The organism is Mycobacterium sp., from assembly GCF_035314665.1.
GTDB lineage: Bacteria > Actinomycetota > Actinomycetes > Mycobacteriales > Mycobacteriaceae > Mycobacterium.
Genome location: NZ_DATFZD010000393.1, coordinates 1 through 54,202, shown reverse-complemented (window position 1 = coordinate 54,202; position 54,202 = coordinate 1). Strand labels below are relative to the sequence as shown.

The 54,202-nt window shown below is 63.6% G+C and carries 53 protein-coding genes and 3 pseudogenes; 24 read left to right on the top strand and 32 right to left on the bottom strand.

The window, feature by feature from the left end; translation table 11 throughout:
• A pseudogene (locus tag VKI00_RS28200) lies at positions 1–436 on the top strand (LLM class flavin-dependent oxidoreductase); the annotation flags it as partial.
• Positions 437–525: 89 nt separating this feature from the next.
• On the opposite strand, the gene VKI00_RS28195 reads toward VKI00_RS28200, so the two are convergent.
• Positions 526–846, bottom strand: a complete 321-nt coding sequence (locus VKI00_RS28195; protein WP_324444067.1) for a hypothetical protein — start codon at positions 844–846, stop codon at positions 526–528.
• On the opposite strand from VKI00_RS28195, the gene VKI00_RS28190 reads away from it, so the two are divergent.
• Together VKI00_RS28190 and mdlC are read left to right on the top strand one after the other, a co-directional pair.
• On the top strand, positions 847–990 hold the full coding sequence (locus VKI00_RS28190) for a hypothetical protein (protein ID WP_324444065.1): 144 nt from the start codon (positions 847–849) through the stop codon (positions 988–990).
• A 127-nt stretch (positions 991–1,117) separates the two neighbouring features.
• Positions 1,118–2,719, top strand: coding sequence for a benzoylformate decarboxylase (gene mdlC / locus VKI00_RS28185; RefSeq protein ID WP_324444063.1), 1,602 nt, complete (start codon positions 1,118–1,120; stop codon positions 2,717–2,719).
• A gap of 55 nt (positions 2,720–2,774) precedes the next feature.
• Here the strand turns inward: mdlC and VKI00_RS28180 are convergent, their stop codons facing one another.
• Genes VKI00_RS28180 through VKI00_RS28160 form a run of 5 tightly spaced genes read right to left on the bottom strand, consistent with a single transcriptional unit; the run spans position 2,775 to position 7,349 of the window.
• Positions 2,775–4,349 (bottom strand): FAD-dependent monooxygenase, encoded by a 1,575-nt coding sequence (locus tag VKI00_RS28180; RefSeq protein ID WP_324444061.1) that lies wholly within the window; start codon positions 4,347–4,349, stop codon positions 2,775–2,777.
• A gap of 43 nt (positions 4,350–4,392) precedes the next feature.
• Positions 4,393–4,737: a DoxX family protein gene (locus VKI00_RS28175; protein WP_324444059.1), complete on the bottom strand. Its 345-nt coding sequence runs from the start codon at positions 4,735–4,737 to the stop codon at positions 4,393–4,395.
• Between the two features lie 17 nt (positions 4,738–4,754).
• Positions 4,755–5,702, bottom strand: a complete 948-nt coding sequence (locus VKI00_RS28170; protein WP_324444057.1) for an LLM class flavin-dependent oxidoreductase — start codon at positions 5,700–5,702, stop codon at positions 4,755–4,757.
• A gap of 57 nt (positions 5,703–5,759) precedes the next feature.
• Positions 5,760–6,197: a tautomerase family protein gene (locus tag VKI00_RS28165; RefSeq protein ID WP_324444055.1), complete on the bottom strand. Its 438-nt coding sequence runs from the start codon at positions 6,195–6,197 to the stop codon at positions 5,760–5,762.
• A gap of 9 nt (positions 6,198–6,206) precedes the next feature.
• Complete coding sequence (locus tag VKI00_RS28160) at positions 6,207–7,349, bottom strand: LLM class flavin-dependent oxidoreductase (RefSeq protein ID WP_324444053.1); 1,143 nt, start codon at positions 7,347–7,349, stop codon at positions 6,207–6,209.
• Between the two features lie 67 nt (positions 7,350–7,416).
• On the opposite strand from VKI00_RS28160, the gene VKI00_RS28155 reads away from it, so the two are divergent.
• Positions 7,417–8,475 carry a phosphotransferase family protein gene (locus tag VKI00_RS28155; RefSeq protein WP_324444051.1) on the top strand — a complete coding sequence of 353 codons (1,059 nt, stop codon included), beginning with the start codon at positions 7,417–7,419 and terminating at the stop codon, positions 8,473–8,475.
• 92 nt (positions 8,476–8,567) lie between these two features.
• On the opposite strand, the gene VKI00_RS28150 is transcribed toward VKI00_RS28155, so the two are convergent.
• The 6 genes and pseudogenes from VKI00_RS28150 to VKI00_RS28125 all read right to left on the bottom strand — a co-directional run bounded on the left by VKI00_RS28150 (position 8,568) and on the right by VKI00_RS28125 (position 11,958).
• On the bottom strand, positions 8,568–8,846 hold the full coding sequence (locus VKI00_RS28150; protein WP_324444050.1) for a cytochrome C oxidase subunit IV family protein: 279 nt from the start codon (positions 8,844–8,846) through the stop codon (positions 8,568–8,570).
• 3 nt (positions 8,847–8,849) lie between these two features.
• Complete coding sequence (locus VKI00_RS28145; protein ID WP_324444048.1) at positions 8,850–9,461, bottom strand: cytochrome c oxidase subunit 3 family protein; 612 nt, start codon at positions 9,459–9,461, stop codon at positions 8,850–8,852.
• A complete protein-coding gene (locus VKI00_RS28140; protein ID WP_414687319.1) occupies positions 9,458–10,273 on the bottom strand; it encodes a hypothetical protein in 816 nt (271 codons plus the stop codon). The genes VKI00_RS28145 and VKI00_RS28140 overlap by 4 nt, the downstream gene beginning before the upstream one ends.
• Entirely contained in the window at positions 10,270–10,974 is a 705-nt protein-coding gene (locus tag VKI00_RS28135; RefSeq protein ID WP_324444046.1) for a hypothetical protein, read from the bottom strand. Before VKI00_RS28135 ends, VKI00_RS28140 begins: the two co-directional genes overlap by 4 nt.
• 11 nt (positions 10,975–10,985) lie before the next feature.
• A pseudogene (locus VKI00_RS28130) lies at positions 10,986–11,258 on the bottom strand (hypothetical protein); the annotation flags it as partial.
• A 109-nt stretch (positions 11,259–11,367) separates the two neighbouring features.
• Complete coding sequence (locus VKI00_RS28125) at positions 11,368–11,958, bottom strand: helix-turn-helix domain-containing protein (protein ID WP_324444042.1); 591 nt, start codon at positions 11,956–11,958, stop codon at positions 11,368–11,370.
• A gap of 100 nt (positions 11,959–12,058) precedes the next feature.
• On the opposite strand from VKI00_RS28125, the gene VKI00_RS28120 reads away from it, so the two are divergent.
• On the top strand, positions 12,059–12,610 hold the full coding sequence (locus VKI00_RS28120) for a hypothetical protein (protein ID WP_324444040.1): 552 nt from the start codon (positions 12,059–12,061) through the stop codon (positions 12,608–12,610).
• Positions 12,611–12,644: 34 nt separating this feature from the next.
• On the top strand, positions 12,645–13,424 hold the full coding sequence (locus tag VKI00_RS28115; protein ID WP_324444038.1) for a hypothetical protein: 780 nt from the start codon (positions 12,645–12,647) through the stop codon (positions 13,422–13,424).
• Between the two features lie 69 nt (positions 13,425–13,493).
• On the opposite strand, the gene VKI00_RS28110 is transcribed toward VKI00_RS28115, so the two are convergent.
• Positions 13,494–13,994, bottom strand: a complete 501-nt coding sequence (locus tag VKI00_RS28110) for a hypothetical protein (RefSeq protein ID WP_324444037.1) — start codon at positions 13,992–13,994, stop codon at positions 13,494–13,496.
• 342 nt (positions 13,995–14,336) lie between these two features.
• On the opposite strand from VKI00_RS28110, the gene VKI00_RS28105 reads away from it, so the two are divergent.
• Positions 14,337–15,824 carry a glycosyltransferase family 39 protein gene (locus VKI00_RS28105; protein ID WP_414687320.1) on the top strand — a complete coding sequence of 496 codons (1,488 nt, stop codon included), beginning with the start codon at positions 14,337–14,339 and terminating at the stop codon, positions 15,822–15,824.
• A gap of 6 nt (positions 15,825–15,830) precedes the next feature.
• Here VKI00_RS28105 and VKI00_RS28100 read toward each other — a convergent pair whose 3' ends face one another.
• Positions 15,831–16,655: a glycoside hydrolase family 16 protein gene (locus VKI00_RS28100; protein ID WP_324444076.1), complete on the bottom strand. Its 825-nt coding sequence runs from the start codon at positions 16,653–16,655 to the stop codon at positions 15,831–15,833.
• Positions 16,656–16,903: 248 nt separating this feature from the next.
• Here VKI00_RS28100 and tpx point away from each other — a divergent pair, with 248 nt between their 5' ends.
• On the top strand, positions 16,904–17,407 hold the full coding sequence (tpx, locus tag VKI00_RS28095; RefSeq protein WP_324444036.1) for a thiol peroxidase: 504 nt from the start codon (positions 16,904–16,906) through the stop codon (positions 17,405–17,407).
• On the opposite strand, the gene VKI00_RS28090 is transcribed toward tpx, so the two are convergent.
• From VKI00_RS28090 to VKI00_RS28080, 3 genes are all read right to left on the bottom strand, one after another.
• Positions 17,404–18,108 (bottom strand): TetR/AcrR family transcriptional regulator, encoded by a 705-nt coding sequence (locus tag VKI00_RS28090; RefSeq protein ID WP_324444035.1) that lies wholly within the window; start codon positions 18,106–18,108, stop codon positions 17,404–17,406. The two genes, tpx and VKI00_RS28090, sit on opposite strands and share 4 nt — an antisense overlap.
• Entirely contained in the window at positions 18,108–18,536 is a 429-nt protein-coding gene (locus tag VKI00_RS28085; protein WP_324444034.1) for a hypothetical protein, read from the bottom strand. Before VKI00_RS28085 ends, VKI00_RS28090 begins: the two co-directional genes overlap by 1 nt.
• Before the next feature lie 74 nt (positions 18,537–18,610).
• Positions 18,611–19,954 carry an acyltransferase gene (locus tag VKI00_RS28080; RefSeq protein ID WP_324444033.1) on the bottom strand — a complete coding sequence of 448 codons (1,344 nt, stop codon included), beginning with the start codon at positions 19,952–19,954 and terminating at the stop codon, positions 18,611–18,613.
• 148 nt (positions 19,955–20,102) lie between these two features.
• On the opposite strand from VKI00_RS28080, the gene VKI00_RS28075 reads away from it, so the two are divergent.
• A complete protein-coding gene (locus tag VKI00_RS28075; RefSeq protein ID WP_324444032.1) occupies positions 20,103–20,441 on the top strand; it encodes a hemophore-related protein in 339 nt (112 codons plus the stop codon).
• Between the two features lie 43 nt (positions 20,442–20,484).
• On the opposite strand, the gene VKI00_RS28070 is transcribed toward VKI00_RS28075, so the two are convergent.
• Genes VKI00_RS28070 through VKI00_RS28060 form a run of 3 tightly spaced genes read right to left on the bottom strand, consistent with a single transcriptional unit; the run spans position 20,485 to position 23,223 of the window.
• A complete protein-coding gene (locus VKI00_RS28070) occupies positions 20,485–21,294 on the bottom strand; it encodes a glycoside hydrolase family 16 protein (RefSeq protein ID WP_324444031.1) in 810 nt (269 codons plus the stop codon).
• Between the two features lie 54 nt (positions 21,295–21,348).
• Positions 21,349–22,170, bottom strand: coding sequence for an alpha/beta hydrolase (locus VKI00_RS28065; protein WP_324444030.1), 822 nt, complete (start codon positions 22,168–22,170; stop codon positions 21,349–21,351).
• 12 nt (positions 22,171–22,182) lie between these two features.
• Complete coding sequence (locus VKI00_RS28060; RefSeq protein ID WP_414687318.1) at positions 22,183–23,223, bottom strand: class I SAM-dependent methyltransferase; 1,041 nt, start codon at positions 23,221–23,223, stop codon at positions 22,183–22,185.
• 60 nt (positions 23,224–23,283) lie between these two features.
• On the opposite strand from VKI00_RS28060, the gene VKI00_RS28055 reads away from it, so the two are divergent.
• The 3 genes from VKI00_RS28055 to VKI00_RS28045 are packed head-to-tail and all read left to right on the top strand — an operon-like array spanning position 23,284 to position 25,613.
• A complete protein-coding gene (locus VKI00_RS28055) occupies positions 23,284–24,129 on the top strand; it encodes an SAM-dependent methyltransferase (RefSeq protein ID WP_324444029.1) in 846 nt (281 codons plus the stop codon).
• Positions 24,130–24,137: 8 nt separating this feature from the next.
• Positions 24,138–24,926, top strand: coding sequence for a DUF1906 domain-containing protein (locus tag VKI00_RS28050; protein WP_324444028.1), 789 nt, complete (start codon positions 24,138–24,140; stop codon positions 24,924–24,926).
• A 39-nt stretch (positions 24,927–24,965) separates the two neighbouring features.
• Positions 24,966–25,613 carry a hypothetical protein gene (locus VKI00_RS28045; protein ID WP_324444027.1) on the top strand — a complete coding sequence of 216 codons (648 nt, stop codon included), beginning with the start codon at positions 24,966–24,968 and terminating at the stop codon, positions 25,611–25,613.
• On the opposite strand, the gene VKI00_RS28040 is transcribed toward VKI00_RS28045, so the two are convergent.
• The gene (locus tag VKI00_RS28040; protein ID WP_324444026.1) at positions 25,602–27,716 is read right to left on the bottom strand and encodes an alkaline phosphatase family protein; all 2,115 of its coding nucleotides are present in this window, start codon (positions 27,714–27,716) and stop codon (positions 25,602–25,604) included. The two genes, VKI00_RS28045 and VKI00_RS28040, sit on opposite strands and share 12 nt — an antisense overlap.
• Before the next feature lie 94 nt (positions 27,717–27,810).
• Positions 27,811–28,992, bottom strand: coding sequence for a glycosyltransferase (locus VKI00_RS28035; RefSeq protein ID WP_324444025.1), 1,182 nt, complete (start codon positions 28,990–28,992; stop codon positions 27,811–27,813).
• Between the two features lie 86 nt (positions 28,993–29,078).
• Here VKI00_RS28035 and VKI00_RS28030 point away from each other — a divergent pair, with 86 nt between their 5' ends.
• Both VKI00_RS28030 and VKI00_RS28025 read left to right on the top strand, forming a co-directional pair.
• Entirely contained in the window at positions 29,079–29,396 is a 318-nt protein-coding gene (locus tag VKI00_RS28030; RefSeq protein ID WP_324444024.1) for a hypothetical protein, read from the top strand.
• Positions 29,393–29,968 carry an alkylhydroperoxidase AhpD family core domain-containing protein gene (locus VKI00_RS28025; RefSeq protein WP_324444023.1) on the top strand — a complete coding sequence of 192 codons (576 nt, stop codon included), beginning with the start codon at positions 29,393–29,395 and terminating at the stop codon, positions 29,966–29,968. The genes VKI00_RS28030 and VKI00_RS28025 overlap by 4 nt, the downstream gene beginning before the upstream one ends.
• Before the next feature lie 38 nt (positions 29,969–30,006).
• On the opposite strand, the gene VKI00_RS28020 is transcribed toward VKI00_RS28025, so the two are convergent.
• Positions 30,007–30,555, bottom strand: coding sequence for a thioredoxin family protein (locus VKI00_RS28020; RefSeq protein WP_324444022.1), 549 nt, complete (start codon positions 30,553–30,555; stop codon positions 30,007–30,009).
• 634 nt (positions 30,556–31,189) lie between these two features.
• Here VKI00_RS28020 and VKI00_RS28015 point away from each other — a divergent pair.
• The 4 genes and pseudogenes from VKI00_RS28015 (at position 31,190) to VKI00_RS28000 (ending at position 35,655) form a co-directional block, all read left to right on the top strand.
• Positions 31,190–32,403, top strand: a pseudogene (locus VKI00_RS28015) (sodium-dependent bicarbonate transport family permease).
• A gap of 157 nt (positions 32,404–32,560) precedes the next feature.
• Positions 32,561–33,871 (top strand): PPE family protein, encoded by a 1,311-nt coding sequence (locus tag VKI00_RS28010; RefSeq protein ID WP_324444021.1) that lies wholly within the window; start codon positions 32,561–32,563, stop codon positions 33,869–33,871.
• Between the two features lie 46 nt (positions 33,872–33,917).
• Positions 33,918–35,303, top strand: a complete 1,386-nt coding sequence (locus tag VKI00_RS28005; protein WP_324444020.1) for a PPE family protein — start codon at positions 33,918–33,920, stop codon at positions 35,301–35,303.
• A 31-nt stretch (positions 35,304–35,334) separates the two neighbouring features.
• Positions 35,335–35,655, top strand: a complete 321-nt coding sequence (locus VKI00_RS28000; protein WP_324444019.1) for a DUF732 domain-containing protein — start codon at positions 35,335–35,337, stop codon at positions 35,653–35,655.
• 65 nt (positions 35,656–35,720) lie between these two features.
• Here the strand turns inward: VKI00_RS28000 and katG are convergent, their stop codons facing one another.
• The 3 genes from katG to VKI00_RS27985 form a co-directional block, all read right to left on the bottom strand.
• Complete coding sequence (gene katG / locus VKI00_RS27995; protein ID WP_324444018.1) at positions 35,721–37,928, bottom strand: catalase/peroxidase HPI; 2,208 nt, start codon at positions 37,926–37,928, stop codon at positions 35,721–35,723.
• A gap of 36 nt (positions 37,929–37,964) precedes the next feature.
• Complete coding sequence (locus VKI00_RS27990) at positions 37,965–38,417, bottom strand: Fur family transcriptional regulator (protein WP_324444016.1); 453 nt, start codon at positions 38,415–38,417, stop codon at positions 37,965–37,967.
• A 61-nt stretch (positions 38,418–38,478) separates the two neighbouring features.
• Positions 38,479–39,180 carry a hypothetical protein gene (locus tag VKI00_RS27985; RefSeq protein ID WP_324444014.1) on the bottom strand — a complete coding sequence of 234 codons (702 nt, stop codon included), beginning with the start codon at positions 39,178–39,180 and terminating at the stop codon, positions 38,479–38,481.
• Positions 39,181–39,418: 238 nt separating this feature from the next.
• Between VKI00_RS27985 and VKI00_RS27980 the strand changes: the two genes are divergently transcribed.
• Complete coding sequence (locus VKI00_RS27980) at positions 39,419–40,861, top strand: FAD-dependent monooxygenase (protein ID WP_324444071.1); 1,443 nt, start codon at positions 39,419–39,421, stop codon at positions 40,859–40,861.
• Positions 40,862–41,246: 385 nt separating this feature from the next.
• Here VKI00_RS27980 and VKI00_RS27975 read toward each other — a convergent pair whose 3' ends face one another.
• The gene (locus tag VKI00_RS27975) at positions 41,247–42,539 is read right to left on the bottom strand and encodes an MFS transporter (RefSeq protein WP_324444013.1); all 1,293 of its coding nucleotides are present in this window, start codon (positions 42,537–42,539) and stop codon (positions 41,247–41,249) included.
• A gap of 995 nt (positions 42,540–43,534) precedes the next feature.
• On the opposite strand from VKI00_RS27975, the gene VKI00_RS27970 reads away from it, so the two are divergent.
• Positions 43,535–44,497: a PE-PPE domain-containing protein gene (locus tag VKI00_RS27970; RefSeq protein WP_324444011.1), complete on the top strand. Its 963-nt coding sequence runs from the start codon at positions 43,535–43,537 to the stop codon at positions 44,495–44,497.
• A gap of 1,019 nt (positions 44,498–45,516) precedes the next feature.
• Here the strand turns inward: VKI00_RS27970 and VKI00_RS27965 are convergent.
• The gene (locus VKI00_RS27965; RefSeq protein ID WP_414687317.1) at positions 45,517–46,158 is read right to left on the bottom strand and encodes an FKBP-type peptidyl-prolyl cis-trans isomerase; all 642 of its coding nucleotides are present in this window, start codon (positions 46,156–46,158) and stop codon (positions 45,517–45,519) included.
• A gap of 241 nt (positions 46,159–46,399) precedes the next feature.
• Here VKI00_RS27965 and fxlM point away from each other — a divergent pair, with 241 nt between their 5' ends.
• On the top strand, positions 46,400–47,629 hold the full coding sequence (fxlM, locus tag VKI00_RS27960) for a methyltransferase, FxLD system (RefSeq protein ID WP_324444009.1): 1,230 nt from the start codon (positions 46,400–46,402) through the stop codon (positions 47,627–47,629).
• A gap of 410 nt (positions 47,630–48,039) precedes the next feature.
• Positions 48,040–48,468 carry a cellulose-binding domain-containing protein gene (locus tag VKI00_RS27955; protein ID WP_324444007.1) on the top strand — a complete coding sequence of 143 codons (429 nt, stop codon included), beginning with the start codon at positions 48,040–48,042 and terminating at the stop codon, positions 48,466–48,468.
• A 341-nt stretch (positions 48,469–48,809) separates the two neighbouring features.
• Here VKI00_RS27955 and VKI00_RS27950 read toward each other — a convergent pair whose 3' ends face one another.
• A complete protein-coding gene (locus VKI00_RS27950; protein WP_324444005.1) occupies positions 48,810–49,637 on the bottom strand; it encodes a hypothetical protein in 828 nt (275 codons plus the stop codon).
• Between the two features lie 419 nt (positions 49,638–50,056).
• Between VKI00_RS27950 and VKI00_RS27945 the strand changes: the two genes are divergently transcribed.
• Positions 50,057–50,986: an NF038122 family metalloprotease gene (locus tag VKI00_RS27945; protein WP_324444003.1), complete on the top strand. Its 930-nt coding sequence runs from the start codon at positions 50,057–50,059 to the stop codon at positions 50,984–50,986.
• A 303-nt stretch (positions 50,987–51,289) separates the two neighbouring features.
• Here the strand turns inward: VKI00_RS27945 and VKI00_RS27940 are convergent, their stop codons facing one another.
• Positions 51,290–51,664, bottom strand: a complete 375-nt coding sequence (locus VKI00_RS27940; protein WP_324444001.1) for a hypothetical protein — start codon at positions 51,662–51,664, stop codon at positions 51,290–51,292.
• Positions 51,665–51,846: 182 nt separating this feature from the next.
• Here VKI00_RS27940 and VKI00_RS27935 point away from each other — a divergent pair, with 182 nt between their 5' ends.
• The gene (locus VKI00_RS27935) at positions 51,847–52,221 is read left to right on the top strand and encodes a hypothetical protein (RefSeq protein ID WP_324443999.1); all 375 of its coding nucleotides are present in this window, start codon (positions 51,847–51,849) and stop codon (positions 52,219–52,221) included.
• Between the two features lie 157 nt (positions 52,222–52,378).
• Here the strand turns inward: VKI00_RS27935 and VKI00_RS27930 are convergent, their stop codons facing one another.
• Positions 52,379–52,672 carry a hypothetical protein gene (locus VKI00_RS27930; protein ID WP_324443997.1) on the bottom strand — a complete coding sequence of 98 codons (294 nt, stop codon included), beginning with the start codon at positions 52,670–52,672 and terminating at the stop codon, positions 52,379–52,381.
• A 172-nt stretch (positions 52,673–52,844) separates the two neighbouring features.
• Entirely contained in the window at positions 52,845–53,792 is a 948-nt protein-coding gene (locus tag VKI00_RS27925; RefSeq protein ID WP_324443996.1) for a tyrosine-type recombinase/integrase, read from the bottom strand.
• Between the last annotated feature and the right edge of the window lie 410 nt (positions 53,793–54,202).

Below are 54,202 nucleotides of genomic sequence, written 5' to 3'. Positions count from 1 at the left end.
CGAGAAGCAGGCGCGAGACGACGTGAAATTTGGCCTCGAGTCATGGTTCCGGTACTTCCAGAAGGTGGCCGCGTTCCCGCAGATGACCATGCCGGGCGAGCAGATCGACGAGATGATCGACGTCATCAACGACAACGGCGCCGGTGTTATTGGCACGCCGGAGCGGGCACGGGACCAGGTGCAGCGGATGTGGGATCAATCCGGAGGCTTCGGCTGCATGCTGCAGATGGGCCACGAGTGGGCCAATCCCGCGGCGACCAAACGGTCGGCCGAATTGTTTGCCGCCGAAGTGATGCCGCATTTCCAGGGCCAGGCGCAGCCGACACTGGATGCCGCCGCTCGTGCCAGCGAAGCGCGAGAAGGTCTCGCGCAGTCGCAGAACGACGCCGTCGCGCATATGACCAAGAAGTATCAGGACGAAATCGCTTCGAAATAGCCACCTTTGAACTTCAAGGCAGCGTGAGTCAGCGCTGCGCTCATTCGCATGGCCGACTGTGAACGCCAGTCGCACCTTGGGGAGCGTGGCTACTCGGCCGCGGCTTTCTCGCTGGTCTCGATGACCGCGGTACCGTGCGCGGGTTCGATCTCGACTTCGAGGACCGTGGCAACGCGGCCGAACGACCAATAAAATCCGACGACCTGCAGGACCTCGACGATCTCGCGATTGCTCAGGATCTTGCGCACCGCGGCGAAGGTGTCGTCGTCGACAGTTGGGCTGCGCACAACCGCCGCAACGAATTTCGTGATCGCCTGATCGTCGGTCGAGAGCAGCGATGAATCGAAGTCCTGCTTGTGGATCGCTTCACGGATCTGCGGGTCCACACCCATCGCCTCGGAAATCGGCACGTGCTGAACGAACTCATATTCGGCGCTGGTTACGACGGAGCGCTGGCCGGGGCCGCCCAACCCGCGATCATCGCGGTGACCGGAACGGGGCCGGTCAGACAGACCTGGGTGGACCCGGCGCAACCGCCGCTGCGGCGAGTATGACCAGCCAAGAGGAAGCGTTCGGCGACCGGTCCTGCCGCGGATCAAGAAGCGTTGTTGCGACCTGCGCCTGCGCGTAGCGTTGATCTGCCGTTAGTCTGGGCCGCCCGCTGACGAGAGAAGGTCCGAGATGATTAGCGTTCGGCAAGCAACCCTAGACCTGTTCCGCTCGCATGGGCTGACTACCTGGTTCGGTAATCCCGGCTCGTCGGAGCTGACCCTGCTGGAGGATTTTCCTGACGATTTCCGCTACGTGCTGGGACTGCAGGAGATGGTGCCGGTCGGGATGGCCGACGCCTATGCCCAGATCACCCGACGACCCGCCGTGGTCAACGTTCACACCGCGCCCGGTATGGGCAACGCGCAAGGCGCGCTTTACAACGCATTCGTGAACAAGACCCCGTTGATCGTCACCGCCGGAAATCAGCGCCGCTTCATGCAAAACCAGTACTGTCTGCTGACCAACGTCGACCCGACGACGGTGCCTAAGCCGTTCGTGAAGTGGGCCGCCGAACCGGCAATCGCGAGCGAGGCTCCCGCTGTGCTCGCTCATGCCATCCACTTGGCGACAACCCCGCCGATGGGGCCGGTGTTCGTCTCGTTGCCGATGGACGACATGCAGGCCGAACTCGATGACACCCAGGCCGCGGACGTTGCCGTGGTGCGCGAACGCAAAGTTACCCACGCGGTTGGCTTTCCGGCAGATCTTGCCGAGCAGATCTGTGCGCGCATCCAGGCGGCAACCTCACCGGCGCTGATTGTGGGTGGCGATGTGGACCGCTACGACGCCTGGGATGCCGTGATCGGGTTGGCCGAACGCACCCAGTCGGTCGTGTGGACGGCCCCAATTACCGGGTGGAGTGGATTCCCCGAGAATCACCCGTTGTATCAGGGCCTGCTACCGCCCGGTGCGGGCTGGGTCTCCCAAGCGTTAACGGGCCGCGACTTGGTGGTGGTAATCGGCGCACCGGTGTTCCGGTACTACCCGCGAGTCCCCGGACCCTATCTGCCCCAAGGCACAAGCCTGATTCACATCACCAACGATCCCGACGAAGCCGCCCGCGCCCCGGTGGGGGACGCGATCATCGCCGACGTGCGCAGCGCCGCCCAGGCCCTGCTCGCTGCGACCAAACCAACCAAACGGTCCGCTCCACCGCCACGCGCCCCGATCCCCGCCGTCGAGCACGCGGAAACACCGCTTAAACCCGAATCACTGTGGGCGGCCGTCGGTCATGCCGCACCCGCAGACACGCTCTGGGTCAGCGAGGCCGGCAGCAACGAGATCGCGATCACCAACGCTATTCGGCCCGGAAGCCCGCTCTCGCACTTATCAGCCGCCGGCGAAGGACTGGGCTTTGGGCTACCCGCCGCCGTTGGCGCTCAACTCGCCGCGCCGGATCGCCCCGTGGTGGCGTTAATGGGCGACGGCTCCATGCATTACGCGATCACCGCGTTATGGACCGCGGCGCACTATAAGATCCCGGTCACCATCGTGGTCGCCTCCAACGCCGAATACGGAATCCTCAAAGAATTTGGCAAGTGGGAGAAAACGCCGGGAGTTCCCGGAATGGACCTGCCCGGTCTGGATGTGGTCGGCACCGCCGCCAGCTACGGCGTGGACGCTCACGAAGCACACACCACCGATGAGGTCATAAAGCTCGTCGGATCGGGTATTGCCGATCGCGAACGACCTACCCTTATCAACGCACGCACAACACCTGTTGACGCCTAAATCATTGGCACCGTGTGGGATTGGACGCCCACATCGTTCGAAACAGCCGACTGGGCTAGGGAAGCGTGATCCCAAACAACTGACCAAGAACGCGACGAAGTTCGTCCACTCCTGGCTTCGGCTCCGACGACGCCCACGCCACGTAGCCATCCGGACGCACCAGCAACGCCCTGGCCGACGCAGCGGACACATCACCGACCGGGCGTCCCGCGGCGACGGTGATCCGGTCCGCGATGTCCGTCACGGCGGCGGCGACGACGGCGCCGTCGGTGAGATCGATGAGCAGCGGCCGCCCGTCGCGGGCAAGCTCCGCTATCCGCCACGTTCCGTCGGCATCGGCCACAGCGAAATCGGGCACCCAACGGCCGGCGAGCGGATGCGCGTCATCGTCAACGGCGTACCGATTGTCGTTGCCGGACACCAGATCACTGAGGCGGTGGACGGTATCGGGATTCGTCAGCAGTTCGGAAAACAGCTCCCGTAAGGCGGTGACTTCGGTCCCGGGTCTGATCAGAGCCAACTGAGCGCGGCTGTGCATGATCACCCGCTCGGCGGCGGGCCGGCGTTCGGCCTGATACGTGTCGAGCAGCGCAGGCTCGGCGCGACCGGCGATGACGGCGGCCAGCTTCCAGCCAAGGTTCACCGCATCCTGCAGACCCAGGTTCAGTCCCGGGCCACCGAGCGGGGAGTGCACGTGCGCGGCGTCGCCCACCAGGATCACCCGGCCTGATGTGTACCGCGATGCGATCCTCGAGTTGATGCCGTAGAAGCGGCGCAAATCCAACGGGGTGTCGGGCGATATCGGCCGCAGTGGTACGTCGGCGCCGAGCACGCGTTTCACGCTGGCCTCGATCTCGGGCAGGCTCACCGGTGTTTCGTCGTCGTCATAGTCGTCGACGCGGTCTTCTTGAGCCGATGAGTCCAGTTCGAGGGTGATCAGCATCGCCCTGCCGCCCAACCGACGGCACGCGAAGACGCCATGTTCGGCACGATAGAACGGCGTGGGCGGGACTCGGCCCCACCCGGGCACCTCGAGCGCGCCGGTGACCGGGTCAACCCAGTCGTCGGGCGGCACCACCCCGAACGCCATCCTTGCGACCGCGTCATGCGAGGTCATGCCGGGGAAATCGATGCCCGCGAGCTTGCGCGTCTGGCTGGTGCCGCCGTCGGCGCCGACGAGGTACCTCGCCGCGAGCTCGTAGTCGCCGTCCGGAACGGCGACCTGCACGGTGACGCCGTCGGCGCGCTGATCGAAACCTGTCAGCCGGTGGCCCCAGCGAATGTCCACCTCGTACTCGCCGGCACGCTGGGCAAGGACTTGCACAAGCCGGGGCTGTTGCACGGCGACCATATAGTTCTGGGTATCCGCCGTCCCGGCCAGATCCAGCGTCAACGCGGCAAACATGGCCCACGGCGACGGCTGCGGTGGGTCATCGGTCCCCGCCAGGACGCTGTACAAACCTCGGTGGTCGAGAATCCGAACCCCTTGGCCCGTCACGCCGTTGGCGCGCGGTTCCGGGTTTGGTCCCGGCAGCGGGTCCAGCACGATCGGCCGGATCCCGGACAGCGCGAGCTCACAGGCCAACATCAACCCATTAGGACCGGCCCCGGCAATGACGACGTCATTCATTTAGCCCAGCTTACTAGTGCTGGCGCGGGCTCGGCAATCGCCGTCAGGCCGACTGCAGGATGGCCGTCGCGACGGCCAGGCCCAGTCCGATCACCGCCGGAGCCGTGTCGGCGACACTGTCGGACGCCCGGAGGTGAAAACCGATGGCGCCCAACACAAGCAGACCAAGCCCGATAGCGGCGGCGACACCGATCGGCGGCCAGGCCAAACCCGCCAACACACCGGCGACGCCGGCCAACTCGAGCAGCCCGATCACCCGCCATTGCGCCGGCTTGACGCCGAGATGGTCGCGAATCGCCAGCGATTGCCGGACCCCGAGCAGCTTGATCAGGCCGGCGAACGCAAAAAGCCCGGCAAGCGATGCCGTCACGAGCACTTGGGCAGTCATCATCACACCGTAATCCCTCAGCCCTGCAGGCCCATGGCGGATGCAAAGGCGCGAAGCTCACGCGGAATGTCGGATCCGGCGGGCTGATAGACGAGTTCGGTGACGCCGAGCGCGCCGAACCCGGCAACGCGTTCCGACACCTGCTGCGCCGTACCCGTCAATCCTGTTGCGTTGGCCAACGGGAGGAGGTCGGCAACATGCGGCTCGTCGCGCGGGTTGGCCTTGACCAGGTGACCCTCGTGGATCGCGAGATGCCGCTCATCCTCGGGACAGGCTTCGACCGCCTCGCGCCAGCCGCGCCCGCCTGGTAGCGCGTCAACCGCGGCGGCGCCGGCGCGCTCGTAGACGGCGTGGTACATGACCACCGCGCCGGGCCCGGCAGCGTCGGCGACCCGCGCCGAGGTCAGTTCCTCGCCCTCGTCGAGCACAGTGCCGAAGGCCAGTAAGGCCCGCCAATCAGCCACCTTCACCGCATCGGGTTGGGGGACGGCGGCGGAGAAGACGCCGTCGCCGAGTTCGGCCGCCACCGCCAGGCCCTTCGGGCCGTCCGCACCGATCAGGATTGGCACCTGGATCGGCCGCTTCGCGCCGAAGCCGGGCAGCTGCAGCATGCGAACTTTCGACCCCTCCCATTCGCCGGTCTGGCCCGCCAGCAGAGATTTCAAGCAACGGACGTAGTCGGCGACCTGACGCCACGGCATCGGCCGCTTGCCCAGCGTGAACCGGCCGGTGAAGCCCGAGCCCACGGCCACCGCGACGCGACCGGGTGCTCGGTCCACGAGCTCGGCAATCGCGGCGGCGTTGACCATCGGATGGCGCAGGCTGGGAACCAGCACGCCCGGTCCGAGGCCGATGCGCGACGTGCGTTCGGCACAGCGGCCGAGAATCATCCAGACGTCGGGGTACAGCGCGGGGGAGTCGTACAGCCAGGCTCGCCGGTAGCCGAGCGTCTCGGCGACCTCCACGTGTTCCGGGGTGCTAGAGGAGGTCGCGAACGCGCAAGAAATGTCCATACCCGGACACTATTGCGCGTCGTCAGCGACCAAACCTTTGACCTGCCGGTAGTAGATGATCTTGCCGCCGCCGGCCCAGTTGCCTTCCGGGATTTCGTGAATCAGTGTCCAAACATGCAGCGCCCGTGCGCTTTCTGGCTCGATACCGGCGGCGGCGCACACCGCGGCGTGCACATCAGCGGCGAGCTGTTCCTTGCGATCTTGCGACAGGGCGCCTTCGAACACCGTCATCTCGACCCGGAATCGAGGCGAGCCCTCACCGCGGCCGCCAACCGACTGCGCGGCCGAATCCACCGCGTGCAGGTACACCAAGGTGTTGTCGCGCAGGAATGGGGTATCCGGGGCACGTTCGGCCCGCAGCAGCGCGGCGACGAGCTCGTCGGTTAGCTGTCCCAGCGCCTGGTCGTCCAACGACCCACGCACGTAGGTCAGATCGATCATCGGCATCGCTTCACCTCACAGCTTTCTCAGCGCACGCACGACCTTGACGTACGGCGCCGTCGTGGTAGCGCTTTTGCGCAGACTCGGTTGAATGGCGCCGGCGTTGCCGACAACCAGGTAGCGCATGCCATGGTCGCGGAAGTCCGCCATCTGGTCGATGACTTCGTCAGGTGTGCCGACCGCAAACAATTCTTCGACCAGGGATCGAGGAGCTTGAGCGGCGTATGCGAGCGCGGTTTGCTCGTCGATCGTTTGCGGTAAGAAGTCCTGCACGCCTGTGAAGTCTGCTCCGAGTGGGTGCTGCGCTCCGTGCCGGGCCCAGTCCTTGCCGGGGGAGAGGAGCGTGAACACCTTGGCGATATCGGATTCCACGACTTCGTCGACTTCGTCGCGAGATCGGCCGGTGACGATGAACCGGATGAGGGCGGGGGTGATGGCCATCGGGTCGCGCCCGGCATCCGACGCCGCAGCACGGACGATCTCGAGTTGCTCACCGTACTCGGTTGCGCGGGTCGTTCCCGGGAACCAGCCGTCGGCATACCGTCCGGTGACACGCATCATGCGCGGCCCATGGGCGGCGATCCAGATCGGCGGCCACTTGCCGCGGTATGGCGGCAGCGCGAAAGTCGCTTTGTGCAAAGGGAAGAACGGTGAATCGCGGGTGACGAGCTCGCCATTGGAGTTCCATAACGCGCGGATGGTGGCGACGGCTTCCTCGAAGCGTGCCACCGGTTTGGACCAGTCCACGCCGTAGGGCGCATTGCTTTCCCGCTCGCCGGTTCCGATGCCGAGGACCGCACGGCCACGCGTGAGCAGATGCAGCGACGCGGCGGCCTGCGCGGTGACCGCCGGATTGCGCCGGCCGGTATCGGTGACGGCCACTCCCAGCCGCATCCGGCCCAACTTGTTCCGGCCGGCGAGGTAGCCCAGCATCGTCCAGGGTTCCAGGTGGGCGTCAATCTTGGGAATCAGACGGGCCGCGCCGACATGCTCGGGCGTCCACATCGACGGCGGCCACGCCGAGTTAAGGTGGTCGGCCACCCAGAACGAATCGGCCCGACAGGCCAGGCCAATAGCGTAGTCCGCATGCACCAACGGCTTTGGGCCGAAACGCGAGTTGATCGTGTTGTGCATGACGCCGACACCGAAACCGGCCATCGTTTCATCGCTCCTCGGTAGGGTTTTTGGGAAGGCGGTTGGGCGGAAGGGGCAACAGATGGAGGGAATGGCAGAGCTGGTTCCGGTCCTTCCCGCACATCGATTCGACGAAGCCGCGCTGGCCCGGTATCTGCGCGGACGGCTCGCGGGCTTCGACGGCCAGCTCGAAATTCGTCAATTTCAGGGCGGGCAGAGCAACCCCACCTATCACCTCCGTACTGCCGGAGGCGAGTACGTTCTGCGCAAAAAGCCGCCCGGCAAGCTGCTGCCTCGCGCCCATGAAGTAGAACGCGAATACCGCGTCATGGCGGCGTTGGCCCAGACCGACGTGCCGGTACCGAGGATGCGGCTGCTCTGCCAGGACGAAACAATCCTCGGCACACCTTTTTTCGTCATGGATCACGTTGAGGGACGGGTTTTTCCGGACCGGGTGATGCGTGAGGGCGCGGCGGCGCACCGTGCCGCCGTCTATGAGGATCTGGCTCGGGTGCTTGCGGCATTGCATCGGGTGGATTGGCGCGCGGTAGGGCTTGAGGGGTTCGGCCGGCCCGAGGGCTATATGCAACGTCAAGTGGCATTATGGACTCGCCAATGGCAGGCGGCGCGCATGGAGGACATGCCTGCGATGGACCTCTTGGCGGAATGGCTGCCCGACCACCTCCCGCCTGATGATGAACCAGCCTGCATCGCCCACGGCGACTACCGCCTGGGCAACGTATTGCTGCACCCGACCGAGCCGCGGGTAGTCGCGGTGCTGGACTGGGAGCTGGCGACGATCGGCAACCCGCTGGCCGACCTCGGCTATTTCTGCGTCACCTACCACGTGCTGGGCGGGCCCGGTGGCATGACCGGGGTAGTCGGCGAGAACCCCAGTGGCACTGGGCTTCCTGACCAACAGGCATTCGTGAGGAGCTATTGCGCGCATGCCGGCCGCAACCCCCCGGAATCGCTTGACGTCTTCGTGGTGTTTTCGATGTTCCGCCTGGCCTCCATCACCGCCGGGGTGTGGCGTCGCGGCGTGGAAGGCAACGCCGCCGATGCGCGCGCGAGCACGACTGAATATCGCGAGCGCTATCGCGTTATGGCCGAGGCTGCATGGGAGTTGGCGCAAAAGTTGTCCGCCTGACAAGCATTCACCCGGACAGTTTGAGCCGCCGGGAGCGGTGCGCACCTCCATAAAGTAGCGAATGATCAAGCGACTCTTGACGAAAGCCACTGCTATAGACTGGCGAAGTAGAGGCCCAGCAGTAGCGCGAACAGCGCGAGGACCCATCCGCTGGTAGTGGCCTTGAGCCAGACGGGCGCGTGGCGAACTTCCATGAAATGCCGGATCACCAAGTGCGCTTTGACTGCCGCGATCAGCAGGACAACCGTCGTGACCGTGGTATTGATCTGGTGGGAGGCTCCGCCCTCGAGGGCGATCCACGATGACGCGATGGTGACCGTGGTGAGCAGTGCCCACACGATCGTCAGTGGATTGCGGATCAGTGACGTCATCCCCTACCTCATCAAGTAGAGCAAAGCGAACAGGACCAGCCACAAGACATCGACCATGTGCCAGTAGGTGGCGCCCGTCTCGACGAACGAGATCTTGGGTGTCCCCGGTGCTTTCAGGTTGCGGATCACGAAGCACATGATGACCAGGCCGAGCAAAACGTGGCACAGGTGGATTCCGGTCATCACGTAGTAGTACATGAAGAACAGATTGGTTCCCGGCGTCAGACCGGCGCTGATTTCGGGGATCCACTCGAACATCTTTAGCACCGGGAAGGCTGCACCGAAAGCTAGCGCGGTCCAAAACCGCCGGAGGGCATCGGCTGTGTTTCCCGCGCGAGCCGCCCCAGTGCCGAGTGCCACAAAGAGTGAACTTGTCAGCAGCACGACGGTATTGATGGCGCCGATGTCCAGGTTAAGCCGAGCCTGGCTGGACAAGAAGAGCTCGTGATTCTGGCCCCGAAAGTACATGTAGCCAACGAAATAGACGCCGAAGATGAGGAAGTCACCGATGACGAAAAACCACATGCTCGATTCGCCTGGAACATGGCCGCGTGCGCTAGCAGCTTTTTGAGACTGGTCGACGCCGGTGGCAGAACCTTCAGCAACGTCGGTCATGCGCTCGTTCTCGACGTGGTCTCGAGGGCGACAGGATGTGGCTCAGGCGCGGCGTTGTCGAGTTCGGCCTCCGGTTGGCTCTTGATCGCCTTATAGATGCACAGGTACACGATGAACTGCCACGAGACATAGAGCGTCATCGCGAACCAGAAGGTCATCAGGCCGTTCCAGGCGAAGGGTCCCGACTTGGCGATCCAGACCGGTGCAGCCATCAGCTCGGTTACGTACTGCCAAATGGTGTAGTAGCCCAACCACTTTGGCAGAATCTTGTTCTCGTCGAGGATGATGGCCAGACCGAAGGCCATCCACATGACGCAAAAGCATCCCAGCGAGCCGATGAACGCCAGGTAGCCGAAGTCGTAAAGCATCGTCAAGACAGACGGGCTGTACCCGGGGCGAAATGCGCCGAGACCGAAGCAGAACATCGGGAAGAGCATGCCCACCACCGCGCCGGTAATTGCGCCGATCATCATCGAATAACGGAACGCGGGGCTGACCGACATCCGCTTGACCTGCATCAGGTAGCAGGCGTTCGACACCGGCGCGAGCCCATAGGCAAGCGTCAGGATCACGCACGCGATCAACAGATTGTGAGAATGCATGAAATCGACGATGTGCGGCGTGGAGCTGCTCGGTGACCGCGGCGGCATCATCCAACTCAACGGCACAAACACCAGCCCGAACACGTTGAAGAAAAATGGCACCGTCCAAAACGCAATCCACTGATCGAGTTTGCGATTCTTAGGCCGCGACGGTGTCTGTTCGGCGGGGGCTGTCGGGGCTTTGGGGGCCTCAGCCACGCTGCCGCTCACGCGAGAACCACCCGATCGTCGCCCTGGTGTTTCACAGCGCGCAGCAGAGCCCAGAACATCACCGCGATGTAGACGGCAAAGGTCGTCAGCCGCAACGTGAATGACAGGGGACCGTTCCAGGCCAGTGGACCCGATTTGTACAGAATCGAGAACGCGCCGGGGGCCAGCAGCGCAACGGTCGCGACGTTGAAGTGCGCCACCCAGCGCGGAAAGATCGGCTCGGGACGCTCGTCGAGATAGACGCTCAATGCGAAGCACAGGTTCTGGACCATGATCGTGCCGACCGGCGCGATGAAGAAGAACCACGCCATGTCATTGAGCAGACTGATCAGCTGCGGATCGCGGTCTGGCCTGAAAGCGGCCATCCCCCAGCAATAGTCGGCGAGAATGAATGCCGTCGTGCCCACACCGACGCAAATGATATACGCATAGGTCAGGACTGTGCTCGATGTTGCGGCCCGAGAGATCTGCACGGCGGTCACCGCGAATAGCGGAACCAAAGAGCACGCAATCAGGTTGCAGAGGATTGCCACCCCCAGGATTCCAGTGACGTTGCCACGGAAGAACGCGGCCACCTGATCGGGCGTCAAGGTCGGCGACAGCGGCGGTGAGAACACCGGAAACATAAGGTAGGCAAGCACAAACAATGCCACCGCCGGAGGCGCCGTCCACAATAGGATGCGTTGACCTCGAGTGTTCATCAATGCCGTCCCTGGACGACGATGACAATGAAGATGGGCAACAACATGATTCCGCACAGGTTGAAGGTGACCATGCTGAACCGAATCATCGCCGTGTGGTCGCTGTAGAACTTCGCGATCTGCTCAGCGGTTATCTCCGGCGACATTGGCGGAAAGAACCCCGGGAAAGCGACGAATGCGATCAGCACGACGACGCCGAAGACGGGCGCGGTCCACAGGCTGATCAGCTGGGTCTTGATATTGGCGGTCTTGGGTAGGTCCTCGGACTCAGCAAGAATCTGCATAGCGCCTCCGTAGCCATGGGGTAGCCGACCGGCTACCCCGACCATAGATGATCCGGCGCGAAGCAAGCAAGGGTTACGGCGTGAGCTCTCCGCGCGCCGCGGTGAGGCGTCAGTCGGGCAGCTTGAACATGCGTGCGGTGAGGTGGATCAGCACGGACCGCAGCGTGTCGTCGTCGATGTCGTCGACGAGGGGATTGATCACTGTCCCGGCGATCGCGCCGGAGAACAGCGCCGCCGATACCCGCGCCTCGGTGTCGTCCGCCTCGTCGAGCAAAATCGCGTACAGGCGGGTGATCAGGTTGCGGAACGGCTCGTGCTCACCCAACAGCCGCACCATCACCGGGTCGTTCTGCAGGCTCATCACCCAGCGGCGGCGCTCGACGGCCATTCCGACGACTTCGGTCAACAGCACCTTGCGGGCGCCGACCGAGTCCGATTGGGCTTCGGCCGCCTCCAGCGCGTCCTCGAGCTTGGCGAGTTGCAATTCGGCGACCGCGATGACGATTTCGTCTTTGGTCTTGAACTTGTGGTAGACCGCCGCCTTGGTCACTCCGACGGCGTCGGCGATCATCTGCAGCGACGTTCCGCTGACACCGTGGTCGGCGAACAAATCCAACGCGGCCTGCAGGATGCGGCTCTGAGCAGGAGTGCGCCGGACTTCGCCGAGCAGACGCGCGGCGCGGGGCTCCTCGTCCGGCACCGGTTCAGGTTAGCGGAGCCCCGGCGGGCAGCTTCGATCTCACAGTGAAGCGATAAGCGTCACCAAGCCTGCAGCTAATGACCGAGCGCAATTTTGGCTCATGACCATCACCACAGAATCTCCTGACATCAACTCAGCCAAGGTGCGGCGTCGACGTCGTCGTGCAATGGCGGCGATGGTCGGCGGCGCCGGCGCCATCGCTTTGCTCGCGTTCTTTGGCACCGCCTTGCCCGGCACCGCCGAAACGACTGTCGCGTCGGGGCCAGTGCAGCTGGTGGACCAGACAATTCAGCTGCCTCAACTGCCGCCGGACGTCGCCGCCGCGTTGCCAAGCTGGCTGCCGCCACTGTTGCAGCAGGTCGACGACTCGGCCGGCGACGACTCCGGCGGCGGCGATTCCAGCGTCGGCACCGACGACTCCGGTGTCGGCGCCGACGACACCACCGTCGACAACGACGACAGCGAGCAGGAGGAGCAGCTCCTGCAGCAACAGCAGGATCAGGACGAGGCCAATTTGGCGGAGAACAACGCGATCCAGTCGATGATCCAATCCCAACAGCAGGCCGAACAACAGAATGACCAGGCCGAGCAGCAGTTCACCCAAGACGAGCTCCAGGCTCAACAGACCGAGCAGGAAGCTGACCAGTCGTAGGACGAGGTCGCAGGCGCCCATACACTGACCGATCGTGGGCATTCTGTTTGGCTTCGCACCGTGGATCGTCTATTGGGTTCTCGTCGGTAACGTGCCGTCGCTGATCGCGGTGTTGGTCGCGTTGACGATCGCCGCCATTGGATTGGTGGTCAGCCGCGCTGCGCGAATACCTGCGAGGCCGCTCGAAATCGGCGCTGTCGGAACATTCTTGGTGTTGACGGCCGTGACCTTGTTATTGAGCCAGTCGTTGACAGAGCGGTGGGCTCAGCCGCTGAGCAACGCGGGCATATTGCTGGTGGTCCTTATCGGCGTGCTGACCGGCAAGCCCTTCGTGCACGAGTTCGTCGCGGCCGGTCAGCCCCCAGGTGTGGTCGACAGCGATCTGTTCGGCCAAGCCACCGCGCGGCTGGCATGGATCTGGGTTGCCGTCTTCGCAGGTATGACGGTGTCGTCGTCGATTCCACCGATCGTGCTGCGCGATGCGACGATTCTCGACGCCAAGACACCGCTGTCGTACGTCTGCTACTGGGTCATCCCGTTCTCGTTGTTCGGCCTGGGGGCCCTGGCCACGAAAATCCTGCCCGACCTGATGACGGCCGGAGCCGGCGACATCGTCCGGAAGACCTCCTTCGTTGCCTACGGCGAAGCCACCATCGACGAGCTCTACTACCTCGCGCAGGAACACGCCAACCGCGAAGTCGGTGCCGGTCAGGAGGCCTACGACGTCAAGGTCGGAAGCATGGGCACACCGCTGGTAGGCGACGACACGCGACACTCGTGGCCGTCAACGTACAAAGTGCGTCAGTCTCGTTAGAAGACGCGTACCCAATCGATGAGCATTTCGGCCGGATAGCTGGCGCGTGTTTAAACGCACCCCTGACCGTCATGCGCGCTCGGCTGTCATATCCATCTCGATCCAGCCCTGGCACGGGCCGCTCAAGATGTCGGTGTGCATGACGCCGGCAAGTGTTCCGTTGGCTTGGGGCGTGTAGCGCACATTGGATCGGGCCGGACTCCATTGGATCGTGGTGTCGGGCATCATGCAGTCCCACTGGAAATCGGTGACTTGCGTCCAGGACGACCCGTCCCAGGTGAATTGAACCGGTTGCGGAACCGTCGGGTTGCTCGGCGGAGGGCCGCTAATGATCGTGGCGATGCACTTTCCGCTCGTGCAGCTCGAGCGGAACCCATAGGTATCCGTGTGCTGCACCTCGGGGTCACCGACGGCCATGCTAGTCCCGGACTTTGGACCAACCATGAATGTGATCGCGTACTCGCCGTTCCACGACGGGGTATCGGCGGAGGCAGTTGGGGGAAGCGACAGGGCGATCGTGAGCGGCGCGGCGCACAAACCGACGAGACTCCTCAGACGGTCTGGGGCCATAGGTTTCTCCTCTCGGCCCGCAACTGCTTTGGAACAAGCATGCACCGCGACGACCTTGGATGTATAACCCACCTATTACGCTATTGCCGACCTAGCCGGCATCCTACGGCGCGCGTTCGAGCGGTCCATTCTGACTTTGCTCGCTGCGCGTCCGATTCCTCACCGCCCGGTGAACGAGTCGGTTATCACGGCAACAGCCTCGGGTGGAGCTGGGTGCACACCCAGATATCGGCATCCAGCGCGATGTCAAAGCCCTTGATGTGGGGCACGCAGCGCTTCTGGCACCATGGCGAGGTGCTCAGCGGGTATTCCAGACGCCTGATCGCAACACCGCCGCGAGCCTTGCTCGACCCGCTGATCGTTGCAGTGTTGGCCGCCAGCGTGAGCTTGGCTGGCGCAGGCCGTCCGTCTTTCTGGTACGACGAGGCCGCCACCATTTCGGCCTCCTACAGTCGTTCTTTGGCCCAGTTGTGGCAGATGTTGGGCAACGTCGATGCCGTCGAAGGTCTGTACTACCTGCTCATGCACGGCTGGTTCACAATTTTCCCGCCCACGGAATTCTGGTCCCGCGTACCAAGCGGTTTGGCTATTGGAGGCGCCGCGGCCGGAGTCGTTGTGCTGGGCAAGCAGTTGTCGTCCCGAACTGTCGCCGTGGCCTCCGGACTCGTGTGTGCGATCTTGCCCCGGGCGACGTGGGCAGGCATCGAAGCTCGACCGTATGCCCTTTCGATGATGGCAGCCGTGTGGCTGACGGTACTGCTCGTTTATGCCGCACGTCGTGACAACGCTTGGGCGTGGCTGTCCTATGGGATCGTCCTAGCGATATCGGTCCTGCTCGATGTGTATCTGCTGCTGTTGTCTTTGGTTCACCTCGCTTTCATCTTTGTTTTTCGGCGCAGCCGGACCGTATTAACACGGTTCGCGCTTACGTCGGTTTTGGCGGGTTGTGCAGTAACGCCGTTTTTGGTCGTGGCCATTGGCCAAACGCATCAGATCAGCTGGATCGCGCCGATTGGGCGCCGCACGATCGAGGACGTGGCAATTCAACAATATTTCGAAAGAAGCCCCCCGTTCGCGATTGTGTCGGCGCTGATAGTAGCCGCGGCTATTGTCTTGTGGCGCTGTACATCCGCGCATCTAGTGAAGGCAGATCGGCAGTTGCTGACCCTAGCGATCGCATGGCTTGTGATACCGACCGCCCTGATCGTCATCTGGTCGGCCTTCATTCACCCCATTTACACACCGCGCTACTTAACCTTCACGGCACCGGGCATTGCGCTTGCGCTGGGCGTCTGCATCGGCACGTTGGCCGTTACACCGTGGGCAGCGGCGGCTGTCATCAGCCTTCTCGCCATCGCCGCGGCACCGAATTATATTCTGGCGCAACGTAATCCTTATGCGAAGTACGGCATGGACTACAGCCAGGTCGCCGATCTGATCACGGCGAAGGCAGCGCCGGGTGATTGCCTACTCGTCAACGACACGGTGACGTTTATGCCCGCCCCCATGCGCCCACTGATGGCGGCGCGTCCCGATGCCTACCGGAAGTTGGTCGACCTCACGCTGTGGCGACGAGCGACGGACCGCAACGACGTCTTCGACACCAATCTCATCCCAGAAGTTGTCGCCAAGCCCTTGAGCCATTGCCGTGTCGTGTGGATCATCACCCAAGCCGACAAGACGCGGCCCGATCGTGAACAAGCTTCAATGCTCCCACCCGGCGAAAGCTTCGGAACAACCCCGGCTTTCGCGGTTCCGCACGACCTGGGCTTCCGGCTAGTCGAGCGCTGGCAGTTCAACCTGGTTCAGGTGATCAGGGCGACGAAGTAGCGCTGGCTACCAGACCCGGATGTAGTCGATGAGCATTTGCGACGGGAAGTTACCCAAGGCAGGATCGCCGCCGCCCGGACCGCCGACCGCAAGCGTGAACATCGGAGACATCCAATATCCGGGCTTATTGAACGGCCACCGGAAGTCGTCAGGAGCACCACCGTGGACGTGGATGGGCTTCGGCGGAACGCTGAAGTACTGTGCGCCGTCCCGCGAGAATTTAAAACCGTCAGTATCCCAACGCATTTGCCAGGTGTGCCACGCGCCGTCAACCATCCCGGGAATCGATCTCCCTTCCCAGGTTTTCCCGTTGGATGCCGCGTGGACCGTGGTTCCCGGGGGCCATGAGCCGTTGCCGTACCACTCGAAGATGTCGATCTCGCCGTCGGGCACCGGGTCCTCGTTAACGGTCCAGAAGGACGGCCAAAGGCCGGTGGACAAACAGTCCAGCTTTATCCGCGCCTCCCAGGTGGTGTTGATCATGCCCCGCCAGTTGCCGCGCAGTTTGCCGCTGAAGTAGTCGCCGTTTTCTTGGTTGGCGAGCAGGACCAAATTGGAGTTGCCGTCGAGGAACACGTTTTGGGCGCGGTATGTCCCCGCGACCGGCGGCCACACGTCGTCCTGCCAGGTTTGGACCGTCCACTTCGACAGATCGGGGCCTTGGCCGGCCGGTCCGTCAAACTCGTCCTGGAAGATATAGGGCCCGGCGGGGCCCGCTGATGGCGCAGCTGGCGGGGCCGCATGGGTGGGGTCAGCGTGTGCTGCCGGACCGCTTACCGCAGCCGCAAGCATGCCCAACCCCGTCGTCAACAACATGTCGCGTCGATTCATCTCCGGCACAGCACGACGATATCGGAGATGGTTTGGCGGCGCGCGGAGGAGGCGGCAGAATGTGGTCCGCGTCGCTGATCTTAGGCCGGTCCTAGGGGTCTGCAGCCGACCTGACCAGTGCGTATTCGCTCGGCGATCCGGTCGTCACAACCTGGAGCTCGCAGCCTGAGCTAGGGCGTGCGCAGTCCCTGACGGCTGACACCAGCCCCAACCCGAGGCTGACTCGCCGCGCTTGGCAGACTGTGCGCATGGCACAGATAACTATGCGTGGAAACCCGATCAACACCGTCGGCGATCTGCCTGCCGTCGGATCTCCGGCCCCGGCCTTCACACTGACCGGGTCCGATCTGGCACCAGTGAGTAACGACCAGTTCGGCGGTAAGCCCGTGTTGCTGAACATCTTTCCGTCGGTGGACACGCCCGTGTGCGCCACCAGCGTGCGCACCTTCAACGAGCGCGCCGCCGGGGGCGGTGTGTCTGTGCTGTGCGTGTCCAACGACCTGCCGTTCGCGCAAGCGCGGTTCTGCGGTGCCGAGGGCATCGAGAACGTGAAGTCCGCGTCGGCGTTCCGCGACAGCTTCGGGCAGGACTACGGCGTCACCATCGCCGACGGTCCGTTCGCCGGGCTGCTCGCCCGGGCCGTCGTGGTCATCGGCGCCGACGGCAATGTCACCTACTCGGAGCTGGTGCCCGAGATCGCGGAAGAGCCGAATTACGACGCGGCGCTGGCCGCGCTCGGCGCATCGGCCTAATAGCGTCGCGGCAGTGCAGCGACCATAGCTTCGACTTCAGCTCTGGTAAGCGTGGCGATGCTGCCGTCGGGTAGTCCGAGGATGCGGTCGACGGCCAGCCCGTGCAACCTGAATCTGGTTGTCAGAGTGTCGATTGCGTGATCGCGGGCGGACTCGTCGGCAGCATCCAACACGTCGACGATGTTCGAGTTCGTGCGGGCGGCGAGGCCATAGATCATGTCCGCGACGCCTTCGGGGTCGAAGGTGTCGAAGATGCCGTCTGCGACTCCCTCCGATATCAGCCGGGTCAGTAACGGCCGGTAGAGGGCCTGCTCGACGGCGAGGATTCGTCCGTACAGATGCGCATTGTCGGGGCGCAGCAACGACACCATCGCGGCCAGCTGCTCCGGTCCGGTCGTGTTCATGTTGATGTCGAACCCGGCCCGCAACGCCGCGTTGAGCCGGTCCAGCGCGTCACCGTCACACGCGGTCGCAGCATTCGCGACACCGGCGAAAGCGTCGCGAGCGCTGCGCTCGGCCAGGGCCGCCACCAGCGCATCTTTCGATGGAAACCAATGATAGAAGGCGCCTTTGGAAACGCCGGCATCGGCGATCAGATCGTTCAGGCTGACATTCTCGTAGCCGTGCTGCAGGAACAACCCGGCCGCCCGGTCGAGCAACTCCGCCCTGCGGATGTCGGGGTGTTTAACTACCCGCGGCACTAGGGCGATCCCGGCTCCGGCTTCCAGCCGACGTAGGTCAGGTACAGCCCGGACGCGGCGAGGCAGACGAACACCACCCAGATCACCGCGGTCGCGCCTGAGCTGTACAGCGCATTGCCGGCAGCATCGTAGGCCGCGGGAACGGTCAGCAACAGCACTCCGCGTATCGCCAGGAACCACCCCACCACAGACACGATGATCGCCGCGGGACTGCGCCAGTACTGGTGAAACGCGATGATCACCAGGCCGAACATCAACAGAATGGCGCCGAACAGCCACGGCCACATCGGGTTAGCCTTGAACTCGGTGAACAGCGTTCGCATATAGGAACCCCGTATCGCGACCGTGGTCGGCACGATGGTGAAGAACGGACCCAACGCGCGGGCGAACATGCGGGTGCGGAACTGCGCCCGCTCCGATGTCGTCATTGCTACCTCCAACTTCACCCGCGAATGTATACCGACCGTCGGTCGGTATACAAGACCAGTGGTCGGTAATGCGGTCAGCTGGCGAGCGCTTGCGTGCCGACCTTTGCGGGCCGAAGCGCCACCAGGACGACGCCGACCGCGAAGATCAGCCCGGTCAGCCACGGGAAATGCCCATCAGGAGCGAAGCCGTCAGCAGCGATGAACTCCAGGCCGCAGGCCGCCATTGCGGCACCGACCAGCATGACCGGTTCGACCCAGCGATCGTTGAGCGGCGTAGCGAGCATGGGCAGCGGCGCCGCGAAAAAGCTTCTGCCGCAGTACAACAGGACCATCTCGACCGCCGTCACCAGACTCAGGATGACCAGCCATTCCAGCCGCGCCAGCCACCACTCGGCCGTCCCTTCGACCGGCTGGGGCAACAGACCGGCGGGGTAGCCGACGATCGCCACGATCACAACAGGAATCATGTGCCACAGGTAAAGAGCCATCACGTTGCTGTTGGCTGTTGTGAGCAGCCGCTGGACGAAACCGGCGCGCAGCGCCCGGTTGAGCGCGGGCGCAAGAAGGACCACGATCGCAGCCTGCGTGCACGCGAATGCCAGCATCGCCACGGTGGGCGGCGAAGTATTCTGCACCGGTTGTCCGGGCACGCCAATCATGCTGACCGGGTAGAGCCCCAACCCGATCAACAGCGCCAACACCACCGCCGAACCGGCCGCGAGCACCACGGGTTTGCGTCCGGCCAACAGCCCACTCTGCCAAGCTATTCCAAGCTGGTAAAGGGCTCCCCAACAAAGCAGGTAATTCAGCCAGCCAAGGTACGGCACATGCCCGACGAGGGAGACGCCGTCAACCGCTGCGACCCCCAGTGCCAGCGCCGCCGGTACCAAAAGTCCCCAACGCCGTTGCGCGGCAATCGCAACCGGCGTCAGCGAAACCACTATCAGATAGACGGCGAGGAACCATAGGTGCATCGCCACCGCCCATCCCGCATATTCCAGCGTGGAACCGGCAACGTGGCACAGGTCCAGGGCGACAACAACGGCCGACACCAGCCCGACATAGACCGTGGTGGGTCCGAGCACCCGGGCGAGTCGACGCCGCACCCAAGCCTGGCGCGACGCACCCTCGGTCTCGCGCCGATGCGTCCAGGACACCGCGCCGGCATAACCGGCAACCAGAAAAAACGTCGGAACGGCCTGGAAAGGCCACGTCAGCCATTGCGTCCAAGGCTGGTCGACGAGCGGGTTCTGCCGACCGAAATATCCGTCTTGATAGGTCACCGATCCCGCGAGCCAGTGGCCCAGCACGATGAGCACCACACCCGATACGCGATAGAAGTCCACCGCCAGATTGCGGACCGGGCGCATGACTGTCGGGTGGTGCCGGGAGACAGACGGCTTGGTGAGGTCGTCCATGACCAGACAGTATCCCGTGCAACGCCTGAGCTATTCGGTCTGTGCGACGCCGCCGACTCTTCGTGCCAGCCGAGTGTCGGTCCCTTCCGGTAAACTGATGTCCTCTGCGCCGAAGTCCGGCGGTACATAGCTTGGAAGGTGTCCACATATGGTCACGCGCTCGTTGATCAGATCGGCTGTCGCAGGTGGCGGTCTAGCCTTTTCGTTGCTTGCTGGCGCCGGGATCGCGTCCGCGGACCCCGGCATAGACGCGGCAATCAACACCACCTGCACATATCCGCAGGTGGTAGGGGCACTGAATGCGCAATCGCCGACCGCCGCCGCGAAGTTTAATCAGTCGGCGATGGCACAGGGCTGGTTGCGTTCCTTCCTCGCCTCGCCGCCGCCGCAGCGCGCGCAAATGGCTCAGCAGGCGGAGGGCATGCCGGCGGCCGCGCAGTACATCGGACTCATCGGCCAAATCGCCACCACCTGCAACAACTTCTGAGCCGGTGATGCCGTGACGGCCTGGACTTCCAGGCCGTCACGCCTTACCAGACGCGGATATAGTCGACGAGCATCTCGGCGGGATAGGCCCCCGGCCCAGGATCGCCGCCGCCGGAACCGGCGACCGCAAGATTGAAGACCGGAAACACCTGGTAGCCGGGGTTGTTGAACGGCCAGTCGCCGATGGAGTTCGCCGGAACATTGAAATACGGCTGAGCACCGTCGCTGTAGTCCTGCCAGAAGCGGATGCCTGCCTCATCCCATTGGCACCGCCACGTATGCCATGCGCTATCCAGGGCGAGGTTGTGTGTTGCCCACTCGGCGCCGTTGGCTTTTGTATGGACCGTGGTGGCCGCGGGCCAGCTGCCGTTGCCGTACCACTCGACCGCGTCGATTTCACCGTTGTCCTCGTTACCCAACCACCACGCGGGCCAGCAGCCGGCGGTGAGGCAGTTGAGCTTTATCCTTGCTTCCCAGGTATGTCCGATGCCGCCGTGCCAGGGGCTTTGAACTTTGCCGCTGTAGTAGGTGGGACCGTCTTTCGCGGCGCGAAGGACAAGATTGGACTTGCCGTCGAGAAACACATTCTGGCGATCGTCCCGATACTGACCGACGTTCTCGGGTCTCTCCCAAAACGTCGGGTCCTTCATCGGCTCCCGGGCGCGCGCCACCGCCCACTTCGACGGGTCTGGAGCCGAGCCCGCTGCGCCATCGAATTCGTCGTGGAACAGGTAGGACCCCGCCGGTGCGTCCGGTGGGCGCGGATAAGCCCTGGCCTGCGGGAAGGGGGCCGCGGCTGCCAACACGCCGAACCCGGTCATCAACATCATGGTGCGACGATCCATCTCGGGCATAGGCACAGCACGATAGCAGCCGGCTACCCGCCCCCCGCATACGCGAGGGTCAGATCACAAGTGAGCCAGTAGCCGGTCGGCGAACACGTCGGGGTGCTCCCGATGCATGAAATGCCCGCCGGGGACCTCCTCAACGATGTAGTCGTTTTCGAACATCTTGGCGGCGCCCCGGTAGTCCGAGGGCGCGACGACTGGATCGCCGAGCCCGGCAAAGACCACCGTCGGCACGGTGATCCGCGCTCTCAGTGATGCGCTGGGGATTGGCGAGAGCTTTCGGTAGTAACCGAACGCGGCGTTCAAGCTCGCCGGGTTGGCGAAGCTCGCGCGGACGGCGTCGAACTCCGCTGGATCGGGATTCCAGTCCGGCGACCATCGCCGATAGATCGCGGGGAGTGCCGCGAAGTCGTTGCGCGCGAAGCGGTTCGGAGCTCCCGGTAATTTGTATACCGCAAAGTGGCGGACACCCCAGAGCTTCTTCGGCGACGGTTTCAACGCCGCCGGGTGTGGAATGGCGATGACGAAAAGCTTTTTCACTCGATCGGGGCCGAGCGCCGCCGCGCCGTAGGCGGCCGAAGCCCCCCAATCGTGACCGATGATGACGGCCTCACGGGCGTCGAGTGCGTCGATCAACGCGAGCGGATCGCGAGCCAACGTCTCTTGGTCCGCGTCGCGATCCGGAATCCCAGTCGGGTGGTAGCCACGCGTAAACGGGCTGACCGCGCGGTACCCTTTCGCGGCGATTCGCGGCCGGAGATCGTCCCAGCTGTGCGCCGTGTCCGGGAACCCGTGCAGCATAAGCACCAGAGGCCCGGAGCCGTCCTCGAGATAGGCGAAGTTCAGTCCGTTCGCAGCCACGAAGTGGAGTTCATCAGCCATGGCTAACGGACACTACGCCTTCTGGTAAACGAGCCAGTGCAACTCAATGGGGGATTCCTCCCGCGCGACGTCGAATATGTCGAGCCCGCTGGCCCAATCGGCGAACCAGGCCGTGGGCGGCCAAGCACCCTCTGGCAGGTGACTTTTCTCGTAGTCGTAAGCGGAGTCGTCGGCAACAAGCTGCAGAGGTTGCGGATCGATCGCACTCGCTATCTCGTCCCAGGTGAAGATCATGGTGTTGCATTGCTGACCGAGCTCTCGGGCGGCGTCATCGGGTGTATAGCCCTCGCGCGGCACAAAGGTGTTGAACAGCAACCTTCCACCGGGGGCCAGGGAATGGGCCGCGAGTTCGAACATGGCTCGCAGCTGCTCCGTCGTCCGGAAGTCGGGGACCAGTTCGGAGGCCACTATCAGCTGATAGTCGCTGCGGATATCATCCGCGCTTGCGAAGACGTCACGCTCGATGACCCGCATGACCAGCGATTCGCGTTGGGCCTCTGAACGAATGATGTGAGCGAGCTTCGGGGCCATCTCGACCGCGTCCACGGGGTGACCGCGTCGCGCCAGAGCCAGGGCATTACGACCGGTGCCCGCCCCGATGTCCAGCACCCGACAGGTGCTGGGTTCGGCCGCCTCGGCGGCCAGCGCCGAAACCCGCGCGTCCGGTTCGACGCCGAACAGCGACCCCTCGCGGGTACCGACCCAGCCGTCATAAGCGCTCGCGAGCGTCGCCGACTCGGTATGGACGCGGTAATTCAGGGCCGTGCCGAACGGGACGTGGAAAGCGATGACGATGTTCGACCGTGATGAGGTCCGGTAGGCCTCCGCCAACTGGGCTTTCAGCACCGTCGTCAGCTGAGCGAATTCCTCGGGGGAGTACTGGACGCCGACGCTGGCAAACAGGTTGTCGCACATCCGGACGTACTCGTCGAGCAGGCTCGGAACGGCCGGCACCGTGATTTGTCCCATCGCCACCGACCGGCGATACAACCGGCGGGCCATCGCTTCGCGAAGCGTTGACGGACTGAAAGACCTGACGGCCGATTCGTCCACCAGACTCTTCTACACGACCCCGACCCCTTTGCACCAGCGGTCGATGCTATAACGCAACGTATGGCAGACGCCGGGCACTTCGTCACCCACGTTTCCGACACGGCCCGGTGGACGGCGCGGTACCGGGCAACCGAATCGGCCCGTGCCGACGCGCTGTTCAGCGACCCGCTGGCCGAACGTCTCGCGGGTGAGCAAGGCCGCGCAATCGTCGCCAACACTCCGGTGTCGAGCCGTAACGGTTGGTGGCTAATCGCGCGGACCAAGATCATCGACGACGCGATAGCCGAAGCGGTCGCCGACGGCTGTGACCGGGTGTTGAACCTGGCCGCCGGCTTGGACACCCGGCCGTATCGTTTGGACCTGCCGTCCGACTTTCCGTGGATCGAAGCGGATCTGCCGCCGCTGCTCGCGGAAAAGACGCAGCTGCTCGCCGACCAGATGCCGCGATGCCGGTTGACCCGATCAGCCGTGGATCTGTCCGATCCAGACACCCGCGATGCATTCTTCAACGAGGCACTCGACGGCGCTACCAAAGCGCTGGTGTTGACCGAGGGCCTGCTGATGTACCTCGAAGACCGTGACGTCGTTGCACTTTCCGCGGCGATCAAGCGACCCGAGGTCGCCTGGTGGATGGTCGACTTCGCAGGTCCGGGCCTGAAAAGGATGATGAACAAGAAGATGGCCGGCATGTTGCAGAACGCACCGTTCAAGTTCGCGCCCGAGAACGGGTTGGCCTACTTCGAAGACCTGGGCTGGCGCACACTCGAAGTCGAATCGTTGTTCATGGCCGCCAACCGATTCCATCGCCTGCCGATGTTCATGCGTCCGGGCGCCTGGCTGCCCCAACCCGACCCACGTCACCCCGGCAGCAGGGCCTGGAGTGCGACTGCCCTGTTTACCCATTGAGCGCGTTGATGGCTGAGTCAAACGAGCGGCGAGCTCTTTCACGGCGCGACATCATCAAGTTTGCGCTGTCGCCGGTGCTGCTGGGAATAGGGCCGCTGGCGACAACGCTCGGCGAGCAGCGGGCAGCGGCCGCCGACATGAGGCTGATCGATTTCGCGGAGCGGCGGATTCCGCCTGATCAGATCAAATCGGCCGGCTACGCGGGCGTGGTGAACTACGTGTCCTTGGAGCGGCCGGGCGCCCACTTCGAGGCGAAGCCCATCACCCGCGAGTATGCCGATGCGCTGCGCGCTGCGGGTCTTCACATCGTCAGCAATTTCCAATATGGCAAACCCGGTTGGCCCGATCCGTCGGATTTCACCCGGGGATACGACGGGGGCGTGGCCGACGCACACACGGCGCTGGGGCTGCACGCCGCGGCCGGGGGTGCCAGTTCCGCTCCGATCTTCTTCAGTGTCGATGACGACATCGACCAGAACACTTGGAATAGCCTTGCTGTCAACTGGTTTCGAGGAATCAACTCTGTGCTGGGCGTGCAGCGCACCGGCATCTACGGGCACTCTCAGGCGTGTGGATGGGCGATCAGGGACGGCGTGATCGGGCATTCGACCACCGCGGGGTTCCGATGGGCATGGCAGACCAGGTCGTGGTCCCACGGGCAGCGCGAGCCCGCGGCGGTGCTGTACCAAGAAGTGGTCAATACCCCGTCGAGCCCGGGTCCGCTTCTCGGCGGCATCAACGTGGACGTGGATGAGGTCCTTGCGGCCGATTACGGACAGTGGGATCTCAATCGATGATCTCCTCGAGGTGCGTGGCCGCGGTGGCATCCTGGTCGTGTGGGTTTGCTGTTCCGGTTGGTGGAGTTTCTCCTCGTGGTCGTGCCGCTGGCCGGCGCGATTATCGCTGTAATGCGAGCGTTTTCCGGCAACAAGCGCCCAGGCGAGCCCTCACCTAGTCCCGACCGGACATTGGCCGGCGGCAATCAAGCCGCTCAGCGGCGATCGCTGACCCGCGTCCTGCGAGAGCATGACCGAACGGACACACGTTGGCTCGAGTATGAACTGGACTTCGCTAGGCTTCTCGACTTTCCGTTGATGACCGACATGCGCGATCCGCTCACGATCGACTTTCACAGGGCCAAGCTGCGAGCAGACTTTTTGCGCCCGGCCAAGGCCGTAGATCTCCTCGATGACGGCGACGCGGCGTCGCGGTACCTGGCCGCCGTGGAGGACTATGTGACCGCGTTCAATATCGCCGAGGCTGAGGCGAAACGTAGGCGCCGAAATGACTTCTCCCAAGACGGACAGCAACGGATCGCGCGGGCGCAGAGTCTATTGCGTATGGCGTCCGACGCTGCGGCGACTCCGCAAGAACGGCAGAACGCCTATGACCGTGCCCGCAGAGAACTCGATGGCCTCCTGGTCTTGCCGCCGACGACTCAGGCCAGCATCGAACGTGGGATCTCCGGCCAGTTAGGCGGGTAGTGGCGCGAGCGTGGCGGAATCGCCCGCTAGGACCTGTTGCGGGATCTGGGAGAACACGTAAGCCGTGGACGAAGCTCCGTCCTGAAGACTGAACGACCAGATCAGATCGAACCGATCACCCGGCCAGGCGGCCGGAATCTGGGTGCCCGGAATGGTGGGCAGAGCGGCAGCAATCGCGGGTATGTGATGGTGTTCCCAGCAGATGAGCACGACACCGGTGCAATCGGCAACGACGGCGGCGGCTAGTGCCGGCTCCTGACCTTCCGGGTAAGGTGTGTTGGTCGGCACATTCAATCGTCCGCTGAGACCCTGAATGGTCTGGTAGGTACGGTGTGCCTGCGTCTTGTGCGGTTTGCCGTAGTCGGGTGAAAACAGCGTCATGGGTGTCTGCAAGCCGGCCTGCAGCGGCCCGATCGCGGGCGCGAAGAGCACGGCCAGCGCGCCGGAGCGTTGCCAGCCACGCGGCAGCAGCGAGTGGATGTCCTGGTTGCCGTCGACGTCAACCCCAAACGGCGGGCCTGGCGTCGCCGTCGGGGTTGGCAGGTCGGCGGCCTTTTCACCATGGCGGATGACGTAGATCTGCGCCGGCGGTCCGGCGTTGGTCGACGAGGTAGGAGCAGTCATCACATCCTCCGATCGTGTGGCCAGCCGGGCTGGTCGCCGTGAGGACCGCGTGCGGGCGCGCGCCGCTGTCCACGCCGCCGTACGCGAGCCGATGTAGTCGTGGTAGTTCTGCTCGGTTGTCAATGGCGGCATGCCGGAGTGGGTGTGCCCCTGGGCGTCGTCGACCGGCAGCGCGGACACCAGTTGGGCGTAGGTCTGCTGGATGTGCGACGGAGTGCCCGCGACGGGGTTGGCGACCGCCGAGGTGGGGACGGTGACGCCGGCCAGCGGGTCGTCGGTGCGCGGCTGGGTCAGGGTCAGCACGTCGCCGACATCGGGAGCCGCCGCGTCGCGGGCGGTCAACGGCGGTAGGCCCCAACGGGTCTCAACGGTCTTGAGGATCGACGTGTGATCCAGCGGAACAGCGCCCGACGGTCGGAAAACCGTGCCCGCAGCGATGAGCGGCGAGACGAGCACGGTCGGTACCCGCACACCGAACGGGGTGAAGTCAAAGCCGAACTCGCCGGCACAGCTATCTGGTGCGACGGCGCCGCTGGGCGGCGGCACGTGGTCGTAGCAGCCGCCGGGCTCGTCGTAGGTGATGATCAACAGGGTCTGGTTCCACGCCGGCCCGTTGCGCAGGGCGTAGTACACGTCGTGAATCAGCTGCTCGCCCAAGGCCACATCATAATTGGGGTGTTGGCTGTTGCCCGACGATCCCCAACTGGGCTCCAAAAACGTATAGGCGCCAAGGCTTCCCGCCGCCGCGGCCGCCTGAAAGTCACGAAAAACACCGAAGTGCGACTCGGGCGCATCGGTGGTGTCGGGAAAATTCAGCCGGGTCAGCGGGGGATTGGCATAGCCGTAGATCGACCAGGCGATGTTGTGCGCGTTGAGTAATCCGAAGATGCTTTGCGACGTGTATTTGGATGTGGAGTCATCCATGTGTCCCTGGCTGGTCGCCGCGCACAGAAAAGCCCGGTTGGGAAACGTTTCGGTGGGCACTGAGCAGAACCAGTGATCGCATACCGCAAACCCCCGGCCCAGTCCCGAGAGGACGGGCAGCAGCTGCGGGGTGAAGATCGCCATGACGTCTGACGCTGTGGTGCCCGGGATGATCGGTCGGTGCGCGTCGATACCTTTCAGCGTTGCCGCGAAGTCCGTCACAAATCCGCTGTTGGTCGCTGAACTCCCGGCAGGCGGACTGGCCTCGCCAAAAAGCTGATCATTGGTGGCCACGAAACCTTCACCGGGGTCGGCGCCAGGGGTGAAATACACATGCGGAGTGGTTGCCGCCAACGCTGTGACCGGAACCGACGTCCCCGTCGCATCCGAATTGGCCTCTTTGCCCGTCAGACCTTCGAACGGCTGCTTGGTAACAGGGGAGACGTTTCCCGAGTCGGCGTACAGGAATCCGAGCATGTGGTCGAACGACCGGTTCTCGAGCACCAGCAGGACGATGTGCTCAACCGATCCGAGTTGGCTAGCGGCGGCTGTCACCAAGCACCCTCGATTCGACGAGCCCCCGGCTGCCCCAACCGGATCTTAATCGAGCCCGCCGCCGCGATGGGCGCTTATGGCCCGTATTCGCCGATCAATCAACGTGTTCCCGGCAGGCCTCGTGCTCGAGAAGATCGGCTGCGCTGGCAACGCTTTCGGCGGATTTGGTCATCGAAGCGGCAACTTCGCGGGCCCGAGTGACGCATTCCGGACCGAGGATGAAGCGCAGGTCGGCAGCCAGTGATTCCCGGTTGGCCGCCGAAAACTGGCGCGCAGAGCCGACTTTCAGTCGTTCGATGACTCCTGCCCAGATCGGCTGATCGAGCCCGACCCAGAGGATCAGTGTGGGGACACCGGCCCGCAGGCCCGCGGCCGTGGTGCCGGCGCCCCCGTGGTGGACGATTGCGCGACAAGCGGGAAAGACGGCCGTGTGATTCACCGCTTCCACAACCTTGACGCGGTCGGCGTGCGGGATGCGAATGCGATCGTTCGGGCCGGTGCAAATCAACGCCCGCTCTCCCAACAGCGCGCAGGCCGCGCCGATCACGGCGACTGTGTCGGCGGGCGATGCCAGCGGCATGCTGCCAAAGCCGAAGTAGATCGGCGGAGATCCGGCGGCAATCCACGACAAGACCTCGTCGTCGGCGGCCGTCGGCAACTCCAGCGTCAGCGCCCCAACGAAGGGCCGCCGGCCGTCAATGTCCTGCCATTCGGCTGTGAGCCCGGGAAAGCAGAGTTCGTCGTAGGCCTGGATCTCCAGGGGCTGTGTCCAGGATTCAGGTGCGTCCGGTAAGCCGAGCGCCCTGCGTTGGGCACGGTCAGCCTCTTTCGGTGCGCCCCCTTGCGGCGACCTGAGCTCCAAAACCTCTGGCGGGAAGAAGTGCAGCGCTGCCAGCGGAATACGGTGATACTCGGCGACATTGGCGGCCAGCGCCTGCTCGGTTATGCCCGCCAGCAGCAGGTCGGCGCCGTGGGCCAATGACTCCAAGATCGCGCTCTTCTCCGCCGAGATCTTGGTTACATATTCGGCAGCTTGGGAGATCGCGCTGATCGGGTTCTGGAGCATGCGAACGAAATCCTTGTCGCCCAGCAGCTCCTGGTAGTCGCGACCGTAGGGGACCGAGGTAAGCCTCGCAGACTCGGCGAGGGCAACCATGTCAGGCGGCACCGTCACGGCCATGCCGACGTCATGACCTCGGCGCACGAGCTCCCGAGCGATGGCGATGCAGGGCTCGACATCGCCGCGGCTGCCATAGCCTGCCACGACAAATTTCATCGGCGAACCCTAACTCGCGGTGATGCCTACGTGTCCAACCAGGAACTGGCCGCGTCGGTACCGTACCGCGGTGCAAAACTGGACACATGACCGAGATAGCCCGGCTGAACCGCGAGATGGTCGCCCGGGTGCTCGACGACAAGGGGAAAGCGGCGCCCGCGTTGCGCCATGCCGCATTCGAGAATGTGGGTCTCAGCGAACCCACACGCACCTTGATCGAGAAGGTGGCCAACCATGCCTACCAAGTCACCGACGACGACATCGCCACTGTTCGCGCGGCAGGGCTCAGCGAAGACCAGATCTTCGAGATCGTGGTGTGCGCCGCCGTCGGGCAGGCGAGCCGCCAGTACAGCAGCGCGCTCGCGGCACTGGCCAGCGCGACCGATGAAAAGCTCGAACCATGAGGCTGGAAGTCCTCGACCGCGGTCATCGATTGCACACCAAGGCGATCCTGGCGCTGATTCGGGCGTTTTCGGGCCACCCCGTCGTCGACGCCGTGAAGTTGGTGTTCTACCGCCCAGACTTCTACGGCGGCGGCCCCCTTACTCACGAAGCGATGCGGGGACAATCCGACTGGTCGATCGGTGATCGCGAGCTGATGGCCGCCTATATCTCAAAGGCCAACGAATGCCCATTCTGCGTCTCGGCCCACTCGGCCACGTCGACAATGTTCTACGGCGACGAAACCAAAGTCGCGGAAACGCTGACCGATGTGGATTCTGCACCGATCGACGAGCCATTGCGTGCCACGCTGCGCATGCTTGGCAAACTCACCCGCCAGAACAGCATCGACGCCGACGACATCCGAGCCGTACTGGATGCCTCGGTGTCGCCGCAGCAGATCAAGGACGCCCTGGCCGTCTCGCTCGCCTTCAACATCACCGACCGGCTGGCCAACGCATTCGGCTTTGCCGTCGAGAGCCCCGAAGCCATGAACGCCGGCGCCCGCCACCTACTGAAACGCGGGTATCGTTAGGCCGCAATATAGTTCGTCGCCGTCGTTGCGAGTTGGGCTCAGCGCCACTTAATGCCGCAGCCGATCGACGGTCGCTGGTCGGCCTCGACCGGGCGCCCGGCGAGCACGGCGTCGACCGCCGAGCGGACGTCAGCGGCCGTCACCGGCAGATCGTTGCCCGGGCGCGAGTTGTCGAGCTGGCCCCGATACACGAGCCGACGCTCGCCGTCGAAGACGAACGTGTCGGGCGTGCAGGCCGCGGAGAACGCGCGGGCGACGTCCTGGGTCTCGTCATACAGGTAGGGAAACGTCCAACCGTGGCTTCGAGCCTCGGCAACCATCTGCACGGGCCCGTCTTGCGGATAGGTGACGACGTCATTGCTGGAGATGCCGACCATCGCGACGCCCTTATCCGCGAGGTCCCGGCCCAGTGCAGCCAGCCCGGCGGCGACGTGCTTGACGTAAGGGCAGTGGTTACAGATGAAGGTGACGACCAAGGCGGGGCCCGTGAGGTCGTCGAGGCTAACCGTGGCGTCGGTGGCCGGCTCAAGCAGCGAGAACGACGGCGCGGGGGTGCCGAGGGCGAGCATGGTGGATTCAATGGCCATGCTCGCCAGAGTAGCGTTCCTCCAGCTAGAAGCAACAAATCTCCGCGCCTGCCCCTTTGGTGTTGGTAGGAAAGGCTTTTGGAGCGATGGCCTCGCCGGTGTCTGAAGCCACGGCCGATGTGATCCGCAGCACCAACGTGAAAGCGGTTTCAACATCTGAAAAAGCGGCACCGGAAGCCCGTTAAGACGACCGTCAACTCCTGTCAACAATCCGTAAAGTCGGTTGACGCTCGTCGCTTCGGGAATCACGATTTGTCCGAGCGGCTCGCTAAGTGAGGTCGGCACCGTGTGGGGTCGCTGACCTCGAACGCGCGAGTCGCCACGCTGCGGGACGGTGTCGTCGGAATCGCGTCGAAAGACGCCTGTTATATCAAGCTGCCTTAAACCTTTTGTCCAAGCGTGCCGGATTCCGGGCGCCGTAAGGAGGTGCCGAGCGAAATGAGTTCCTTCGAGATCAACGACCATTTCGTTCGCCGAATCGGCCTGCAGCCGAACATGTTTGGTACTCAGCCGATCTTTGCACACAGCCGCTGCGCTCATGTCATGAAGCGCCGATTTAGCAAGCTGCAGTAACTCCATTGCGCCACAACGTAGCCCATCAGAATTGACGACTTCGAGGGACGAGGGACAATAAATGCTTCAAGAGTTCCTGCACAACTTCCTGCACAACCTGTTCAAGCCGCTGCTGCTGTTCTTCTACTTCGGTTTCTTGCTCAGGATCCTGAAGGTGGACTTCGAGTTCCCTTACGTCATCTACCAGGGCCTGACGATGTACCTGCTGGTGGCCATCGGTTGGCACGGCGGCGAGAACTTGCCGACATCAAGGCCTCGAGCGTCGGTCACATTGTGGGATTCATGATCACCGGGTTTGTCTTGAACTTTGTGATCGGTTTGCTCGCATACCTGCTGTTGAGCCGCCTGACAGCGCTGCGACGAGTGGATAAGGCAACGGTCGCCGGGTATTACGGGTCGGACTCGGCCGGCACTTTCGCCACCTGCGTGGCCGTCTTGGCCGGCGTCGGGCTGGCCTTTGACGCCTACATGCCGGTCATGCTGGCCGTCATGGAGATCCCCGGGTGCTTGGTCGCACTGTATCTGGTGGCGCGGCTGCGGCATCGCGGGATGGACCAAGACGGGAACATGCCCGACGAGCCCGGCTACATTGCGCCGGTGCCGGCGATGGTCGGTCCCGGCGCGGCAGCCCAGCCGGCTCCCGGACAGCAACTCGACATCGAACCCGACACCGAGGAGCGGGTGCAGTACGCGCTGATGAGGCGCCGCCGTCCCGGGTGGGGGACCCGGGACAAGGAGAGCATCCTCTCCCGCCAGCTGCTGCGGGAGGTCTTCCTCAATCCGGGCCTGTGTCTGCTCTTCGGCGGCATCGTCATCGGGTTCGTCAGCGGGCTGCAGGGACACAAAGTCACTCACGACGCCGACTCCTTGTTCATCACGGCGTTTCAGGGCGCGCTTTGCCTGTTCTTGCTCGAGATGGGCATGACGGCTGCCAGTAAATTGCGGGACCTCAAGGCCGCCGGCCGCGGATTCATCTTGTTCGGTCTTCTGGCGCCCAACCTCTTCGCCCCGCTCGGGATCATTGTCGCGCACGTCTACTCCTACCTCACCCATACCAACTTCGGGCCGGGAACGTATGTCCTATTCGCGGTGCTCTGCGGCGCGGCATCGTATATCGCCGTGCCTGCCGTCCAGCGTCTGGCGATCCCCGAAGCCAGTCCGACACTGCCACTGGCAGCGTCGTTGGGTTTGACGTTCTCGTACAACGTCACGATCGGGATCCCGCTTTATATCGAGATCTCCCGCGTCGTCGGGCAATGGTTTCCAATCACCTGAAGCTGGGAGCATTCGAAATCTGTTGAGCTACTGACAATTTCAACGTTCTAGGCGAGACGGCACTGGTCCCTGCGTCATTTCGGCGGCTACGTGCGGCCCAACTTGGTTACGAAGCCGTGAATGTATTGCGACCAGCCGAACGCCGGGAGGTTACAGAATGGATTTCGGGGCACTGCCACCGGAGATCAACTCGGGGCGCATGTATGCCGGCGCGGGGCCGGGGCCGCTGCTCGCCGCGGCGGCGGCCTGGGATGACCTTGCCAGCGAGTTGGGTTCCACCGCTTCGTCTTACCAGTCGGTCGTCGAGGGCCTTGGCGGCTCGTGGCAGGGCCCGTCATCGACGTCGATGGCGGCCGCGGCTGCACCGTATGTGGCGTGGATGAATACCACCGCCGCGCAGGCCGAGGAGACCGCCACTCAGGCCCGCGCCGCCGTTGCGGCCTACGAGGGCGCGTTCGCGGCGACAGTGCCCCCGCCCGTGATCGTGGCCAACCGCACGCTGTTGATGACGCTGATCGCAACGAACATCTTGGGGCAGAACACCCCAGCGATCGCCGCGACCGAAGCCCACTACATGCAGATGTGGGCTCAGGACGCCGCCGCGATGTACGGGTACGCCGGCTCGGCTGCCGCGGCGTCGCAGCTGACGCCGTTCACCGAGCCGCCGCAGACCACCAATGCTGCGGCCGAGCCGCTGCAAGCGGCGGCGGTCAGCCAGGCGACAGGCACCTCGGGCGCGTCGAACATCAGCACCGAGCTGACCCAATTCATGGACTCGCTGCCGGCGGCGCTGCAAAACCTGGCGAACGGCCTCCTGGATTCGCCGACCATAGGATCGACGAACTTGTTGTCCGGACTTTCGTTGCCGCAGTTGACATCACTGACGTTGCCGGCGGCGCTCGAGACCGACCTGACAAACTGGAACACCATCTTTTCGACCATCGCGTCCGGGCCCTACTCGGTCCAGGGGTTGGCTTCCATACCGGGTGGCCCGTTCCTGTCGTTCGGTCAGGCATATGCCTGGGGCCAAAACGGGCAGAGCGCCGCTGCCTTCCTCGCCGGTCCGAAAGCCATCAGCGGAGCGTTGGCCCCGCTGGCCAGTGAGCTGGGCTCGCCGCATCTGAGCGCCGCCTTTGGCGCGGGACCGGTATCGGGGTCGATGGGTCGCGCGGCCCTGGTCAGCGGAATGTCGGTACCACAGGGCTGGACTCAAGCCGCCCCGGAAATCAGGACGCTCGCCGCCGCTTTGCCCACCGACCTAGCGGCCGCCGCCCCGGAGGCGTCACTGGCCAACCAGGGCGGCATCTTCAGCCAGATGGCGGCGTCGAGCCTGGCCGGACGCGCCGTCGCCGCCACCGCGACCCAGTCGGTGAGCAACGGCACCGGTGTGGGCTCACTCGGCGGCGTCGTCACCGAAGCCGATCCCGCCGCAGCCACCATCATCGTGATCCCGGCCTTCGAGGACTGATGTCGATGACCGCCCGATCGTGCACGAAAAGGCAAGGGGTGTAAGCATGCTTTACGCAGCGTTTCCGCCGGAGATCAACTCCGGCAGGATGTACTCCGGCGCGGGATCCGGGCCGCTGATGGCCGCCGCAGCGGCCTGGGACGGGCTCGCCAACGATTTACAGTTTACGGCGGCGTCCTATTCGTCGGTGATCTCGTCCCTGACCAGCGGACCCTGGCTCGGTCCCACTGCGTTGAGCATGACGGCCGCGGTCACTCCCTATCTGACCTGGATGCAGAGCACGGCCGCGCAGGCTGCCGAAACCGCGAGCCAGGCCACCGCGGCGGCAAGCGCCTACGAGACGGCGTTCGCCGCCCACGTGCCGCCGGCGGAGATCGCGGCCAACCGCAGCCAACTGGCATCGCTGGTGGCGACCAACATTATCGGGCAGAACAATGCGGCGATCGCGGCCACCGAAGCCCAATACGGCGAAATGTGGGCCCAGGACGCCCTGGCGATGGACACCTACGCCGCCTCATCGGCGGCTGCCTCCAAGTTGACGCCGTTCACCCCGGCCCCGCAGACCACTGACGCCGGCGGGCTGGCGGGCCAGGCGGCTGCAGTCGCCCAAGCAACCTCGACTTCGGCCGGTACCGGCGCGCAGACGCTTGCCTACACAGGCAATCCGATACTGCAATGGCTTGCGAACCTCTCCACCGACTACACGGACACCATCAACGGCCTGCTGAACAGCCTGTTTGGGTCAAGTGGCGCATCAACGTACACGGCGCTTTTCAACGCGGTCAAGACTCCACTTAGCTTCACCACCGGGTTCAACGACATCGGGTTGCTCACCAACTTCCCCGTGTCGCAGTTCCTCAAGTTCTCGCCCGCTCCCGCGTATGGCGTCATCCCGAAAGAGGGTCTGGGAGGCGGACTCACCGGACCCTGGTGGGGTCGGGGCTGGCTGACCAATTCGGTGTCGGCGGACATGGGCAATGCCGGCACGTTGGTTGGCAAATTGTCAGTTCCGCCGAGCTGGGCGACGGCCACACCCGCCGTCAGAACGGTCGCTGCCGCTTTGTCAGCCGCCGGGCCAGAAGCCGTGCCGGCGGCCGCGATCGCCGAAGCAGGCATGTTCAGCTCAATACCCGCGGCGGGGATGCTCGGCAGCGCGATCGGGGCCGGAGCGCCCACCGTCGTCGCCAACAGTGGCGTCCGAGGGCGCCTCACCCCGCTCAAAGACCTCAAAAACAAACAATCACCGGAGCAACTGAAGCGTCTGGTCGCGCAGATATCGGAAAAACCCGAAAGCGTGCAGCATCACACCGTCGATCAAGCCGGTCTCGACAGCCTGCTGGAACAACTTGCGAAGAAACCCGGTGTTCACGCGGTGCACCTGTCCAAAAGCGGCAAAGCCAAAGTCGTGCCGCCGGACGCGCAGTTGGGCTAAGGGACAACCTGATTCAGAAGAAGGGTGAGTTATGAAGATGCTATTTGCGGTTCTCAGCGTATGTACCGCGATTGGTCTGGCCGCTCCGGCGCAGGCCGATCCGGGCGACATCACCGGTGACGACCAAGCGTTTCTTGCTTCCCTGCAAAAAGTCGGCATCCACTATCCCAGCCCAGCTCAAGCCATCACTGCCGGTAAATCCGTCTGCGGGTGCCTGAATAACGGCGAGTCGGCTTTGGAGTTAGTCCACGAAGTGAAGGTCCGCAATGCGGGATTCACCATGGAGGACGCATCCGACTTCGCCATGATCGCAGCGAAGTACTACTGCCCTCAACAGCTTTCGAAGAGCTAACGCGACAGGGGCACCGCGCGAGACTGCTGCTCGCGGGGTGCCGTCCGGACGATCTGACCCGGGTGCTACTTGAGGTCGAACCGGTCGTTGTTCATGACCTTGACCCAGGCTGCGACGAAGTCCTCCACGAACTTCCCCTTAGCGTCATCTTGTGCGTAGACCTCGGCCAACGCGCGCAGCACCGAGTTCGATCCGAACACAAGGTCATTCGCGGTCGCGGTCCACTTCAAAGCGCCCGAGGCCCGGTCGTGGCCCTCGTAGACGTTCTCCGCGGTCTCCGACGCCTTCCACTCGGTGCCCATGTCGACCAGGTTGACGAAGAAGTCGTTGGTCAACACGCCGGGGTTATCGGTGAACACGCCGTGCTTGCTGCCGCCGTGATTGGCGCCGAGAGCCCGGAGGCCGCCGACGAGCACCGTCAGCTCCGGACCGGTCACACCCAGTAGGTATGCCCGCTCGAGCAGCAGGTGCTCCAGCGGGGCCTTCTCACCCGGCCGCGCATAGTTGCGGAACCCGTCGGCCCGCGGTTCGAGCACCGCGAACGACTCCACGTCGGTGTTCTCCTGTGACGCATCGGTCCGCCCCGGCGCGAAATGCACGGAGATCTCGTAACCGGCGTCCTTGGCCGCCTTCTCCACTGCCGCAGAGCCGGCCAAGACGATCAGGTCGGCCAGCGAGATCTTCTTGCCACCGGACGCTGAGCCGTCGAAGTCCTGCTGGATCTTTTCCAGAACCGGCAACACCTTACTCAGCTCGGAGGGCTCGTTGACCTCCCAGTTCTTTTGTGGCTCGAGTCGAAGCCGCCCGCCGTTCGCGCCACCGCGCTTGTCGGTGTTGCGGTAGCTCGCCGCCGCCGACCACGCGGTCTTCACCAGCTGAGGAACGGACAGACCGGACTCGAGCACCTTTTTCTTCAGGGCCGCAACGTCTTTGTCGTCAACCAGCTTGTGGTCCACATCCGGAACCGGGTCCTGCCACAGCTGCGGCTCGGCGATCCACGGCCCGAGGTAGCGCGAGATCGGTCCCATGTCACGGTGCAGCAGCTTGTACCACGCCTTGGCGAACGCCGGGGCCAGCTCCTCGGGGTGGTCCAGCCAGCGCCGAGTGATCTCGCGGTAGATCGGGTCCTCGCGCAGCGAGATGTCGGTGACTAACATCGTGGGCGCGCGACCCGGTCCGCCGAACGGATCGGGGATCGTGCCCGCGCCCGCGCCGTCCTTCGCGGTGAACTGCCACGCTCCGGCGGGACTCTTGGTCAGCTCCCACTCGTAGCCATAGAGGTTCTGCAGGAATCCGTTGCCCCACTTGGTAGGCGTCGCGGTCCAGACCACTTCCAGGCCGCTGGTGATGGCATCTTTGCCCTTGCCGCTGCCGTAGGAGCTCTTCCAGCCCAACCCCTGCTGTTCGATCGGGGCTGCCTCCGGCTCGGGACCGACCAGATCACCGTCACCGGCGCCGTGGGTCTTACCGAAGCTGTGGCCACCAACGATGAGTGCGGCGGTCTCCTCATCGTTCATCGCCATCCGGCCGAACGTCTCACGGATGTCCACCGCGGCAGCCACTGGGTCCGGCTTGCCTTCGGGCCCTTCCGGATTCACGTAGATCAGACCCATAGTGGTGGCGCCGTAGGGTTGCGCGAGATCCCGCTTACCGGAGTAGCGCTTGTTGGTGCCTAACCATTCGTCCTCTTGTCCCCAGAGGATCTCTTCGGGCTCCCAAACGTCTTCGCGGCCGAAGGCAAAGCCGAAAGTCTTGAATCCAAACGACTCCAGGGCGCAGTTGCCGGCGAAGATAATCAAGTCCGCCCAGGAGATCTTGTTGCCGTACTTCTTCTTGACCGGCCACAGCAGCCGCCGCGCCTTGTCCAGGCTGACATTGTCCGGCCAGCTGTTGATCGGGGCGAAACGCTGCATACCTTGGCCGCCACCGCCGCGGCCGTCGTGAATACGGTAGGTACCCGCTGAATGCCAGCTCATCCGGATGAACAGACCGCCGTAGTGACCGTAGTCGGCGGGCCACCAGTCCTGCGAGGTGGTCATCACCGAGAACACGTCGGCCTTGAGCGCCTCGACATCGAGCTTGGCGAATTCCGTTGCGTAGTCGAAGTCCTCACCGAGCGGGTTGGACTGGGGCGAGTGCGGGTGCAGCTTCGCCACGTCGATCTGATTGGGCCACCAGTCCTGGTTCGTCAGGGGAGCGCCCGACTTGGGCTCTGGTGCGTCGATCACCGGGTTTTCACTTTCGCTGCCTTTTTGGGTTGTATCTGATGACACAGCATTCCTTTCAGGAGTAGTTGAATCGGGCTGGGATCACGGCTGTGATCCGGAATCTGCGGTCGAGCAGTCGGGGCATAGCCCCCAGTAGATGACTTCGGCCTCGTCGAGGACGAAGCCATCCAGCGTGTTGTCGTCGGACGGCGTCAAGCACGGCGCGTCGCCGACGGCACAGTCGACATCGGCGATAACCCCGCAGGATCGGCAAACGACGTGATGGTGATTGTCGCCGACCCGAGACTCATAGCGGGCAACCATTCCCAGCGGCTGGATCCGTCGAAGCAGACCTACCGCGGTCAGCGCGTTCAGCACGTCGTACACGGCTTGGCGAGAGACATCGGGCAGGCCGCTGCGTACCGCCGACAAGATCGTCTCGGTATCAGCATGCGGATGGGAATGCACCGCCTCGAGTACTGTGATCCGGGGGCGGGTCACTCGCAGATCGACCTTACGCAGCTGCGCCGCGTAATCCGCCGACGTTGACGACACCACATCAATATGCCGCTGACGTTTGGAACGAGTCAAGACCTTATCTGGAATTAGTCAAGAATTAAGTAAAGTCGCCCCGCTGCGTTTGGTTGACCGCTTTGATCGCGGTGTCGGCCGCCCGCTCGATCGCGAGGTTGGCCCCTTTGGTGAGGCGGGCCAGGCGGGGGAGGGCACCGGGGTGCCGAACGAGGTAGCGGGCGACGGCCGGCAAGTTCCGGCTGCCGTCGGGCCGCGTGAGGCCGAAAATCTCAGCATCGACGGTGCCATCGCTGGCTCGGTCGCTGATTGCCCGCACCACCGACCACGGGATCCCACGCTCGTCGCACACCTTCGCCACGGCAGCCGTTTCCATGTCAAGCGCCAACACGCCATCCACCCGCAGCTCGGCATGTTGCGCTCCGTCGAGGAGCAGCTCGTCGGTCGTCCACAGCTTTCCGTAGGCAGTCCCGACGCCAAGCGGCGTGGGTCGATGCACTGAGCGGTCCGCGCCGTTGACCACAAGCTGGGGGAGCACCAGCGTCCCGATCGGTATTTGGTTCCCGATTGCGCCAGCGATACCCACGACGATCACCCGCTCGACGTCGACCGCGTCCAGCAAGCGGACAGTCGCGGCGCGCGCCCGGGCCGTGCCGATCCCGGTGATCACCGCGATCACAGGACGGTCGCCGATCCGGCCGGCGTAGCCCAGCCCGGCCTTCCGCAACCCGAGCCGCCTTCGCAGCGGGCGAAGCTCCATGGGCATGGCGCACACGAACGCGATCACGGCTGACATGGTAAGCAGCGGTTTGAAATTTCACCGCAGATGAAAAAGGAACAGAGAAATAGTTCTCCGTCCCACTCTTAATTTATAGCTCAGCCCGGGGCTTGCGGCAAGACCCGGGTCATGGCGGAAAATCGCTGGCTGAAGCCAAAACTCAGTGAAGCGGGAGAGTTGCGCGGTGGTTGTCAAACCGAAATCTGACCATGCGGTGGTTGTTGCCGGGGGAGGCCCCACGGGGCTGATGTTGGCGGGCGAGCTGGCATTGGCGCGAGTCGACGTTGCCGTTATCGAGCGGCGCGCCAGCCAGGACCTGATTGGCTCACGTGCCGGTGGTCTGCATTCACGAACCATCGAGGTCCTCGATCAGCGCGGAATCGCTGATCGCTTTCTATCGCAGGGGGAGGTGGCTCAGGTTGCGGGGTTTTCCCAGATTCGGCTGGACATCGGCGATTTTCCGACCAGGCATCCCTACGGCCTTGCGCTGTGGCAGAACCACATCGAGCGGACACTGGCCGAGTGGGTCGATGAGCTGGCGGTGCCGATCTATCGCGGATGCGAGATAACAAGTTTCGTTCAAGGCCCCACCGGCGTAGACGTCAAGCTGGCCGACGGCCAGTTCCTTCGGGCGGAATATCTCGTCGGGTGCGACGGGGGCCGCAGCGCGATCCGTAAGGCAGCCGGTATCGAATTTCCGGGTTGGGATGCCACGATGAGCTATCTGCTCGCCGAAGTCGAGATGGCCTTGGAGCCAGGCCAGTTGCCGGTATGGGGCATTCGACACGACGCCCTCGGCGTTCATTCGCTCAGCAGGCCGAAGGATGGGGGACCGGTGCGGGTGATGGTGACCGAGAAAAACCTCGGACCCGACAGCGAAGCCACGCTGTGCGATCTGAGCGAAGCCCTCGTCAACGTTTACGGGACAGACTACGGGATCCACAGTCCCGCATGGATTTCCAGGTCGACCGATATGGCACGCCAGGCCGTGACCTATCGCGACCGGCGGGTCCTGCTGGCCGGCGACGCCGCCCACGTGCATCATCCGATCGGAGGACAGGGCCTCAATACCGGCGTGCAGGATGCGGTGAATCTGGGATGGAAGCTGGCCCAGGTGGTCAACCGAACGTCGCCTGACGACCTGCTCGATACCTACCATGCCGAACGGCACCCGATCGCCGCCCGCGTGCTGCGAAATACGTTGGCGCAACTTGCGCTTCTTCGCCGCCCCGACGACGAGCGCACCAAAGCGCTGCGAGACATCATGTCTGAACTTCTCAACATGGACGAGCCCCGCAAACGATTCGCCGCGATGATGTCCGGTCTTGGCATCCACTACGACCTCGGTGACGGGCACCCGCTGATCGGACGCCGGATGCCCGATCTGAACCTGCTTACCGCAGACGGCCCGATGCGGGTATTCACCCTGCTGCACGATGCGCGGCCGGTGCTGCTCAACTTCGGTGAGCCCGGCGGCTTCGACATCGGACCATGGGCCGATCGGGTTAAGTCGATTATAGCGGAATCTGTTGGTGACTGGGATCTTCCGGTGATCAGCGCGGTCGCCGCACCCGTGGCCGTGTTGATCCGACCCGATGGATATGTGGCGTGGGCGGGGGATCAAGCTCAGGTCGGGCTTGCTGACGCGCTCACCACCTGGTTCGGCTCGCCAACCGCGGCCCAGCGCTAAGCGGCGACCGCAGCCGTATATCGCGACTTATTCGGCCGCCTGGTTTCGGACTGGCACCTGCCGTCGCAGTGGTACCGCTGTGGCCAATCCAATACTGTATTGCCGCATCCGGATGTTTGGCGGGCACCACCGCAATCAGCCGTATGCCGTCGGCCACGACGACCGTGCCCGTGGGCAGCCCTGCGGCGATATCGCTCAACCGCCTGCGCGGCAGTTCGTCAATCGGTTGCGCCGCAATGATGCAGTACGCGGCGGCCGGGTCCAGCCCAGCATTAGCCCTCAGCACAAAGGGGGAGCGGTGGCGCCCCCAGCTCCCGCGGAGCCGGCGATTCCGCCGCTCTTCCCGTGGCCGACGCCGGGAGCCGCGTAGTAGGTCGGGCGGTCGTTATTTCCCGACCGGTTGGAGATCTTCTGTGAGAGCCTCGTCAGCCAGATCCTCGAGTTCTTTGCCTTTTGTCTCCGGTCCCAAGAGATAGCCGACCAGCGTCAGCGCCCAGAGGCCGGCGAGCGCCAGGTACGGCGTCTCCAGCCCGTACCGCGTGATGCCCCAGCCGATGACGGTTGGAGCCGCAATGGAGACGATGCGGCCGCCGCCTACGGCGATTCCGAAGCCGGTGCCGCGCAGCACAGTTGGGAAGAGTTCGGAGATGTAGGTGTCGCCGACACCCCACAGCCAGCCGAGGGTGGCAATGGCGATCGCGCCGAATACCTGGTATTGCGTGAGTGAGTCGGAGGTTGCCGCCAGGATCGTCGAGGCGACCTCGATGACCGCGGCCAGGATCGCCGAGGGTCGTCGGCCTACCCAGTCGGCGAGCGCCGTCCCGACGAAGGCGAAGACGCCTTGTAGCAAGAAGAACACGAGGGCGTAACGGATCGCCTCGATTGGGGAGGCGTGGAACCGCTTCACGATGTAGACGGTCAAGAACAGCGTCATACCCCAGTAGCCGACAGCGTTGGCGGTGTAGATGAGCCAGCCCACGAGGAGGCGTCGCCGCACTCCGGGCAATTGCCAAAGCCGGGGCTTGGGAGCTCCGCCAAGAACTCTGGCCCGTACCTCGATGTGGCGATGCGACTCGGTGATGCCTCGCCGGACTAGGAACAAGACGGCGGCGGGCACAATCGCCACGATGAACGCCGATTGCCAGCCGAAGTGCGGCACCAGGGCCAGCGCGACGCCCGCCGCGAGGACATAGCCCAGCGAGAAGAGCGAGAAGATCACGCCTCCGACCCCGATCGCGCGGGTCTTGGCCGGCCAGACCTCGGCTGTGTACGGCGCACCGACCGCGAGTTCTCCGGCACCGCCCACGCCAGTGAGGAATCGCAGTCCGGTGAAGGCGGCGATGTTTGTCGTGAGTCCGGCCAGTGCGGTCGTCACACCGTAGAGCAAAATCGATGCTCCCAGTGTCGTTTTCCGCCCCCACCTGTCGGCGGCTAATCCGAAGCCGATCGTGCCGATGGTGTAGCCGAGCAGGAAGATCGAACCGATGTAACCTGCTTGCGCGTCGGTGATGTGCAACGTCTTCTTAATCTCGGGTAGCACCAGGCCATAGATGTTCACCGCGTATGAGTCGAAGCCGTAACCCAATCCAGCCGTCACGGCGACGAAGAGCGCCCGCTTGAACGTCGCAGGGATGGGTCGCGTGATCTGGGCGGGAACGCCGCGGACGGTTGAAGTCACCCGTGAACGCTATGCAGTTGCTGACGTTCGCAGAAGCATCAAGATCACCCTGATCACAACCCTCCATACCAGCCGTGACGGAAAGCGTTTGAGGACAGAGACATACGCGTGGAATATCGAAAAGCGGACCACTCATTTACTTCACCGCCCCACGGAGTACGAGACCGACCCAATCCAACGACATGCACTCGAGGCACAAAGAAAGTTGTCCATTCCCTTTGGTAGTGGGCACCCCGGCGCGGGCGCGCTCTTTGAGCCCGTAGCGCGGGCACTGGTAGATCCTGTTGAGAAAGCCCGCCGAGGACTAGAGCTGGAGCTGAGCATGCCCGCGACCCTGCTGCTCGGCAACGATTCCGACCAACTGTTCGCGGAGGCCGACCGCTTAAAGTCCGAACGAGACCTCCGCTTGGCCGTCGTCCCACCGATGACAGCCATCGCGATCCTTCTTGCCTGCAATCAATCGCTTTGGTGGTTATCGGCGCTGATAGCGGTCTTGGTCCTGCTTGGGCAAGCGATTAGTCGAGACGACGAATGCCGGTCCCTGATGAGGGGAGCGGTACAACGAGACAAGGTGCAGTCGAAGAGCATCGACGAATTCAGGAATTGGGTTGCAAACCTTCCTGAAGCCGCAGAGCATCCAGGCGCGCCAGGCGACAGCCCCCTGAGTGACCGGTGTTCGCAGATGGGTTGGTCAGCGGACCCGTGCTGGACCGTTCATCACCGAGCAGTCGGGTCCGAGCGCCGGGCCGTAGATGATGTGGCCGCAGGCTACTGGCGGAGTGCACGTATTCCAAACGTGCGCTATTCCTACTCCGACAGTCTTAGCGGTCCTTGCCCGCACAAAAGCGGGCACGAGCCGCTGGTTCCGACTCGACCGGACGGGTTTCCGCTCGAATTGCAGAATCCGCCGATTCCACGGCGAGGCTCGGGGTAAGAAGAAGCGATTGTGCGGATCACACTTCCGGGCGCGCCGGCCCGGGAAAGGGTGTTAAGCGGTGAATAGATACAAAATGCTCGCCCAGGCAGCAGGTGTCAGCCTCACCGTTGGAGCGGCCATCGCGCTGTTCAGCGGAGTCGCCCATGCTGACCCGGACGACCCGCTGTCTGGCAGCGACACGGCGATCATCCTTGGCGGAACCTTCGAGTCGACGCCGGACACCGCTTTTGCGCAGGCCGCCGAGAATCTGTATCTGAACCCACTGGGTTTCGACGATGGCGCGACCTCCTCGACGGTCTGCGACATGATCGGGACCGACCCGTGCGCCGCACCGTTGCAGGTGCTGACGACGCCCGAACTGATCCAACAGGGCCCGAGCAGTCTCACAGCCGCCGACGACGTCGTTCTCGCCGTGGAGAATGAATTCAACGCGGATCCAGGCGCTTTCAGCGCCGAGGACCCGCTGACGATCTTCGGATACTCGCAGAGCGCCACCGCCGAGTCGATCGCCATGACCCAACTCGCAGAAGACGGCATCCCGAGCGACGATCTGCACTTCGTGTTCATCGGCGACCCCTCCCTCCTCCCAGACGGTGTATGGCCCAATCTGGTACCAGACGGGGACACGATATTCGGCACGGCTCTAACCAACACCATTCTCACCGACCTCGGCTTTGACGGCGTCCTCGGCAACGTGACGCCGGACGATCTGTACCCGACGACCATCTACACGCTCGACACCGACGGGGTCGCAAACTGGCAAGAGGACTTCCAGGCCGGAGGTCTGCTGGATGCGATCTCGCATCTATTCATCCAGCACGCGGAGTATCTGGGGTTGACACCAGACCAGATCGCTAACGCGACCACGTCCACCAACGGTGACCTCACCCTTGTCGACATCTCCGACAACATCAACAACGCCGACGCGTGGATCGGTGCGATTGAGCACGGCATCGGCAGCAGCGGGCTATTCGAGAGCCTATTCGACTCTCTGCAACTGTATTTCAGCAACACGTTCTAATCGAGGTCGATCTCACCGAATATCTATCGCGCTCTGCTACCCGAGGGCGATTTACAAGAACGGCGCGACGCATTCGGAGGCGGCTCAGGACTACACATCAGCGACCTCTTCGGGCGCGTCACCCACTTTTGAGCAACAAAGCATCGAGATTGGCGCGGACAAGCGCGAACAGCAATGTCCGTAGTGAATCCGAGAAATACTTTCTACTTCAACGTCGAGATCAGTGGAGGCCCCGAAAGTGCATCAGGAATCTCAAGCCAAATCGCAGGTGGCACAGTGCAATTCCGCTCAGTCTTCGCAACACCACGTCAGGTGTCGGTCCCCGCAACTGCATGGCAGCGTGCCGGCGATGCAGCGGCCCGCGAGCCGGTGACCGTTGGCGCACCGCTCCGGCGGGCGAACCATCACCGAGCCAGCGGTGGACACGACCACTTCGCCAACCTCGTACATGGCTACGGCTTGCATCCGGCGGGGCACTCTGGCGGGTTCCACTGCGTGGGGCTGGCCTTCGACCCGGCGGTCGTCCGCTGTTGATCTTGTGGCTTGGGAGCTGTCGGTATTCGCCGATTTTGGCCGGCGCGGCGAGTACCTTGCCGGTCGTGTGGGTGCTGGGTTGCAGAATCTAGAAACAGCTGATTCATAGCTGTACTAATTAACGTTTGCGTTGCACGAGTCGTACCGGCTGGGGTCGCGGACCCGGCTGGCACGGCCCCGGCGGCCACGACTGGGGCCGACCCGGATGGCGCGGGGGGCCAGGCTTTGCGGGGTGGGGTGGCCCGCCACTGCCGCCGCCGTGCCCCTTGGGCCTCTGCATCTGAGACAACTACAGTCGCCTTGTCGGCCAAATCGGCAAGGCGACTGTCGTATGCGCGTTGAGCTCACCCAACTTCAAATTCATTGGCGTGTCGCTGGTTGAAGTGATGCCGTAATTGTTCGCAACGGTCAACGAGGCTTCTCACATTGCCGACTGCAAGTCGACCGCTCGATGGATCAGCAACGCGGAGTTTGACGCTCGGAACTCAGCTCGAGGCCCTCAGGATTTTGATAGCGAACACCAGCGTGTCGCCTTTCCGGATGCCTGCTTGGGGCTGGCCGTCGGGATAGCCATCCGCGGAGGTCATTGCGACACCGACGGTGGACCCGACCTTTTGTCCGGCGATCGCCTTCTGAAAGCCCGGCACGACTCCGTCGAGCGGGAAGTCAGCTGGGGTGCCGCGTTCGTAAGCGCTGTCGAACACACGGCCGTCACGGCCGTTGACGCCCATGTAGCAGACGGAGACCGTGGCCGTCGGCGCAACCACCGGCCCGTCGCCGCCATGCAGCGTGTGCACCTCCGTCGCCGTCACGCTGAAGGGTGCCGTGACGTTGACCCGCGGTGCGGCCGTATCCGTGGAACCCGTGACCGCGACGCTGCCAGTTGCCCCCGTCAGGCTCCACTCGGGTGTGCCGCCATCGCCCGGCGCAGCCGTGGGGCACGCGCTGGCTGCGGTCGCCGGTTCTGTCGGCCCCGGCGTCATCGCTTGGGTGACTGCGGGCGCTGATCCGGCAGACGTGCTTGCCGACGGAGTCTTGTTATCGGAACTACAGGCAGCGATCGTCATAACGGCCGATGCAGCACAGACCACGAGCGCGACCGCCGAATACCCACGCGAGAAGTTCACGGTCGTCACGCTACATCCGCGTCACGTCAATCCCTGCCAGGGGCCCGCGATTTGACCAGTCCGTCCTTGAGTGCGATGGCTCGGGCCGAGGGGATTTCATGGCGGGTTTAACCGGTAACCCGCCATTATTCGTTTCCGCCGTATTCCACTGATCGCGAGGCGAGGGGAGTGCCCAGGCAGCGCGGTTCCCGCGGTGTACGACGCTGCGTTGCGGACAGTTGGGTCGGAGATACTGGCGGCTGTGGACGACGCGCGCGCGGATTGGCAGCACTTGCGGGATCAGTTGGTTGAGGGGCTCCAGCAGGCGGGGCATGTGTCCAGCGAGCGGGTGACTGCGGCGATACGCGCGGTGCCGAGGCACGTATTTGTGCCCTGCATCGAGCCGGAGCGCGCCTATCGAGATGAGGCGTTTCCGATCAAATACGACGAGGGCGGGCTTCCAGTCAGCTCCTCATCACAGCCCGCGATCATGGCCAGAATGCTGGACCAGCTCGACGTGCAGCCGGGACAGCGCGTGCTGGAGATCGGGACGGGCAGCGGCTATAACGCGGCGCTGCTAGGCCATCTGGTCGGCGAGACCGGCACAGTGGTGTCGGTGGACATCGACGCCGACCTCGTTACAGACGCCCGCGAGCGCCTGGCCGCGTGCGGCGTTTCTCAGGTCACCGTCGGCCGCGGGGACGGCGGTCTGGGTTGGTCTGAGCACGCCCCCTACGACCGCATCATTGCCACGGTGGGGGCATGGGACATTTCACCAGCGTGGGTGGCCCAGCTCGCCCCACAGGGTCGCTTGGTGCTTCCACTCGACCTGCGAGGCCCGCAACGCTCGATCGCCTTCCAACCGATCGATAACCATCTGGAAAGCGTCTCGGTGGTCTTCTGTGGGTTCATGCGTATCCGCGGCGCGTTCGCCGGTCCCGAATCGATCCACCAGCTCGGCCCCGAACGAGGGGTGTTACTGGGGCTGGCCGAGCAACATCCCATCGACGCCGACAGTCTCTACGCAGCGCTGGCCCAGCCAGGTGTGGACGTGCCCAGCGGCGTGCGTGTCACGCTCAACGACGCACGGCACGGCCTGGGCCTATGGCTGGCGCTGCACGAACCCGCCATAGCCGGGCTCTCGGCGATTGGCGCGGCAGCAAATCATGGACTGGTGCCTGCGCTGATCGAATACCCTGGCCGGGGCATCGCTACAGTCGCGCTGCTCGGGACCGACTCGCTCGCCGCACTGGTCCCCCTCGGCGAGGAGCAACCGTTCGAACTCGGCGCCCGCCCTCTCGGCCCAAAAGGTGATCGCATGGCTCAGCGCCTTATTCGACACATCCGCGATTGGGATACCCAGGGGCGACCCGGCACCACCGGGCTGCACGTTTCTGCCTATCCACGCCACACTGGTCACGTTGCGATCGCAGATACGGACAGCATCATCGAAAAGCGCTATACCCGACTGGCCCTGACCTGGGCACCGTAATGGTGTACGACATTATTATCGGTACATGAAATCCTTTGGCGCACTGATAAATTAGAGCGTTACTGGTAACCCGCGATATTCGATTCCGCCGTATTCGTGCTCATACAGTCGCCGTGGAACCGTGAGCTGCGCTGACGGGGCAGTGAGGTCGATGTTGCGATACCGGCCGGCCGCGCCCTAGGGGTGGTGCGCGAGACCGCTCGTTTGCTGGCGGCTGAACGACTCCGCGCCCCCGATGAGGCTGGCGTTCTGGCTTTCCCCGTCCGCAAGTTCGCGTTCGGCCGGGCCGATACATGGTTCAGGGTGGATCGAGGCTAAAATTTCATGACGGTTTCAGTTGAGCAAAGGTACTGCAGCTTACCCGCGAGGCGAGGGCCGATATCGCCTGTTTGGCTTTAATGTTGGCTGCTATGGCCGGACTGGACAATTATGTGAAGCGCTGCCGCACAGCGCTTCACATAATTGTGTCGGCATTTGTAGTTGCCATCCTCGGACTCGCCATCACCCCCGTAGCTCATGCGGCTGCGGCCACGGCGAGGTTGTCAGTGTCGCATGCGTGGCAGACCGGTTTCATCGCCCACTTCACCATCACCAACTCGAGCACGGTGCCGCTAACCGATTGGAAGCTTGAATTCGACTTGCCGGTGGGAGAATCGGTCTCGCACACGTGGAATAGCTCCCTTGCACAATCTGGCACGCACTATGTTCTCACCCCCGCGAATTGGAATCGCATCATTGCACCCGGTGGTTCAGCCACAGGTGGTCTAAGAGGCGTGCTGACCGGTTCCTACTCGCCACCGTCGAATTGTCTGCTCAACGGGCAATATTTTTGCACCTAGAGGCCGACTGCGCACTGAGGCTCGACCGCTCCGAGGCCCACCAACCCCAAGCCGCATAGCGACTTCATCGACGATGATGATGCCGGGCGGGCGACGACTCGAGTGCCTTACTGGTAACCCTTCCATATTCGTTTCCGTCGTATTCGCTCGTGATACGCGCCGTTGAGGTGGGGAAGTGCGGTTGGGCCGCGCCTGCGGGCAGCCGCCGTCGGTCGGTCTCTCGATCGGTGAGGTAGGCGGCGTGGCAGGCGCCGCAATTTTGCCGCCGGCGCTGAGGAACCAGGTACGAAGGGGACGTTCTCGTTTGGGATGTTCGCACCCTGAGGCACTGCAGAGCTGGCTCAACGGGTCTTCCGGCTTGGACGACAGGATTGCCGCGGCAGGCACCGACTCGGTGCCGACGCGGGCTTAAGCGTCGCCGGTCCGGGTCGCGGCGGCTGCCAGGGTGATGCACTCCATGGTGAAGCCACCTCCGATCGAGTCGATGGTGGTTCCCACGGCTTCCAGCACAGTTGCGAGCTGGTCCGGCGCGCGGCGTTGTCGAGGATGATGCGGACCTGCCCCGTACTGCCGAGTTTGAACAGCAGCGCGACGACGTCGGGTTCGTTGAGGTCGTAGGCGAACACGTCCAATTTCAACGACGGATCGCCCTGGACCTCGCTCAGGATGTCGAAGACACGTTGGCGGGCGGTAAATCCCAGCCATTCGTACTCCTCGGCGTAGGTGAAGCTGTTCCCGGTGGCGTTGGTGTCGACGGTCGCCGAGGTGTCGTACTCCAGGTCGTCGCCGTCGGGGCGGATGCGCGCCGTCGGGCCGAAGTGCCGCACGAACGCCTGCGACTGGACATAGCCACGGGTGAAACTCACGGTCAACGCGCCCTTGACGAACGGCTCGACCTGCACGTTGACCGACACGCTGGTGGAGGCGTCGAGCGCTTCCAGGGCGCCCGCCGTGCTGAAGTAGCGGGGGGTGACCACGTAGGTGTAGGTGCCAAAAGCCGGCGTGCCCCCTTGGTGCGCCAGGCCGGCGACATGGACCCAGCGGAATTTGTGGATCGAGGCGTTGGCGGACGAAAACGCTGACTCGTCGGCCACCTGGGCATGCGCCGACGACGGCGCCAGGCTCAGATTGTTGGCCACATAGTAGGGATCGACGCCCGGTGGATGCACCTCGCAATTGGCTTGCAATAGGGTGGGGTTGCCACGCGGGCTTGATCTCAGTTTTCACCCGGCGTCGACACGTATCCCGGTCCGCTCAGCGGACCGCAGTGTTGCCTGGCTCGAGTTATCGACATGGAATTGTTCTTACCCAACCGAGCTCTGACGCTGACGGTGCGCCCCGGCATTGCTACAGCAGAGCGCAGTTGGGCCGTGTCAACGTGCGTGTGCGTGAACGACAGCTCGTTGTTGAAGGGAGATTTCAGACCGTGCAGCAGAAACAAGGCTTCGCCACCGGGATCTCCCGACCGCTACCCGCCCAGCACGGGTTTTGTTAGAGATGAGATCGAGCGGGCCTAGGCAAAGAACGCGCAGCACCGTCCCGTTGGGGCAAGGTGTCCAATATGACTAATTCTTAGGAGGAGATCGTTATGATCATTACGCCCACGTTTACGGCCAACTTTGACACGAATTTCGGCGCGAACGCAGCAGCAGCAAAAGCTGGCTGGGAAGCCGCGGCCCAAGTCTATACCAGCCTATTCTCAGACAACATTAACATCAACATCACGGTGGACGCTGTAGCGGGAACAAATGTTTTCGGTCAGAGCAACACGAGTCTCCTGTCCATCTCGTATGCTGCTTTGCTTGCCGCATTTACCGCGCATGCAACGACGCAAGACGATCAAATCGCCATCGGCCCAGGGGGTTCCATGGCCGCCGTTGATCCCACCAACGGTACCGGAACCTGGTGGTTGACGCGATCGCAAGCCAAAGCGCTGGGCCAAATTCCTAATGATATGTCCGAAGATGGAAAGACCACCTTCGGCGCGGGAAACCCTTTCACTTTTTCCGGTGCGATCACCCCGGGAACGTTTGATTTTCAGGGCGTCGCAGCGCATGAGATCTCTGAAGTCATGGGCCGCCTCGGTCTCTCCGGCGGAACGGTCGGCACCACGGGCAATTCCTTCAGCCTGATTGACAACTTTTCTTATACTGGCGCCGGAGTGAGAGGGCTTCGCGGCGGCCCGGGGAATAACTTTTCCATAGACAATGGGATCACGCTGCTCAAATTGTGGAACGATCCTACGGTAAATCATCTCGATTCCAGAGATTGGGCGCCGGGAACCAACGATGCGTTCAATCAGTTCAGCGGCTCGGGCGTAGTAAATCCCGTCACGGCCGTCGACTTGCAGCTTATGGACGTGATCGGCTACACCTTGAAATCGACGATCGACTGGGGGGCGAGCATCCAGTACGACACCGGCGGCCCCAACGCCGTCGCGCTGGACGACCACGGCCACGCGGTCGAGGTCCACGTCGGCACCGACAGGCTCTTCTACCGGGTCGGGCCTCTGCAGTAGTGTTCGAGCACGTCGCCGTGTTGGGCTGGTTGCGGTCGGTAGATGAACTCATCCAGGTAGGCGGATCACCGGCCCGGTCCTGCTCGACCTGACGCTGCTAGGCCTTCGAATTCCTCGATGCGCGGCTCGCGGCCGTGGAATCGGTGCTCTTCACCAGCAAGGGTGCGCAGAAGGAAACCGTCCAAATCCGATGCAGCGGGGCCAGGCATTTGTACGTCGTTTGTACCGCTAAGTAAATTTCCCCGTTCCACAACAGCTCGGCCCGCCACCCAAGCGGATGACGGGCCGTCGTGCTGGCGGCTGCTAGGGCCGGCCAGGGATCGGCACGACCGTTCCTGTAGCCGTTCCTGTAACTGTCGGGCCCTGCTGCTGACCGGGCCCCATCATTCCGCCCGGGCCACCGGGGCGTTGCCACTGACCCGGGCCCATCGTTCCGCCGGGGCCACCGCCGTGCCCGGTGCCGTCGCCGTAGCCATGGTGACTGTGGTAGCCCCTGGCGTGAATTCCGAGGAAGAAGCCGGAGAAGAAGATCACCGTGACGATGAATACGACCCCGGCAACAATCCCGACCCACGCCGCGGCCGCGCCGAGCCGGTAGTACCTGTCCGTCGGCGGCTCCGCGGGACGGCTTGCCGAGGCGACGGCCGGCCCTGGTCGATCTTCAGGTGTTTCAGTCATATTTCGATCATCCGGCCTCATCCAGCGTGCTGGATACGGATCTGGCCATGAATGTTCCGTAACTAACGCCGCCTTCTGGTTGCGGCGCAGAAGTAGCTTGCTGCTTTCCGAGGTCAGCGAAGTGTTCATGCGCCGGGGACAACAACGGTGCGACGTACCGATGGTCAACGTGTACTTGGCGCGTGAGGGGGCTCGGCGTGGAGATCGCGATGGCGCCATCCCGCTCACTCAAGCGCGACGCCGCTGACCACTTGTTCCGTGAGGGACGGCTGCTGCTATGGGCCGTTCCTGCGACGGGTGTTTTGGTGGAGACACTGCTGGATCGCGGGGCCGACGGTGACGTGGCCGAAGCCGAGGCGGCAATCGAACTCTTAGCGGCGGCGCCGACCGACGACGGCCTAGCTGTGCGGGACATCTGGCTGTTGCGGCAGCGCGCGCTTCTCGCGCAACCGCGCGATGAAGGTGTGAAATACCTGGACTTCCGGGATCGCTACCGCGACATGGCGAAAACGCTTGGCTTCGAAGGGCATATGGCGTGGGCCGAGAGGATGCCATGACGGCGAGGTCTCTGTACCCCTATTGATGGGGCTTCCAGCGGGAAGTCGATACAGCGCTCACCAGTCGACCGCCCAGCTCGGAGACTCAGCACCGGAAGTCCGAGACGGCGTCAAGAACGCCTGGGGCGGAGACGATGATCCGCTTGCGGGTTCCGTTTCACGTTGTGACGGTGCGGATCTCGCGCGGCGGCTCCTGTACCGGGTCAGGGTGCCAGGGCTGCAAGTACTGGCTACCGTCGCACATCCTCAGCCGCCCCATGACCGGCCTGCCGCTGCTGAAGCACTCCATATCGCTATCGGCATAGAACAGAGCGACGCCGCCGCGCAGCACTTCCCTCACCTGTTCAAGGCGGGCAACCGCGGTCTGAATATCGACTTTGGGGAACGGTGCGCCGGGATGCGGGCTCAAGCCGCCGAGTTCGTCCTGCACCTGCTCAACCATCGCCGCCATGAGCTTTAACCAGTCGGCGGCTGACGCGGTCGGCCTTGTCGTCGCTCGACATCAGGACTCCGGCTGAGTGGCCCTCGATGATCACGACCGATACTGGCTCACACCAACTCTTGAAGTCGGTCACGTGGCCGCCTCGTTTGCCGGTAGGCTTCGCGCTCGCGGGGCCGGACGATCACGGCGCACCTCTCTGGATGTTCGTTCCGTGCGGGATAAGTGCATACAGAGGGTTTCGCGCTGCGGCACTTCGGGTTTCAGAGCCTGCAGCGGTCACGTATCGCTGCGACGTGGTCATCGATTCATGTCCAAGCAGCTTCATCAGTGTGTACACACTGACCTCTGAGCCTGCCAGTTCTGTAGCGTAAGTGTGACGCAGCCCGTGTACCAGCGCATTGGGCACCGACTGCGCATCAGGGCCGGCGCGCCTAAAAGCGCGTTTGATTCGAGATTGCAGTGTTCCCCGGGTGATGCGCTCACCGTCGCGGCCGACGAACAGCGGTGATCGCGCGGGCCATCGCGATAGGGCGGAGCCCGCGACGTCCGCTTTGCGTTTCGTAGCTGCAGGGAACCGATTTGCGCGACTCTCGAGGTATGTCTCGATGACCGATAGGAGTTCGGCTTCGATGGGGACACTCCGTTCCTTGCCGCCTTTGCCTTTGACGTGGATGACCGCGGCTCCGTCGTCAGTAGTAGGAAGGTCACCGATGTCAGCTTGGCGGAGCTCGTCTGCACGCAGGCCAGCTAGGAGTGCGGTGAGTATGAGTGCGAGATCTCGTTCAGCCCAATCTGTTTGGCGCTTCGATTCTTGGTCCTGCGCAAGCGATTCCAGCAGTACTTCGACGGCGGTGCGGGGGAGGGCCTTGGGGAGGGGCTTGGCAAGTTTCGGCCTGCCGACCAGTTGCATCGGGTTGGCGGCCAGCTGCTCGGCCGTGTACAGGAAGGTGCACAACACATTCCAGGTGGACCAGCAGCGCCGGATCGATGCAGCTTCGTGATCGCGCGCGTAGGCGGCGAACGCTTGGCGCATCGATTCTTTCGTTATGTCAGTTACGGCGAGGTGCGCCGGGTTGCCACCCGTGACAAGCGTCGCGATCGCGATGAAGTCCTGGCGGTAGGCCTTCATGGTGTGTGTGCCGACGGTTTCCGGGTCTGCCGGTCATTCAGGAAGTGGGTGAACCACGCAGGGGAGGGATCGACCTCAGCCGCCTTGGTTTCCGCATCGAGCCGGATGGGAGCCGGTACGGCGTCGGAGCTGTCGGGCACACCTAAACGGTCGCACACAAAAGATGGATAATCTTATCCATCGTTATTGGTGAGATCCATTGCTACGAAGAGGATTTGACGGCGCGCCGGGGGAGGAGGCACCGCGCGGCCTTCCGCAAGCCGTTTTCGGGCCGAATCCGGTGTCACAGCCCCAGCCTGCTGACCCGGTATAGCTTCAGCTCACCGCTGATGCCCTTGAGATGTCGCGAACCGACGACCGACCAGTCGAAACCTGCCGCGTCGCCGATAGCCTCCCGCGCAGTTTCAGCG

What these genes read in the sequence shown, in the direction of transcription:
- tpx (WP_324444036.1), top strand. Translation starts at nt 16,904, where the DNA reads ATGGCACAGATAACTATGCGTGGAAACCCGATCAACACCGTCGGCGAT.
- VKI00_RS28030 (WP_324444024.1), top strand. Translation starts at nt 29,079, where the DNA reads ATGACCGAGATAGCCCGGCTGAACCGCGAGATGGTCGCCCGGGTGCTC.
- VKI00_RS27930 (WP_324443997.1), bottom strand. Translation starts at nt 52,672, where the DNA reads ATGGCGGCGATGGTTGAGCAGGTGCAGGACGAACTCGGCGGCTTGAGC.
- VKI00_RS28155 (WP_324444051.1), top strand. Translation starts at nt 7,417, where the DNA reads ATGGCAGAGCTGGTTCCGGTCCTTCCCGCACATCGATTCGACGAAGCC.
- VKI00_RS28120 (WP_324444040.1), top strand. Translation starts at nt 12,059, where the DNA reads ATGACCATCACCACAGAATCTCCTGACATCAACTCAGCCAAGGTGCGG.
- VKI00_RS28000 (WP_324444019.1), top strand. Translation starts at nt 35,335, where the DNA reads ATGAAGATGCTATTTGCGGTTCTCAGCGTATGTACCGCGATTGGTCTG.
- VKI00_RS28070 (WP_324444031.1), bottom strand. Translation starts at nt 21,294, where the DNA reads ATGCCCGAGATGGATCGTCGCACCATGATGTTGATGACCGGGTTCGGC.
- VKI00_RS28110 (WP_324444037.1), bottom strand. Translation starts at nt 13,994, where the DNA reads ATGGCCCCAGACCGTCTGAGGAGTCTCGTCGGTTTGTGCGCCGCGCCG.
- VKI00_RS27945 (WP_324444003.1), top strand. Translation starts at nt 50,057, where the DNA reads ATGATCATTACGCCCACGTTTACGGCCAACTTTGACACGAATTTCGGC.
- VKI00_RS27940 (WP_324444001.1), bottom strand. Translation starts at nt 51,664, where the DNA reads ATGACTGAAACACCTGAAGATCGACCAGGGCCGGCCGTCGCCTCGGCA.
- VKI00_RS28085 (WP_324444034.1), bottom strand. Translation starts at nt 18,536, where the DNA reads ATGACGACATCGGAGCGGGCGCAGTTCCGCACCCGCATGTTCGCCCGC.
- VKI00_RS28005 (WP_324444020.1), top strand. Translation starts at nt 33,918, where the DNA reads ATGCTTTACGCAGCGTTTCCGCCGGAGATCAACTCCGGCAGGATGTAC.
- VKI00_RS27980 (WP_324444071.1), top strand. Translation starts at nt 39,419, where the DNA reads ATGTTGGCGGGCGAGCTGGCATTGGCGCGAGTCGACGTTGCCGTTATC.
- VKI00_RS27955 (WP_324444007.1), top strand. Translation starts at nt 48,040, where the DNA reads ATGGCCGGACTGGACAATTATGTGAAGCGCTGCCGCACAGCGCTTCAC.
- VKI00_RS28025 (WP_324444023.1), top strand. Translation starts at nt 29,393, where the DNA reads ATGAGGCTGGAAGTCCTCGACCGCGGTCATCGATTGCACACCAAGGCG.
- VKI00_RS28055 (WP_324444029.1), top strand. Translation starts at nt 23,284, where the DNA reads ATGGCAGACGCCGGGCACTTCGTCACCCACGTTTCCGACACGGCCCGG.
- VKI00_RS28165 (WP_324444055.1), bottom strand. Translation starts at nt 6,197, where the DNA reads ATGCCGATGATCGATCTGACCTACGTGCGTGGGTCGTTGGACGACCAG.
- VKI00_RS28035 (WP_324444025.1), bottom strand. Translation starts at nt 28,992, where the DNA reads ATGAAATTTGTCGTGGCAGGCTATGGCAGCCGCGGCGATGTCGAGCCC.
- VKI00_RS28150 (WP_324444050.1), bottom strand. Translation starts at nt 8,846, where the DNA reads ATGACGTCACTGATCCGCAATCCACTGACGATCGTGTGGGCACTGCTC.
- VKI00_RS28075 (WP_324444032.1), top strand. Translation starts at nt 20,103, where the DNA reads ATGGTCACGCGCTCGTTGATCAGATCGGCTGTCGCAGGTGGCGGTCTA.
- VKI00_RS28180 (WP_324444061.1), bottom strand. Translation starts at nt 4,349, where the DNA reads ATGAATGACGTCGTCATTGCCGGGGCCGGTCCTAATGGGTTGATGTTG.
- VKI00_RS27925 (WP_324443996.1), bottom strand. Translation starts at nt 53,792, where the DNA reads ATGAAGGCCTACCGCCAGGACTTCATCGCGATCGCGACGCTTGTCACG.
- VKI00_RS28175 (WP_324444059.1), bottom strand. Translation starts at nt 4,737, where the DNA reads ATGACTGCCCAAGTGCTCGTGACGGCATCGCTTGCCGGGCTTTTTGCG.
- VKI00_RS28100 (WP_324444076.1), bottom strand. Translation starts at nt 16,655, where the DNA reads ATGAATCGACGCGACATGTTGTTGACGACGGGGTTGGGCATGCTTGCG.
- VKI00_RS28080 (WP_324444033.1), bottom strand. Translation starts at nt 19,954, where the DNA reads ATGGACGACCTCACCAAGCCGTCTGTCTCCCGGCACCACCCGACAGTC.
- VKI00_RS28145 (WP_324444048.1), bottom strand. Translation starts at nt 9,461, where the DNA reads ATGACCGACGTTGCTGAAGGTTCTGCCACCGGCGTCGACCAGTCTCAA.
- VKI00_RS28010 (WP_324444021.1), top strand. Translation starts at nt 32,561, where the DNA reads ATGGATTTCGGGGCACTGCCACCGGAGATCAACTCGGGGCGCATGTAT.
- VKI00_RS28020 (WP_324444022.1), bottom strand. Translation starts at nt 30,555, where the DNA reads ATGGCCATTGAATCCACCATGCTCGCCCTCGGCACCCCCGCGCCGTCG.
- VKI00_RS28065 (WP_324444030.1), bottom strand. Translation starts at nt 22,170, where the DNA reads ATGGCTGATGAACTCCACTTCGTGGCTGCGAACGGACTGAACTTCGCC.
- VKI00_RS28135 (WP_324444046.1), bottom strand. Translation starts at nt 10,974, where the DNA reads ATGAACACTCGAGGTCAACGCATCCTATTGTGGACGGCGCCTCCGGCG.
- mdlC (WP_324444063.1), top strand. Translation starts at nt 1,118, where the DNA reads ATGATTAGCGTTCGGCAAGCAACCCTAGACCTGTTCCGCTCGCATGGG.
- VKI00_RS28050 (WP_324444028.1), top strand. Translation starts at nt 24,138, where the DNA reads ATGGCTGAGTCAAACGAGCGGCGAGCTCTTTCACGGCGCGACATCATC.
- VKI00_RS28160 (WP_324444053.1), bottom strand. Translation starts at nt 7,349, where the DNA reads ATGGCCGGTTTCGGTGTCGGCGTCATGCACAACACGATCAACTCGCGT.